This is a genomic window from Streptomyces sp. NPDC093260, assembly GCF_040683715.1.
Classification (GTDB): Bacteria; Actinomycetota; Actinomycetes; order Streptomycetales; family Streptomycetaceae; genus Streptomyces; species Streptomyces sennicomposti.
This window is the reverse complement of sequence record NZ_JBFBEK010000014.1, coordinates 55915-112741: the sequence shown is the minus strand read 5'-3', so window position 1 is coordinate 112741 and position 56827 is coordinate 55915. Positions and strand designations below refer to the sequence as shown.

General features: G+C 75.2%; 47 protein-coding genes and 7 pseudogenes (1 of these 54 cut by a window edge). 35 read left to right on the top strand and 19 right to left on the bottom strand.

All coding sequences use genetic code 11. The annotated features are described in order from the left end of the window. The 5 genes from AB0N63_RS19690 to AB0N63_RS19670 form a co-directional block, all read right to left on the bottom strand. Positions 1–102: the beginning of a molybdopterin-dependent oxidoreductase gene (locus AB0N63_RS19690; protein WP_365530259.1), read on the bottom strand. The gene continues 1347 nt to the left of window position 1, outside the view; only the first 102 of its 1449 coding nucleotides appear in the window; it begins with the start codon at positions 100–102; the stop codon falls past the left edge of the window. A gap of 289 nt (positions 103–391) precedes the next feature. Continuing rightward, complete coding sequence (locus AB0N63_RS19685; RefSeq protein WP_365530258.1) at positions 392–1834, bottom strand: glycosyltransferase 87 family protein; 1443 nt, start codon at positions 1832–1834, stop codon at positions 392–394. Beyond that, positions 1831–2652: a class I SAM-dependent methyltransferase gene (locus AB0N63_RS19680; RefSeq protein WP_365530349.1), complete on the bottom strand. Its 822-nt coding sequence runs from the start codon at positions 2650–2652 to the stop codon at positions 1831–1833. The genes AB0N63_RS19685 and AB0N63_RS19680 overlap by 4 nt, the downstream gene beginning before the upstream one ends. 5 nt (positions 2653–2657) lie before the next feature. Beyond that, positions 2658–3302, bottom strand: a complete 645-nt coding sequence (locus AB0N63_RS19675; RefSeq protein WP_365530257.1) for a DUF2064 domain-containing protein — start codon at positions 3300–3302, stop codon at positions 2658–2660. Next, positions 3299–3991, bottom strand: a complete 693-nt coding sequence (locus tag AB0N63_RS19670) for a glycosyltransferase family 2 protein (protein WP_365530348.1) — start codon at positions 3989–3991, stop codon at positions 3299–3301. Before AB0N63_RS19670 ends, AB0N63_RS19675 begins: the two co-directional genes overlap by 4 nt. Before the next feature lie 146 nt (positions 3992–4137). Here AB0N63_RS19670 and AB0N63_RS19665 point away from each other — a divergent pair, with 146 nt between their 5' ends. Then, complete coding sequence (locus AB0N63_RS19665; protein ID WP_365530256.1) at positions 4138–4875, top strand: response regulator transcription factor; 738 nt, start codon at positions 4138–4140, stop codon at positions 4873–4875. After that, complete coding sequence (locus AB0N63_RS19660; RefSeq protein WP_365530255.1) at positions 4865–5977, top strand: HAMP domain-containing sensor histidine kinase; 1113 nt, start codon at positions 4865–4867, stop codon at positions 5975–5977. Before AB0N63_RS19665 ends, AB0N63_RS19660 begins: the two co-directional genes overlap by 11 nt. Before the next feature lie 48 nt (positions 5978–6025). Here AB0N63_RS19660 and AB0N63_RS19655 read toward each other — a convergent pair whose 3' ends face one another. Then, positions 6026–7078, bottom strand: coding sequence for an NAD-dependent epimerase/dehydratase family protein (locus AB0N63_RS19655; RefSeq protein ID WP_365530254.1), 1053 nt, complete (start codon positions 7076–7078; stop codon positions 6026–6028). A gap of 165 nt (positions 7079–7243) precedes the next feature. On the opposite strand from AB0N63_RS19655, the gene AB0N63_RS19650 reads away from it, so the two are divergent. From AB0N63_RS19650 to AB0N63_RS19610, 9 genes are all read left to right on the top strand, one after another. Beyond that, positions 7244–8395 carry a molybdopterin-dependent oxidoreductase gene (locus AB0N63_RS19650; RefSeq protein WP_365530253.1) on the top strand — a complete coding sequence of 384 codons (1152 nt, stop codon included), beginning with the start codon at positions 7244–7246 and terminating at the stop codon, positions 8393–8395. Beyond that, the gene (locus AB0N63_RS19645; RefSeq protein WP_365530252.1) at positions 8395–9000 is read left to right on the top strand and encodes a hypothetical protein; all 606 of its coding nucleotides are present in this window, start codon (positions 8395–8397) and stop codon (positions 8998–9000) included. Before AB0N63_RS19650 ends, AB0N63_RS19645 begins: the two co-directional genes overlap by 1 nt. Before the next feature lie 188 nt (positions 9001–9188). After that, a complete protein-coding gene (locus AB0N63_RS19640; protein ID WP_365530251.1) occupies positions 9189–9812 on the top strand; it encodes a TetR/AcrR family transcriptional regulator in 624 nt (207 codons plus the stop codon). Positions 9813–9861: 49 nt separating this feature from the next. Then, the gene (locus AB0N63_RS19635; RefSeq protein ID WP_365530250.1) at positions 9862–10719 is read left to right on the top strand and encodes an NmrA family NAD(P)-binding protein; all 858 of its coding nucleotides are present in this window, start codon (positions 9862–9864) and stop codon (positions 10717–10719) included. Between the two features lie 296 nt (positions 10720–11015). Then, positions 11016–11870, top strand: coding sequence for a DUF4132 domain-containing protein (locus AB0N63_RS19630; RefSeq protein ID WP_365530249.1), 855 nt, complete (start codon positions 11016–11018; stop codon positions 11868–11870). Between the two features lie 101 nt (positions 11871–11971). Beyond that, positions 11972–17047 (top strand): hypothetical protein, encoded by a 5076-nt coding sequence (locus tag AB0N63_RS19625; protein ID WP_365530347.1) that lies wholly within the window; start codon positions 11972–11974, stop codon positions 17045–17047. 214 nt (positions 17048–17261) lie between these two features. Continuing rightward, on the top strand, positions 17262–18431 hold the full coding sequence (locus tag AB0N63_RS19620; RefSeq protein ID WP_365530248.1) for an AAA family ATPase: 1170 nt from the start codon (positions 17262–17264) through the stop codon (positions 18429–18431). A gap of 494 nt (positions 18432–18925) precedes the next feature. Continuing rightward, positions 18926–23284, top strand: a complete 4359-nt coding sequence (locus AB0N63_RS19615) for a DUF5682 family protein (RefSeq protein ID WP_365530346.1) — start codon at positions 18926–18928, stop codon at positions 23282–23284. Beyond that, entirely contained in the window at positions 23281–25182 is a 1902-nt protein-coding gene (locus AB0N63_RS19610) for a hypothetical protein (protein ID WP_365530247.1), read from the top strand. Before AB0N63_RS19615 ends, AB0N63_RS19610 begins: the two co-directional genes overlap by 4 nt. 313 nt (positions 25183–25495) lie before the next feature. On the opposite strand, the pseudogene AB0N63_RS19605 reads toward AB0N63_RS19610, so the two are convergent. Then, positions 25496–25708: pseudogene (locus tag AB0N63_RS19605) on the bottom strand (ricin-type beta-trefoil lectin domain protein); the annotation flags it as partial. A 535-nt stretch (positions 25709–26243) separates the two neighbouring features. On the opposite strand from AB0N63_RS19605, the gene AB0N63_RS19600 reads away from it, so the two are divergent. Next, positions 26244–27719 carry a cellulase family glycosylhydrolase gene (locus AB0N63_RS19600; protein ID WP_365530246.1) on the top strand — a complete coding sequence of 492 codons (1476 nt, stop codon included), beginning with the start codon at positions 26244–26246 and terminating at the stop codon, positions 27717–27719. 158 nt (positions 27720–27877) lie between these two features. Here AB0N63_RS19600 and AB0N63_RS19595 read toward each other — a convergent pair whose 3' ends face one another. From AB0N63_RS19595 to AB0N63_RS19575, 5 genes are all read right to left on the bottom strand, one after another. Continuing rightward, positions 27878–28891 carry a hypothetical protein gene (locus tag AB0N63_RS19595; protein ID WP_365530245.1) on the bottom strand — a complete coding sequence of 338 codons (1014 nt, stop codon included), beginning with the start codon at positions 28889–28891 and terminating at the stop codon, positions 27878–27880. Positions 28892–29355: 464 nt separating this feature from the next. Next, a complete protein-coding gene (locus AB0N63_RS19590; RefSeq protein ID WP_365530345.1) occupies positions 29356–30264 on the bottom strand; it encodes an MFS transporter in 909 nt (302 codons plus the stop codon). 2 nt (positions 30265–30266) lie between these two features. Continuing rightward, the gene (locus AB0N63_RS19585) at positions 30267–31451 is read right to left on the bottom strand and encodes a phosphatase PAP2 family protein (RefSeq protein ID WP_365530244.1); all 1185 of its coding nucleotides are present in this window, start codon (positions 31449–31451) and stop codon (positions 30267–30269) included. Between the two features lie 428 nt (positions 31452–31879). After that, positions 31880–32698: a cache domain-containing protein gene (locus AB0N63_RS19580; RefSeq protein ID WP_365530243.1), complete on the bottom strand. Its 819-nt coding sequence runs from the start codon at positions 32696–32698 to the stop codon at positions 31880–31882. Positions 32699–32964: 266 nt separating this feature from the next. Further along, positions 32965–33735, bottom strand: coding sequence for an FCD domain-containing protein (locus AB0N63_RS19575; RefSeq protein ID WP_365530344.1), 771 nt, complete (start codon positions 33733–33735; stop codon positions 32965–32967). A 146-nt stretch (positions 33736–33881) separates the two neighbouring features. Here AB0N63_RS19575 and AB0N63_RS19570 point away from each other — a divergent pair, with 146 nt between their 5' ends. The 6 genes from AB0N63_RS19570 (at position 33882) to AB0N63_RS19545 (ending at position 38895) form a co-directional block, all read left to right on the top strand. Continuing rightward, the gene (locus AB0N63_RS19570; RefSeq protein WP_365530242.1) at positions 33882–35030 is read left to right on the top strand and encodes an ABC transporter ATP-binding protein; all 1149 of its coding nucleotides are present in this window, start codon (positions 33882–33884) and stop codon (positions 35028–35030) included. 29 nt (positions 35031–35059) lie between these two features. Then, positions 35060–36256: an ABC transporter substrate-binding protein gene (locus AB0N63_RS19565; RefSeq protein WP_365530241.1), complete on the top strand. Its 1197-nt coding sequence runs from the start codon at positions 35060–35062 to the stop codon at positions 36254–36256. Between the two features lie 57 nt (positions 36257–36313). Further along, complete coding sequence (locus AB0N63_RS19560) at positions 36314–37168, top strand: ABC transporter permease (RefSeq protein ID WP_365530343.1); 855 nt, start codon at positions 36314–36316, stop codon at positions 37166–37168. A gap of 83 nt (positions 37169–37251) precedes the next feature. Further along, entirely contained in the window at positions 37252–38067 is an 816-nt protein-coding gene (locus tag AB0N63_RS19555) for an ABC transporter permease (RefSeq protein ID WP_365530240.1), read from the top strand. Between the two features lie 361 nt (positions 38068–38428). Then, positions 38429–38644: a DUF6199 family natural product biosynthesis protein gene (locus AB0N63_RS19550; protein ID WP_365530239.1), complete on the top strand. Its 216-nt coding sequence runs from the start codon at positions 38429–38431 to the stop codon at positions 38642–38644. Beyond that, positions 38641–38895, top strand: coding sequence for a hypothetical protein (locus AB0N63_RS19545; protein WP_365530238.1), 255 nt, complete (start codon positions 38641–38643; stop codon positions 38893–38895). The genes AB0N63_RS19550 and AB0N63_RS19545 overlap by 4 nt, the downstream gene beginning before the upstream one ends. A gap of 75 nt (positions 38896–38970) precedes the next feature. On the opposite strand, the gene AB0N63_RS19540 is transcribed toward AB0N63_RS19545, so the two are convergent. Then, on the bottom strand, positions 38971–39633 hold the full coding sequence (locus AB0N63_RS19540; RefSeq protein ID WP_365530237.1) for a class I SAM-dependent methyltransferase: 663 nt from the start codon (positions 39631–39633) through the stop codon (positions 38971–38973). Positions 39634–39676: 43 nt separating this feature from the next. Further along, positions 39677–40936, bottom strand: coding sequence for an MFS transporter (locus AB0N63_RS19535; protein ID WP_365530236.1), 1260 nt, complete (start codon positions 40934–40936; stop codon positions 39677–39679). 63 nt (positions 40937–40999) lie between these two features. Between AB0N63_RS19535 and AB0N63_RS19530 the strand changes: the two genes are divergently transcribed. From AB0N63_RS19530 to AB0N63_RS19520, 3 genes are all read left to right on the top strand, one after another. After that, positions 41000–41884, top strand: a complete 885-nt coding sequence (locus tag AB0N63_RS19530) for a winged helix-turn-helix transcriptional regulator (RefSeq protein WP_365530235.1) — start codon at positions 41000–41002, stop codon at positions 41882–41884. Between the two features lie 527 nt (positions 41885–42411). Further along, on the top strand, positions 42412–42798 hold the full coding sequence (locus tag AB0N63_RS19525) for a hypothetical protein (RefSeq protein WP_365530234.1): 387 nt from the start codon (positions 42412–42414) through the stop codon (positions 42796–42798). A gap of 381 nt (positions 42799–43179) precedes the next feature. Beyond that, positions 43180–44220, top strand: coding sequence for a vWA domain-containing protein (locus AB0N63_RS19520; protein WP_365530233.1), 1041 nt, complete (start codon positions 43180–43182; stop codon positions 44218–44220). Positions 44221–44278: 58 nt separating this feature from the next. Here the strand turns inward: AB0N63_RS19520 and AB0N63_RS19515 are convergent. Then, a pseudogene (locus tag AB0N63_RS19515) lies at positions 44279–44626 on the bottom strand (transcriptional regulator); the annotation flags it as partial. Next, a pseudogene (locus AB0N63_RS19510) lies at positions 44614–44706 on the bottom strand (short-chain dehydrogenase); the annotation flags it as partial. The pseudogenes AB0N63_RS19515 and AB0N63_RS19510, both read right to left, overlap by 13 nt. Here AB0N63_RS19510 and AB0N63_RS19505 point away from each other — a divergent pair. The 9 genes and pseudogenes from AB0N63_RS19505 to AB0N63_RS19465 form a co-directional block, all read left to right on the top strand. Beyond that, positions 44701–44805: pseudogene (locus AB0N63_RS19505) on the top strand (short-chain dehydrogenase); the annotation flags it as partial. The pseudogenes AB0N63_RS19510 and AB0N63_RS19505 sit on opposite strands and share 6 nt — an antisense overlap. 106 nt (positions 44806–44911) lie before the next feature. Beyond that, positions 44912–45694 carry a DUF1963 domain-containing protein gene (locus AB0N63_RS19500; RefSeq protein WP_365530232.1) on the top strand — a complete coding sequence of 261 codons (783 nt, stop codon included), beginning with the start codon at positions 44912–44914 and terminating at the stop codon, positions 45692–45694. Positions 45695–45798: 104 nt separating this feature from the next. After that, positions 45799–46737 carry a patatin-like phospholipase family protein gene (locus AB0N63_RS19495; RefSeq protein ID WP_365530231.1) on the top strand — a complete coding sequence of 313 codons (939 nt, stop codon included), beginning with the start codon at positions 45799–45801 and terminating at the stop codon, positions 46735–46737. After that, on the top strand, positions 46734–47795 hold the full coding sequence (locus AB0N63_RS19490) for a hypothetical protein (RefSeq protein WP_365530230.1): 1062 nt from the start codon (positions 46734–46736) through the stop codon (positions 47793–47795). Before AB0N63_RS19495 ends, AB0N63_RS19490 begins: the two co-directional genes overlap by 4 nt. Before the next feature lie 200 nt (positions 47796–47995). After that, positions 47996–49354 (top strand): MBL fold metallo-hydrolase, encoded by a 1359-nt coding sequence (locus tag AB0N63_RS19485; RefSeq protein ID WP_365530229.1) that lies wholly within the window; start codon positions 47996–47998, stop codon positions 49352–49354. A gap of 299 nt (positions 49355–49653) precedes the next feature. After that, the gene (locus AB0N63_RS19480; protein ID WP_365530228.1) at positions 49654–50397 is read left to right on the top strand and encodes a sulfite exporter TauE/SafE family protein; all 744 of its coding nucleotides are present in this window, start codon (positions 49654–49656) and stop codon (positions 50395–50397) included. A gap of 137 nt (positions 50398–50534) precedes the next feature. Then, positions 50535–51113 carry a rhodanese-like domain-containing protein gene (locus AB0N63_RS19475; RefSeq protein ID WP_365530227.1) on the top strand — a complete coding sequence of 193 codons (579 nt, stop codon included), beginning with the start codon at positions 50535–50537 and terminating at the stop codon, positions 51111–51113. A gap of 198 nt (positions 51114–51311) precedes the next feature. Then, positions 51312–51458: a hypothetical protein gene (locus tag AB0N63_RS19470; RefSeq protein ID WP_019984206.1), complete on the top strand. Its 147-nt coding sequence runs from the start codon at positions 51312–51314 to the stop codon at positions 51456–51458. A 119-nt stretch (positions 51459–51577) separates the two neighbouring features. Beyond that, positions 51578–51889, top strand: coding sequence for a hypothetical protein (locus AB0N63_RS19465; protein WP_365530226.1), 312 nt, complete (start codon positions 51578–51580; stop codon positions 51887–51889). A 214-nt stretch (positions 51890–52103) separates the two neighbouring features. Here AB0N63_RS19465 and AB0N63_RS19460 read toward each other — a convergent pair whose 3' ends face one another. Beyond that, positions 52104–52376 carry a hypothetical protein gene (locus AB0N63_RS19460; protein ID WP_365530225.1) on the bottom strand — a complete coding sequence of 91 codons (273 nt, stop codon included), beginning with the start codon at positions 52374–52376 and terminating at the stop codon, positions 52104–52106. 162 nt (positions 52377–52538) lie between these two features. On the opposite strand from AB0N63_RS19460, the gene AB0N63_RS19455 reads away from it, so the two are divergent. Both AB0N63_RS19455 and AB0N63_RS19450 read left to right on the top strand, forming a co-directional pair. Continuing rightward, entirely contained in the window at positions 52539–53162 is a 624-nt protein-coding gene (locus AB0N63_RS19455) for a helix-turn-helix domain-containing protein (RefSeq protein WP_365530224.1), read from the top strand. Between the two features lie 133 nt (positions 53163–53295). Further along, positions 53296–53493: pseudogene (locus tag AB0N63_RS19450) on the top strand (universal stress protein); the annotation flags it as partial. Between the two features lie 236 nt (positions 53494–53729). Here AB0N63_RS19450 and AB0N63_RS19445 read toward each other — a convergent pair. Beyond that, the gene (locus AB0N63_RS19445) at positions 53730–54428 is read right to left on the bottom strand and encodes a CBS domain-containing protein (RefSeq protein ID WP_365530223.1); all 699 of its coding nucleotides are present in this window, start codon (positions 54426–54428) and stop codon (positions 53730–53732) included. 242 nt (positions 54429–54670) lie between these two features. Here AB0N63_RS19445 and AB0N63_RS19440 point away from each other — a divergent pair. The 3 genes and pseudogenes from AB0N63_RS19440 to AB0N63_RS19430 all read left to right on the top strand — a co-directional run. After that, positions 54671–55160 (top strand): annotated as a pseudogene (locus AB0N63_RS19440) (ATP-binding cassette domain-containing protein); the annotation flags it as partial. A 4-nt stretch (positions 55161–55164) separates the two neighbouring features. Beyond that, a pseudogene (locus AB0N63_RS19435) lies at positions 55165–55468 on the top strand ((4Fe-4S)-binding protein); the annotation flags it as partial. A 549-nt stretch (positions 55469–56017) separates the two neighbouring features. After that, the gene (locus tag AB0N63_RS19430; RefSeq protein WP_365530222.1) at positions 56018–56341 is read left to right on the top strand and encodes a hypothetical protein; all 324 of its coding nucleotides are present in this window, start codon (positions 56018–56020) and stop codon (positions 56339–56341) included. A 49-nt stretch (positions 56342–56390) separates the two neighbouring features. Here AB0N63_RS19430 and AB0N63_RS19425 read toward each other — a convergent pair whose 3' ends face one another. Further along, positions 56391–56795 (bottom strand): VOC family protein, encoded by a 405-nt coding sequence (locus AB0N63_RS19425; RefSeq protein ID WP_365530221.1) that lies wholly within the window; start codon positions 56793–56795, stop codon positions 56391–56393. Between the last annotated feature and the right edge of the window lie 32 nt (positions 56796–56827).

The window sequence follows — 56827 nt, the reverse complement described above, 5'->3', positions numbered from 1 at the left end:
GAGGCGGGCGCGCATACGTCGTGGGCGGCCGCGCACCCCTCGTCGGCGCGTCCCGGTCCGCCCGCCGGACGGGTCCGGGGGCGGCCGTCCGTCACGGTCCATCGGCCGTCTCCTCCCTCTCCGGGGCGACCCGGGGAACCCTCCCGGGGGCATGGCTCGGCACATCCTTTTCCGGGACCGCCCGCCGGCACGACGGCGTCCGGCCCGGCGGGCGCCTACAAGCTGTCACGGCCCGGGTGGGCGGGCCGTCTCCGGCGCGGGTGCCGGCGGGCGTCGTCACCCTGACGGCCGAGCCGGTTCCGGCGCAGGTCCGGCAGGACGCCGAGGGTGGGCCGGGGAGCGCTCCTGGACGGGCCGTGGAGGCCTGGGCGGGCCGTGGAGGCCGGTCCGGTCAGGGGTGCGCCCCGTACCGTTTCCGGCGCCGCGCCGGGAGGGCGCGCAGGCCCGCGCCGACGGCGACGCACACGGCGGCCGTGCCGTAGGTCCACGCCTGCAGGGGGACCCCGGGCAGCAGCCGGCCGCCGAGGTAGAGGACGGTGCCGGCCAGCGGGACGGTCAGCCACTCCCAGCGGCCGTCGAGGGCGACCAGGCCGACGACGAGCAGCGCGTACCAGGGGTAGCCGGGCGACATCAGCAGCAGGGCGACGCCGGTCAGCAGCAGGGCGCCGCGCCAGGGGCGCAGCGGGTCCCCGCGCCACCACACGTACCCGGCCGTCCCGACGAGCAGCAGCACGGCGGCCGCCTCCGCCGCGGCGTCCGGCAGCAGCAGCCGCAGCAGGGCGAAGCGGTGCACGTCACCGGGCTGGTAGCCCTCCTCCTGGAGGTAGCCGGGCAGATAGCCGAGGACGCCGGCGCCGGAGGCGATGACGTAGGGCAGGTAGGAGAGCGCGACCACCGCGAGCAGGGCGGCGACCGTACGGGCGATCCGCGCCGGGCCGCGCTGCCCGGACAGGGCGCCGGGCAGCGCCAGCACGGGCAGCAGTTTCACGGCGACGGCGGCGCCGAGGAGGGCGCCGCGCCGGACCCCGGCGGTGGCCGTGCCGAGGGCCAGCACGGTGAACAGGACGCCCAGGGTGTCGACATGGGCGTTGTCGACCGCCTCGAACGGGACGGCCGGGCACCATCCCCACAGGGCGGCGCGGGCGGGAGCGCGATGCGGGTCGCCGCGCCTGCGGCCCACGGCGAGCAGCGCGACGGTGGTGCCGAACGCCAGGACGGCCCCGCCGGCCTGGAGCGGCTTGTGGCGGCTCCCCGGAGGTGACAACAGGTGGACGGCGGCGAACCAGCCCTCGGCGACGGGCGGGTAGATGGTGGGGACGGTGGGGCGGTTGATGCGGGTGCACAGCCCCTCGCTCGTCCGGGTCAGTCCCCAGCCCGTGCAGGCGGCCCCGGGCGGGAAGAGCCAGTCGTCGCGCAGCCGGGCGAGCCGGGGTGCGGCGGGCGGGTGGGCGTAGGGGGAGATGCCGGCGCTCTGGACGCGGCCGTCCCAGGCGTAGCGGTACATGTCGGTGCTGGTGCGGGGCGGCGCGGCGAGCGCGGCCGCGGCCACGGCTGCGGCGCCGGCCAGGACCAGTGCGGTCGCGGCCCGCCGCGGGACCCTGCGCACGGTCCACGCAGCGGCGGCGAACAGGGTCCAGGCGACGGCGTAGCCGGCGAGCAGGCGTCCGGCGTCGTGCTGGTCGTCGCCCGCCCGGACGGTGTCCGCGACGACCGCGGTGAGCGCGGCCAGCAGCGACGCGGTGACGGCGGTGGCGACACGGGCGGTGGCGCGGCGCGCGGGCGCGGGAGGGCGGTCCGCCGACGGTCGGGAGTGCGGAAGAGCGGTGTCGTTCACGGGTGTCGACGCCTTCCGCCGGTCGTGGGGGGTGCGGTGTGTCCCGGCAGGGGCCGGCGCAGTTCGAGGAACGTGCGGTCCTGTGCGGTCCACCGGCCGGTCACGGTCCAGTCCGCGGCGCCGGCGGCCCGGCACAGCGCGGCGGCCCCGAGGCGGGCCCAGGGGAAGGGGCGGCCGTGCCGGCCGTGGGCGTCCTCGACGCGGACGGTGAGGTGTTCGTCGACGTCGTACGGGGCGGCCTCGGCCAGCAGGCGGCTGCCGGGCGCGGCCACGGCGCGCAGCCGGGTGAGGAGGGCGACCGGGTCGCCGCCGATGCCGACGTTGCCGTCCATCAGCAGCACGGTGCCCCACCGGCCTTCGCCGGGCAGGCGGTCGAAGACGGACCGGCGCAGCGCGGCGCCGCCGCCCCGCCGGGTGCGGGCCACCGCGGCCGGGCTGACGTCCACGCCGAGCGCGCGTACGCCCCGGGCGGCCAGTGCCGCCACCAGCCGGCCCGGTCCGCAGCCGACGTCGAGGACGGGTCCGGTGCAGCGGTCCAGGACACGGGTGTCGACGGCGTCGGGTGCGGCGCACCAGCGTTCCACGTCGAGCGGCAGCAGTTCCCCCTCCCCCGCCGCCCGGTCCGGACGGTCCGGTGGTGGCAGACGGCGCAGATAGAGGGGGCCGCGCCCCGCACGCAGGGCGCGGGCGTAGGGGTCGTCGATCCAGGGCCGGCCGGCGGGCCGGTCGCGTCCGGGTTCCAGGACCGCGGTGTGCGGGCGGCGGGCCGCGCTCCCGGTGGTCCGCCGGGCGAGGTCGGGCTCGGCGCCGTTCGGCACGCCGCTCACCGGCCGGCCGCCGTCAGGGCGGCCACGGCGGCGGCGAACCGGGAGCCGGCCGGGCAGCGGGCGGCGACCTCGGCGGCGTCGGCGGCGGTGTCCACGTCGCGCAGCACGGGCAGGTCGCTCACCCGCAGTCCCGCCTCGACCAGGCGGCGGCGCTGGACGGTGCCCGTGCGGTGGGTGGACATGGGCACACCGCGTACGAGGGCGGCGGCGCGCGCCGGTTCGGCGACGCCCAGCGCCCAGAACCCGCCGTCGGCGGCGGGCCCGAACCAGGCGTCGTGGCCGTCGCGGCCGACGTTCCCGAGGAGTTGTGCGGTCAGTTGGGGAGTGTCCATGCCGACCAGGAGCGCCGGTCCGCGCTCGCACAGGCCGAACGCGGCCGCGATCCGCTCGTCCAGGCCGCCGGGCGACTGCGCGGCGACGTCGAAGCCGGGCGGCAGCCAGGGGCCGGGCGCGCCGTCGAGGACGAGGAGGCGGCGGCGGGCGGGGACCTGGCGGACCGTGTGCAGGGTGTCGGCGAGGGCCGCCTCGGCCAGGGCGGCCGCCTCGCGCGGGGTGTAGGGCGGGGTGAGCCGGGTCTTGACCCGCCCGGGCACGGGTTCCTTGGCGATGACCAGCACGGTGGCCAGGGGCGGAGCGGTCATCGGCCGGCTCCGGCGGCCGTCCCGGACGCCGGGCGGGCGGCGGGCCGTTCGGCGAGGACGACGCGCATGTCGCGTACCGCCTGCCAGGTGCCGCGCCAGGTCCCGGTGACCTTCGAGCGGCCCGTGCGCGGGCGGTAGGGCACGTCGGTCTCCGCCACCCGCCAGCCCGCGTCCGCGGCCCGGACGACGGTCTGGAGCGGGTAGCCGGAGCGGCGGTCGGTCAGGTCCAGGGCGAGCAGGGCCGCGCGGCGGGCGGCGCGCATCGGGCCGAGGTCGTGCAGCCGCAACCCGGTGCGGCGGTGGACCATCCGGGCCAGCTCCAGGTTGGCCAGGCGGGCGTGCAGGGGCCAGGCGCGGCGCGTGACGGGCCGGCGACGGCCGAGGACGAGGTCGGCGGCGCCGTCGAGGACGGGCCCGGCGACGGCCGGCAGGAGGGCCGGGTCGAGGCTGGCGTCGCAGTCGCAGAAGCAGACGACGTCCGCGGTGGCGGCGGTCAGTCCCGCGTGGCAGGCGGCGCCGAACCCGCGGCGCGGCTCGTGCACCACATGGGCGCCGAGAGCGCGGGCGAGGTCCGCCGAGCCGTCGGTCGAGCCGTTGTCCACGACGATCGCGCGCCACCCGGCGGGGATCCGGCCGAGCACCCAGGGCAGGGCCTCGGCCTCGTCCAGGCAGGGCAGCACCACGTCCACGGGGGCGGCTGAACAGGAGGAGTTCTCGATCACCCCAGTCACCCTACGGGGACGAAAAGGACATAAAGTATTCTGCGATCTTACGGAGTGCTGACGTCAGTCGCCGCCCGGTCCGGCGGCCGCGGGCCGGTGCGAGACTCGGTGGCGTGAAACGCGTACTCGTCGTGGACGACGATCCCACCGTCTCCGAGGTGGTCAGCGGCTATCTGGACCGGGCGGGCTTCACCGTCGAGGTGGCGGCCGACGGGCCCGCCGCGGTGGCCCGGGCGGCCGCCCGGCCACCCGATCTGGTGGTGCTGGACCTGATGCTGCCCGGCATGGACGGCCTCGAGGTCTGCCGGCTCCTGCGTGAGAGGGGCCCCCTCCCCGTGATCATGCTGACGGCGCGGGGCGACGAGGAGGACCGCATCCTCGGTCTGGAGGTCGGCGCGGACGACTACGTCACCAAACCCTTCAGCCCCCGCGAGCTGGTGCTGCGGGTGCACTCGGTGCTCCGCCGCACCGGCGGGGGCGCGCCGGACCCCGCCGGTCCGCCCGGGGCCCGGCTGCGCGCCGGCCCGCTCGCCCTGGACCCGCACGCCCGCCGCGCCACCCGCTACGGGACCGAACTCCGCCTGACCATCAGGGAGTTCGACCTGCTGGAGTACTTCCTGCGGCATCCGGGCCGGGCGACGAGCCGCGAGGAGCTGATGCACGAGGTGTGGGGCTGGGAGTTCGGCGACCTGTCGACCGTCACCGTCCACGTCCGCCGGCTGCGCGAGAAGATCGAGGACGACCCGGCGCACCCGAGCCTGATCAGCACCGTGTGGGGCGTGGGCTACCGCTTCGACGCACCCGCCACGGACGGCCCGGCGCGGACCACGGAGGCCGCCGATGATGCGTGACACCCTCCTCATCGCCCTCTACGCGGCCGTCGGTGCGGCCGGGGCCGGCCTGCTCGGCATGGGCCTGCTGCGGCTGCTGCGCGACCGCTCCGTCGCGCTCTCCCTGACCGTGGTCGCCGCCGTCACGGTCGCGGCGATGCTCTCCGGGACCCTGCTGGTGTCCTGGGCGATGCTGCTGTCCGACCACGACCTGTGGGTCGTGACGATGGTGTGCCTCATGGCGGCGGTCGTCTCGCTGGCGGTGGCGCTCGCGCTCGGCCGCCGGGTCGTGCGCGGCAGCCGGGCCCTGGCCGAGGCCACCCGCTCGCTCGGGGACAACGGCCGGTTCACCCCGCCCGCCACCGCGCCCACCGCCGAACTCGCCGCGCTGAGCCGCGAACTGGCCGCCACCAGCGCGAAACTGGCCGCCTCGCGCGAGCGGGAGCGCGCCCTGGAGGGCTCCCGGCGCGAGCTCGTCGCCTGGATCTCGCACGACCTGCGCACCCCGCTCGCCGGACTCCAGGCCATGGCCGAGGCCCTGGAGGACGGCATGGTGGACGACCCGCGCGTCTACCACAGCCGTATCCGCACGGAGGTCGAGCGGATGAGCGGCATGGTCGGCGACCTCTTCGAACTCTCCCGCATCCAGGCCGGCGTCCTCGCCCTGAACACCACCCGGATGTCGGTCTACGACCTGGTCGGCGACGCGCTGGCGGGCGCCGCCGCCCTCGCCCGGGAGCGCGGCGTGTCGATCGTCGGCGACGGGGTCGAGCCGGTCCCGGTCGAGGTGGACGGCCGCGAGATGTCCCGGGTGCTGGCCAATCTCCTCGTGAACGCGATCCACCGCACGCCCTCGGACGGCACGGTCGCGGTCTCCGCCCGCCGGGAGGCCGACAGCGTCGTCGTGTCGGTGACCGACGGCTGCGGCGGCATCCCCCCGGAGGACCTGCCGCGCGTCTTCGACACCGGCTGGCGCGGCACCGACGCGCGGACTCCGCCGGCCGGTGCGGGTCTCGGCCTGGCGATCGTCCGCGGCATCGTCGAGGCCCACCAGGGCCGCGCCGCGGTCTCCAACGTTCCCGGCGGCTGCCGCTTCGAGGTGCGCCTGCCCGCCGCCGTGTGAGCCGTACGCCGGGCCGGACCGGGCACCGGGAGCCCTCGCCCGCGCGGGTCAGCCGGCCCGCAGCGCGGCCGTCGCGAACCCCGCCATCCCCTCGGCGAAGCCGACCCGCGGCCGCCACCCCGCCTCCTCGCGCAACCGGCGCGAGGAGGCGGTGATGTGGCGGACGTCGCCGAGCCGGTAGCGCCCGGTGACGACGGGCGGGCGACCGCCGTACGCCCCGGCCAGCGCGGCGGCCATCTCGCCGACCGTGTGCGGCTCGCCGCTGCCCACGTTGTACGCCCGCAGGCTCCCCTCGGGCAGCCCGGCAAGCCCGTCCAGCACCGCGAGGTTGGCCCCGGCGACGTCCCGGACATGGACGAAGTCCCGCCGCTGGCCGCCGTCCTCGAACACCAGGGGCGCCTCCCCGCGCTCCAGCGCGGACCGGAACAGCGAGGCGACGCCCGCGTAGAAGGTGTCGCGCGGCATCCCGGGACCGTACACGTTGTGGTAGCGCAGCGCGGCGACCCGGCCGCCCGTCGCCCGCGCCCACGCGGCGGCGAGGTGTTCCTGCGCGAGCTTGGTGGCGGCGTAGACGTTGCGCGGATCGAGCGGGGCGTCCTCGGTCACGAGGCCGGCGGCGAGCGGCTCGCCGCACTCCGGGCAGGGCGGTTCGAACCGCCCCGCCTCCAGGTCGGCCACCTGGCGCGGACCGGGCCGTACGACGCCGTGGGAGGGGCACGCGTAACGCCCCTCGCCGTAGACGACCATCGAACTCGCCAGCACCAGCCGCCGCACCCCCGCCTCGGCCAGGCCGGCCAGCAGCACCGCCGTACCGAGGTCGTTGCAGCCCACATAGGCGGGGGCGTCGCCGAAGTCCTTGCCGAGCCCGACCATCGCCGCCTGGTGGCAGACGGCGTCCACGCCCCGCAGGGCCTCGCGCACGGCCGACGCGTCACGCACGTCCCCGCGCCGGAAGTCCGCCCCGTCGGGGACCGTCGGGGCCGTGGGGTGCGCGGCGGGCAGCAGCGCGTCGAGCACACGCACCGCGTGCCCGGCGCCGGTCAGGGCGTTCACGATGTGCGAGCCGATGAAGCCCGCGCCTCCGGTGACCAGGATCAACATGCCCCGACGGTACGGCCGCGGGCCCGGCCGCGAGCCGTACGACGCCGCGACGTCAGCGATCCGTAAGCCTTCCGGCCGGGCCGGGCCGTCCGGCGGGGACGGCCGGGGCGACGTTCGTGACCTGTAAGGATTGCGCGATTCCCTGACGCCGTCCCAGCCGCTGTGATGGTCGGCATGAGAACGCTCCCCGTCCGCCCGCGACCGCCGGTGTTCCGCGGCGCGCTGCACGACGCCCGTACGGCGACCCTGATCGGGCGGTGGCTCGGCATCGCCTTCGCCACGTGCTTCGTCACCGGCCTGATCAGCCATGTCCTGCAACATCCGCCGCCGTGGGCGGCCGACGCCCTGCCGAGCCGTCCCGCCTGGGGCTACCGGCTGACCCAGGGTCTGCACGTCGCGTCCGGGATCGCCGCCGTACCGCTGCTGCTCGCCAAGCTGTGGACCGTGTACCCGCGGCTGTTCGCCTGGCCGCCGGTGCGTTCGGCGGCGCACGCGCTGGAACGGCTGTCGGTCGCCGTCCTGGTCGCGGGAAGCGTCTTCGAGCTGGTCACCGGCCTGCTGAACACCGCGCAGTGGTACCCGTGGCCGTTCTCCTTCGTGCCGGCGCACTACGCGGTGGCCTGGCTGGTGACCGGGGCGCTGCTGCTGCACCTCGCCGTCAAGGCTCCCGAGAGCAGGGCGCACTGGGCTCGCCGCTCGCCCGGCACCCTCGCCCTGCCCGCAGCGGACGGACCCGACCGTCGGTCGCTGCTCGCGGCGGTCGCCGCGGCCGTGGGCGCGGTCACGCTCACCACGGCCGGCCAGTCGTTCACCCCGCTCGGAAGCACCGACCTGCTCGCTCCCCGCCACCCCGGCCACGGCCCGCAGGGCCTGCCGGTCAACCGCACCGCCGCGGCGGCCGGCGTCGGCCGGGTCCCCGACGCGTCCTACCGGCTGACCGTCGACGGGCCGCGCCCGTACACCCTCACTCTCGACGACCTGCGCGCACTGCCGCAGCACGAGGTGGAGCTGCCGATCGCCTGTGTCGAGGGGTGGAGCAAGTCGGCCCGCTGGACCGGGGTGCGCGTGGCCGACCTGCTGGAACGGGCCGGTGCGGCGCGGCCCGCCCGGGTGCGCGTGGTGTCCCTGCAACCACGCGGCGCGTACCGGGTGTCCGAACTGGGGCACGCCCACGCGCACGACCCGCTGACCCTGCTGGCCCTGCGCCTGAACGGCGAGGAGCTGAGCCCCGACCACGGCCGTCCGGTCCGGCTCATCGCCCCGAACCGCCCCGGTGTGCTCCAGACCAAGTGGGTCGGCCGGCTGGAGGTGCTGTGATGTCCCGGCACGTCGAGGCCGACCAGAAGGGCGGCGACACGTCGGGGGGCGCCGGGGCGGGGCCGGTGCGTGTGCTGGCCGGCGCGGCCGGCGTGGCGCTGATGGGCACGGGTGTGGCGCTGCTGCTGGACGTACGCGACCTGACCGGCGTCCTGGTCTGGCTCGCCGCGGCGCCGGCGGTGCACGACGCGCTGGTCGCCCCGCTGGTCCTGCTCGCCGGGCTCGCCCTCACACGTGGCGGTGTGCGCGGGAAACGTGGCGGTGTACGCGGCCCGGTGCGGGGTGCGCTGCTGGTGGCCGGCGCACTCACGGCCGTCGCCCTGCCGCCGCTGCTGCGGCCCGGCGCTCCGGCCAACTCCTCGGTCCTGCCGCTGGATTACCTGTGGAACTGGCTGCTCGCTCTGGCGGGGGTGGCGGCCGTCACGACAGCGCTGATCGCCGTACGGCGCTTCGGACGACGGCACCTCGCACGTCGGCACTTCGGACGACGGCACTTCGCGCGGCGTTTCGCGCGGCGCCCGTGGCGGTGCCGGACGAGGGCAGGGGCGGTCGGCGGCCCACCGCAGCGCGCCGCTGAGGACGAGTCCGAGGGGGACCGGCGGTAGCGCGGGCCGCCCGCCGGGCCGGTGGACCCTCCCGGACGTCGCCGTACATTGACCCGGCAACGTCGTCGCGGGCACGGAGGGTTGAGCCAGGACCTGTCTCCTCGACCGAACGGAGCATGAGTTGCCCGGGGCCGCATTCCGGGTTACTTTCGATACGCAACCGTAGCGTATCGAAAATGGGGCCAGGCATGGCAAGCGCATCGAGTGACTCGGGACGGGACGCCGAGCCGGCGCCTCCCGTCATGGGGCGGCCTCGTGACACCGGCCGTGGTCTGGCCATCCTTGAGGCGACGCTTGCCCTGCTGACCGAGGTGGGCTACGAGCAGCTGTCCATGGAGGCGGTCGCGAGCCGTTCGGGGGCGGCGAAGACGACGATCTACCGTCGCTACCGTGACAAGGCCGCACTGGTCGCGGCCGCGGTCCGGCACCGCTCGCACGCCGTGCCTCCCGAGCCTGCCGCAGAAGATCTCCGAGGAGACCTCCTCCGGCTCGTCACCTGGCTGGGCCGGCAGGTCGCCGAGCAGCAGATCGGCCTGCTGGGCGCACTGTTCGCCGGTATGCGCAGCGACGCGCGCCTCGCGGAGGAGATGCGCCGCATCCTGCGTCGCGACGAGGCCGCGATGACCGACGCACCCCTGCGGAAGGCGATCCGGCACGGAGAGCAGCTGACGCCTCGGGCGGCCGAACTCTTCGCCGAGGTCGCCCCGGCCGTGATCGTCCACCGCATCGTGATCGCGGGCGAGCCGTGCGACGAACCGTTCGTCGAGCACCTCGTCGACGACATCCTCCTGCCGCTCCTGCGCAGCCACTGACACCACCCCGCCTGCCCCAGCGCACCGCGGGAACGAAAGGAAGGCCCCCGTGATCGTCGTCACCGGAGCGACCGGCGCCCTCAACGGCGCCACCGTCGAACACCTCCTCAAGCGCCTGCCCGCCGCGCGGATCGGCGTCAGCGTCCGCGATGCCGCCAAGGCACAGCACTTCGCCGACCGCGGCGTGCGGGTACGACAAGGCTCCTACGAAGACGTGGCCGCGCTCCGGCATTCCTTCGAGGGCGCCGAGCAGGTCCTGCTCGTCTCCTCCAACGACCCGCGCGCCGATGCCGTCGCCCTGCACCGTGCCGGCATCGAGGCCGCTGTCACGGCCGGAGCCGGGCGCATCCTCTACACCAGCCACCAGGGCGCCGGCACCGACAGCCCCTTCCACCCGGCCCGTGACCACGCCGCCACCGAGCAGCTCCTGGCCGACTCGGGCGTCGCCTGGACCGCGCTGCGCAACGGCTTCTACGCCCACAGCCTCACCTGGCTGTTGGGCCCATGGCAGCAGACCGGCACCATCACCGCTCCGGCCGACGGACCGGTCTCGTGGACCGACCGCGCCGATGCCGCCGAAGCGGCAGCGGTCATCCTGGCCGGAGACCGCACTTTCGACGGCCCGGTCACGCTCACGGCCGGCCAGGCCGTGACGTTCGACGACGTCGCCGCGATGGCATCGGCTGCCAGTGGCCGTGAGGTCACACGCGTGACGCTGGACGACGAGGCGTGGGTCGCGGACAAGGTCGCCGCCGGCACTCCGGAGGCGATGGCGCGCATGACACTCACCACCTTCCAGGCCGCCCGCGAAGGCCGCTTCGCGGGAGTCGATCCGTTGCTCGCCGAGCTGCTGGGCCGTGAGCCCCGCAGCGTCACCGACCAGCTGGCGGAACCCGACGCCGCCTGAAGGAGAGGCCAACGGCGTGCTCGGCAGGGGGATCCCAGCGATGCAGGGGGGATCCCAGCGATGACGAGTGGGCAGTGCTGGAACCTCTGCTGCCCATCGTCCGGGAGGGCGGCCGGAAAGTGGAAACACGTTCTCCGCGCGGGGACAGGTCACACGCGTTCGGCCACCCGAACCGGCCCGCACTCCTGTGTGCATACCCATGGGTACGGGCCGCGTCGACGTCTTCCCGCCTCGTTGTCAGTGGCCTGATCTACAGTTCCCGGCACTTGATCAATTCGCGGGTGCGGGAGGCCTGTATGGGGTGGGTGTCGGCCGGCGGCTATGAAGTCGCCCTCGACGACGGCAAGGTGGTGTGCCGCAACGCGGCGGGGCGGCGGCTGAAGTCCGTGCCGCCCAAGATCGCCGACGATCCGGCGGTGGTGGGGCTGCGACAGCTCGCCGACTGGCTGGACCGGCACGAACGGCAGTGCCTGGCCGACGTGGAGCGCTGGATGGTGCGCTCGCTCCCGGTGCCGTTCGCGGTCCTGACGCGGGTGTGGCCGGACCCGGCCTGGCAGGCCGCCCTGCGCGACCTGGTGGTCACGGGCGCGGACGGCGCGGTGGCCGGATTCCTGCGGGACGCCGACCCCGAGCGCGGCCTCGGCCTGGTCGACCTCGACGGTGACACCGTCCGCCTCTCCCCCGGCCTGGTCCGCCTGCCGCACCCGGTGCTCCTGGACGACCTGGACGAACTGCGGGAGTTCGCCGTCGAGCTGGGCGTCGAGCAGCGCGCCGGCCAGCTCTTCCGCGAGGTGTGGCGCCCCCCGGCGGCGCTCGACGCCGACGCCACGTCCGTCGAGGACTACGCGGGCGGCGTCTTCAAGGAACTGAGGTTCCTGCACGGCCGCGCCGCCCAGCTCGGGTACCGGGTGCGCGGCGGCCACGCCGTGTGCTCCGTGCTGGAGGACGGCCGCGGCGTCGAGGCCCGGGTGTGGGTCGGCGACTACGACGGCTACGACGAGGCGGAGACCGGCCCCCTGGTCTTCACCGACCCCGCCGGCCGGGCGCTGAAGCTCGGTCAGGTCGGGCCGGTGGCCTGGTCGGAGGGCATGCGCATGGCCGCCGCGCTGTACGCCGGGCGCGATGTCGAGGACGAGGAGCGCGCGGCATGACGGCCAGCGGCACGACGATGCGGGACGGAACGGCGGGCGAGACGGTGACCGGCGCGGCGAGGGCCGACGAGGCGGCGTACGAAGTGACGGCGGGCGGGGCGATGACGTACGACGGGTTCACCTACGACGAGGCCACTGCCGCGGCCCTGCTCGACGGCGGCGCCGTGCTGCCCCTCGGCGCCACCGGCCGGGAGGACGCCGACGTGCTCACCGCGCGCGCGTACACGCATCCCGCGCTGGACGGCCGCAGGACGGTCCGGCTGGTGCCGGGCACCCTCGGCGAGGCGGAGGACCTCGCCCTGGACTTCCTCGGGCTGGTCCGCGAGGAGGAGGTCCCCGAGGTCGGCCAGGTGCGCCGGGAGACCCTCGGCTTCCCCGCGTGGGCGCTGGTCAACGATCCGGCCAACGGCCACCACGCGCTGGCCCTGGTCCGCGACGTCGAACGGCTCGCCCGGCAGGCCAAGTCCCGGCCGGGCACGGCCAAGGAGGGCTTCGAGGAACTCGGGGAGCGGCTGGGCCGCGCCGTGCCGCACTTCCTGCCCACCTTCTACGAGCAGGCCGCCCGGGTCTTCCTCCAGTACGACAACACCACGTACGCGGCCGCCTTCTTCGGCAAGGCCCGCGAGGCGGAGCGGGTGCACGCGCTGGCGGTGGACGAGGAGCGGCAGCGGGCCGTGTTCCTGGAGTTCGCCTTCGCCGGGGCGCTGACGGTCAAGGCCCTCAAGGAGTACGTGCGGGCCCTCACCGCGCGGCTCACCCCGGCCGAGGCCTGGGCGCAGTTCCGGCAGCTGAGCGTGGAGCGCTGCGCGGCCGGCCTGCCGCCGTACGCGTCGCTGCCCCAGGACGCGCGCGCCCTGATCAAGGCGGCCGGGCTGGACCGGGACGCCGAGGAGTGCGCCCTGGTGGCGGAACTGCTCGCCTCCCCCGCCGCGGTGCGGGCCCCCGCGTCGTTCTGGAACACCTACCGGGCCACGCTCGTCGCCCTGGCCGAGCGGCAGCCCGCAGTACGGGCCCGGCTGCTGGAGATCATGCCGGCCGGCCTGGGCCGCTCGCCCGAGGACGACGACTTCTGGCTGGCGCTGCTCGCCGAGACCGGCGCCGACCGGCTGCTGACGGGCGAGAGCGGCGGGGAGGACGGTTCGGTCGACGCGGCGGACTGGCTGAGCCGCTGGGCGCAGCACCGCAAGCGCGGTTCCCTGGCCGCGGCGCGGTCGCAGACCACCCTGGCGCTGGTGGAGCGCATGGCCGCCCGTCTGCGCGAACAGGGCCGTCCCGTGGACCTGTTCACCGGCCGCTGGCGCCCGAGCGCCGACCTCGACCTGCTGGACCTGTGCGCGGCGCACGGCATACCCCTGACGCTGCCCGAGTCCGCCGAGGACCTCCACGACGACTGCCTCCCCGTCGAGCGGTGGCTGACGGACACCCGGCCCGGGCGGCGCGACCTGACGGCCGTGGCGGCCGACGCGGGCTGCCGCCGCCTCCTGTACCGGGCCGTCGGCACCGTGTGCGGCCACCGCCACGACGCCCCTGCGCCGGCGGCGCTGGCCGCCCACCCCGTCCTCGCCGACGTGCTGCGCGAATGGCTGGAGGACGCGGCCGACGAGCTGGCCGCGGCGGCCGGCCTGCCCACCGCGCGCGCGGCGCTGGAGCGGATGCGCCCGTTCCGCACGGTGGCCGCGCAGGTCGCCCCGCGGGCCGTCGCCACCGTCGCCGCCGTGGACGTGGCACCGCTGCTCGGCCGCACGCTGCGCGCCGGCATCCCGGACGAACTGGGCTGGCCCGCCCTCGACGAGGCGCTGCGCCGCCTGGACGCGGAGACCCGGCGTGACCCGAACGACTCGCTCTCCGTCCACGAGGCCTGGCCGGCGCTGATCCTCGCCCGCGCGCACAAGGCGATCGTCGTCGGACCCGAGGAGGTGCTGCTGGAGCACGACCTGCGGCTGCCGGCCGACCTGGACCGCTGGCAGCGCCCCTCGTTCCGGTACACGGACGGCGAACTGCTGGTGGCGTGGCACAAGGACGGCAAGCAGCACGGCTACTGGTCGGCCCGCCCCGCCGACGTGTTCACACTCGGCGGCGAGAAGGTGGCGCGCTGGTACGGCGGCGACGCCGGCGAGACCTCGATCCCGCTGCCGGACGGCGGCCGCGCCACCGGCGGACGCGCCCTGCACGCCGGCGACACCGTCCTGCCGACCGGCCGCCCCGTCCTCGGGGACGGCGCCTCGTACTGGCGCCAGGGCCGGCAGGGCCGGCAGCAGGTATGGCTGGAGTACGACCCGGCGAGCGGCACGCACGGACGTGCCTCGCTGCCCGCGTTCCTGCGCTCGGGCATCCGCGAGGGCGCGACCCTGGTCCAGCGGCACTGCTCGGTGCTGCCCCTCCAGCCCGGCCTGGAGCACAGCCCGTTCGGCACGGACGGCACGGTGCTGGGCCGTTGGGTGCGCGTCGAGGGCGAGGGTGACGAGGCCCGTACGACCGTGGGCACCCCGGACGGGCGGACCGCCGCCCTGCCGACGCCCGGCGGCCGGGAGACCGGCGTTCCGGTGGGCGCGCTCAGGCTGCCCGGCGGCGCCGAGCCCCTCGTCGTCGCCCGGCACCGCCAGATCGCCCTGTACGCGCGGGGCGAGGACGGGCTGCGGGAGCTGGGCCGGGTGACGACGCTGGAGCGGGGCGGCGAGTTCGCCGCCGGTACGCGGCTCGTTCCCCCGGTGGACTTCTGGCACGCGCTGCGGCCGCGCGACGAGGCCGCCTCGGCGGTCCTGCGGGCGCTGGGCGACGAGCGGGTGGACGAACTGCTGCGCGCCGGCGCCGAGGCCCTGGCCGAGCGGCAGGAACTGGCCGACCGGGCGGCGCGGCGGGCGACGGCCGGCGGGCAAGGTGCCGGGCAGGACGCGAATGCGGGTGCGCAAGGGGCCGCCGGGGCCGGGGAGCCGGCCGTTCCGACCGCGGACGAGGTGCTGCGGACGGCCGTCGCGCACTGTCTGCCCGACCTCGCCGAGCCCCGTCTGCTCACCGGCGTCGCCGCCCTGGTGCACGGGGTGCTGCGCCTGCGGCGCTCGGTCGCCGCGTTCGTGGCGCCCCCGGTGGAGCGGACCGAGACGGACCGCAGGCGCGCCGAGGGCATGTTCGCCGACCACAGCCCCGAGCACGGCGACGACCAGACGCTGCGCGAGGCGGTCGCCGGCTTCGCCGACCTGCACGGCTGGTGGGGCGGCGACCTGCGCTGGAGCGCGCTGCGGCAGATCCGCGCCGTGAACCACGTCCTGTCCGGCAACGCCGCCGACGGCAAGCCGCTGTCCGCCGCCGTCCGGCTCACCGGTGCGGACGACGGCTGGCGCAGCGACGAGTTCACCGTGCCGGGCATCGGCGTGCTGTGGCCGTCGGTCCTGGACGCCCTGCGCCCGCTCGCCTACCGCGCCGCGTCGCCGGCCCTGACGGAGACCCACCGGGAGGCACTGCTGCTGCTGTTCGAGGCGATCACGGAGGGCCCGCTGGCCGCGGCGGGCGGCGCACTGCGCGAGATCCGGCTGAGCGAGCCGCACCACAAGCAGGAGCGCGTGGGCCAGGTGCTGCGCCGCGACGGCCGTACCGTCGTCGTCCTCGGCTGCCAGAACATCGACCACCGCGAGGGGCGCGTGCACTGGCTGGCCCTGGACCACGACCCCGCCGGGGCGTTCGGCGCGGTCGCGCACTTCACTCTGGAGCGGGAGACCGCGTACCCGCCGGTGTTCCCGGCCGACGCGCTGGCCGCGGTGACCGGGCTGGTCCGGGACAAGGGCGCCGCGCCCTGGCAGGCCGGGGCGCCCGCCGCGCTGGCCGCCGCGACGCGTGACGGCCTCGGCCCCGTGCAGACGGCGCTGCTGCTGGCCGGCAAGCCGGCGCAGCTCACCGACGAGGTGATCGCGGCGACCGGTCTGAAGCCCCGCCAGAAGGAGCTGGGCGACGCGCTGCTGGACGTGCTGGAGCCCGCCGACCGGGCGGCGCTCGTCGGCGCGCTGCTGCCCCAGGACCCGGCCGCGCTGTGGACGTCCGGACCGGACACGCAGGCCGCGGGCCGGGTGTGGGCGGAGCGGCTCGGCGGCATCGTCCGCCTGCCCGAGGACCTCGCCGCGGAGATCACCCGGACCGGCCTGTCCGCCAAGGCCGCCGAGGAGGTGCTCAACCCCCGCCGCACACCGTGGATCAGCCGCACCACGGTGCAACGGCCCGACAAGGACGGCGACCTGGTCGCCGAGGACCCGCACGCGCTGCCCGGACGGTACGACCTGACGCGCGCGGTGGAAGCCCTCGCCGCTCTCGCCTACTGCCTGCCGTACGGACACCCGCTGCGCGCCGAGCTGCCCGGGGCGCTGGCCGCGCTGCGCCGCCGCGTCGCCGACCCGGGGCTGCTGCTCGACCTCGACCTGACCTGGACCGACAAGGGCTCCTCGGTCGCCGCCGAACTGCGCAAGGCCTACGGGCTGCCCGCCGCGGGCGGCGCCGGCCCGGACGGTCTGACGCGCGTCGGCGAGGCGCTGGTGCTGCGCCCGTGGTACGGAGACCAGGAGGCCGTCCTGATCCGCCCGGCGGGGCTGGACGGCGCGGACGACCCGGTGTTCGGACTCCTCGAGGGCATCGTCGCGTCCTGGCGGAGCACGGGCGTACGGGCGCTGCGCGCGATCCTGGGCGGCGAACTCGCCCACGCCCTGGCGGCCGGCACGGACCCCGACGGGCCCGCCGGGCACGCGCAGGACCCGGCCGTCAGCGTGCCCGCGCTGGTCACCGAGGTCGCCGAGGCCCATGGCCTCACCGAGGACGCTGCGGCACTGTATCTGCAACTGCTGGCGCTGCCCGACCCCACGGACCGCGACCGGACCCGCTGGACGGGCTGGAAGCCCGCCCGCGCGAAGCGGGCCCGCACCGAACTCGCGGCCTCCGGCCTGGTCGTGGAGGCGAAGCGGGCGCGCGCCGGGCGCACCCTGTTCCTGCCGGGCGGCTGGCTGGACCTGAGGTCACCCGCACTGCCGGTGGAGGTCTGGAAGCGGGGCCTGTACCCGGTGGACGACCACCGTCGCGCGGTGCCGTCGGCGCCGGTGCCCGAGCTGTTCACCCGTGCCTGGGAGCGCGTCCGCTCGGGTGACGCCCCCGCCTACGAGGAGCTGACCACCCGCGCCACCCGCAGGGGCCGCCGCCGATGACCGCGGCCGGCCCGCAGCGGCCGCACGCGAAGGGGCCGCTCCCTCAGGGGCCCCTTCACGTGCGGCCCCAGGGGCGCCACCCTCGGGGGCCGTCCGCACAGGGGCGCCATCCTCGGGGGCCGTCCCCACACAGGGTGTCTCCGCAAGGGCGTCGTCCTCAGGGGACGCCCCCGCGCACCGCCACCGTCCACCCCAGTCGAAAGAAACCGTGCCGATGACCACCGTGCTCCCCGCCGCCCCGGACCGCCAGATCGTCCCGCCCGAGGACCGGTACGCGACCGAACTCGCCTTCCTCGCCGCCTACGACGACGGTCCGCGCCCGCCCGCGTGGCGGCTCACCCCGCGCGCGGTCGTCACCTTCGTCATGGGCAGCGACGGCGCGGCCCTGAATCTGCCCGACGACGGCGCGGCGCCCGAGGGGGTGCCGCGCCGCCTGGTGGTCGAGGGCAAGTTCGTCGGTGACCGGGCGCTGGTGGAGCGGTGCGTGGTGACCCTCGCCGGGGAGCGCGGCCTGCTGCTCGTCGGCGAGCCCGGTACGGCCAAGTCGATGCTGTCGGAACTGCTGTCCGCCGCCGTCTGCGGCACCAGCGGCCTGGTCGTGCAGGGCACCGCCGGCACCACCGAGGACCAGCTCAAGTACGGCTGGAACTACGCGCTGCTGCTGGCGCAGGGCCCCACCCGGCAGGCGCTCGTGCCCTCCCCCGTGCTCACCGCGATGTCCCGGGGCGCCGTCGCCCGCGTCGAGGAGATCACCCGCTGTCTGCCCGAAGTGCAGGACGCGCTGGTGTCGTTGCTCTCCGAACGGCGCATCGCCGTGCCCGAACTGGCCGGCACCGCCGACGCCCTGGCACACGCCGCCCCCGGCTTCAACCTCATCGCCACCGCCAACCTCCGCGACAAGGGCGTCTCCGAGATGTCCGCGGCCCTCAAGCGCCGCTTCAACTTCGAGACGGTCGGTCCGATCGGCGACCTGGAGGCGGAGACCGCGCTGGTACGGAGCCAGGCGCGGGCCTCGGTGGAGAGGGCGGGGGCGCCGTTCCAGGTCGACGACGCGGTGCTGGAGGCCCTGGTCACCGCGTTCCGGGACCTGCGCGAGGGCCGGTCGGCGGAGGGCTGGGAGGTGGAACGGCCGTCCACGGTGATGAGCACCGCGGAGGCCGTTTCCGTCGCCGGTGCGCTCGCGCTGGCGGCGGCGTACTTCCCGGGCGACCGCGACGTGCTCGGGCTGCTGCCGGGGCATCTGCTCGGCGTGGTCCGCAAGGACGACCCCGCCGACGCGGCCCGGCTGCGCGGCTACTGGGACGGTCCGGTACGGCGCCGCGCCGAACAGGGCGCCGCCACCTGGCGCACGCTGTGGGACCTGCGCACGGTCCTGGAGGGCTGACGGCCGTGTCCTTCCCTCCTGCACTCGGCTCCGCCGACTCACCGATCCCCTCCGGCCCGGGGGATTCGGACGCCCTCTCCGGGCCGGGGGACTCTCGTGCCCCCTCCGGTCCGGGGAAGTCGTGTGCTCTCTCCGATGGCGGCGATGCGCGCGGTCTGCCCGCCCCCGGGGACGGGCACGTCCCGCCCGGACCCGGCGACTCGCTCGCTCCCACGGCTCCCGAGGAGTCGCGTTCCCTGGCCGGTCCGGAGAACTCGCTGGCCGTGCCCGCAGCCGGGGACCCCCGCGTCCTGTCCGATGCGGGGGAGTTCCCCGCCCTGACCGCACCCGGAGGGTCGCCTGACCGGCCCGGCCGGGTCGGCTCCCGGGTCGCTCCCCCGCCCGAGGACCCATGGGCCCGGCCCGTTCCCGGAGGCTCGCCCGCTCCGGCCGGTCCCGGGGGCTCGTGCGCCGCGTCCTCCGCCGAGGGCTCGCGGGTCACGCCCGAGGAGGCGCTGGCCGCGCTCACCGCTCCGGGCGCGCCCTACCTCATCGGCGTACGCCACCACGCGCCCTCCCTGGCGGCCGTCGTGCCGGCGCTGCTGGACGAGGCCGAACCCGACGTGCTGCTGGTCGAACTGCCCACCGAGATGCAGCCGTGGCTGCCCTGGCTGGGGCATGAGGAGACCCGGGCGCCGGTGGCGCTCGCCGCCGCGCCCTCCGACGGGGGCGGCGGGGGCGGCGAGGGCCCGGCGTTCTATCCGTTCGCCGACTTCTCCCCCGAGCTCGCCGCCGTCCGTTGGGCCGCCCGCCGCGGTGTGCCGGTGGTCGCCTGTGATCTGCCGCTGGCCGACCGCGCGTGGGGCGAGGGGCGGCGGGCCGCTGGTGCTCCCGCGGCGGGTCCCGGTCTCGCCGACGCGCTGCGGGCCCGGCTGACGGGCCGTCCCGGGGACGACCTGTGGGACCGGCTCGTCGAGGCGGCCGCCCCCGGCTCCCCGCCCGAGGCCCTGCGTCGGGCCGCCCTGCTCACCGGGTGGGCCCTGCGCGCGGACGCGGCCTCGGCGGGCGGGGTCCCGGCACTGGACCTGCGGCGCGAACGCTGGATGCGGGCCCGGCTGGCGGAGGCCACCGCGCGGGGGGAGCGGGCGGCCGTGCTGGTGGGCGCGTTCCACGCGCCGGCTCTCGTGGGACGGACCGACAGGGAGGACGCCCCGCCCGGCCCGGCGACCGGAGCCCGAGGCGCCCCGGCCCTCGTCCGACGGCACGGCGAGGAGAACGGAGAGGACGCCTCGCCCGTCACGGTGATCGGAGACCGCAGCACCCCGGCCGTCGCGGGGCGCCCGCCCAAGGAGGCGTCATCCGAGCCGGGGTCCGGCGCCCCGGCAGCCGACGCCCCGACTGCCCGCACGCCGAGGCCCCACACGCCGACGACCGTGTCCTCCCCGGCCGACACCGCGACTGCCGGCGTCCCCGCAGCCGACGTCCCGGGCGTCCCCGCGCTCCCCGTGCCGGACGCCGGCGGTCGGGCGGCCTCCGTCCCGGCGGCCGGGGAGGACGCGGTCGCCGTCGGTGGCGGCGCGCGGACGGTCGGGTGGGCCACGTCGCTGATTCCGTACACGTACGCCCTCCTGGACGAACGGTCCGGTTACCCGGCCGGCATCCGGGACCCGGAGTGGCAGGACATGGTGCTGCACGCGGCGGGCGATCCGGTGGCGTTGGAGGAGGTGCTGACGCGGGCCGCGGTCCGGATCTGCGCCGAGTTGCGCGATCTCGGCCACCCTTCGGGGCCCGCCGACGCCCGCGAGATCAGCCGGCTCGCCGCCGATCTCGCACGGCTGCGCGGCCTGCCCGCGGCGGGCCGCGGCGAACTGGTCGAAGCCGTGCAGACAGTACTGGCGCAGGGTGAGCCGTACGGGCGGGGACGTGCCGTGGCGCGGGCGATGGAACGGGTGCTCGTCGGCACCCGCGCCGGACGCCCCGCACCGCGGGCGCCGCGCAGCGGCCTCGCTCCCGCCGTCGAGGCCGAACTGGCGCGGCTCGGCCTGCCCGGCCCGGCGCAGGACGGTGCCGGCTCCGGCCCGGCGGATGGTTCCGGCGCGACGGGCGGCCGCGGACCGGCGACGGGTCGCGGACCGGCTGCCGGCCGTGTACCGGCGGGCGGTCCGGGCGCGGCGCGGGAGCTGCGGCTGGACCCGCTGCGCTCCGGCCTGGACCGGCGCCGTGAACTGCTGCTGCGCCGGCTCGCGGTGTGCGGGGTGCCGTACGGACAGGCGCGGGAAGTCGTCGGCACGGGCGGCGCCACGGTGCTCACCTCCCGCTGGGAGGTGCGCTGGACGCCCGCCACGGCGGCGATGCTGACCGTGGCCGGCGGGCGCGGGGTCACCCTGGAACAGGCCGCCGAGGGTGTGCTGCGCGAACGGCGACGCGCGGAGCGGGACGAGGGCGGCCCCACCGCGGCGCAGGCCCTCGAAGGGCTGGAGCGGGCGGCCGAGTGCGGCCTGCCCGGCCTCGCGGACGAACGGCTGGACGACGTCGCCGAGATCGTGCCGCACGCCGGTAGCCTGCCCGAACTTCTCGCCGCACTGGCCCTGTTGGACCGACTGCGGGCCGGTCACATCCCGGGGCTCGACGCCGATCCGGAGCGTACGGGCCGGGTGGCCGCCGTCGCGGAACTGCTCACCGCGGCGGCGGTACGGCAGGTGGACGGCCTCACCGGCGCGGAGGACCCCGCAGACGCCCTCGCCCTGCTCGAACTGGCGCACCGCGCCGACCTGTTGGGTGGCATCCGGCTCACCGACGCCCTGGCCCGCCTGGCTGCCGACGGCTCTCCGTTGATGCGCGGGGCGGCCGGGGCGGTACGTGTGCTGCTCGGGCAGGAGGACGCTCGGGAGTTCGGGGACCGCGTGGCCTCCTGGGTGGACGGGGCGACCGACGCCGACTCCCGCACGGGGCTCACGGCCCGGCTCACCGGTCTGCTGACCGCCGCGGGCCCGCTGCTGGAGGCGGCGCCGCCCGCGCTGGAGCCGCTGCTCGACCGGGTGTCGGCGCTGCCCGACCGGGCCTTCCTGGACCGGTTGCCGGCGCTGCGCGGCGGCTTCGACACGCTCAGCCCGGCGGCCCGCGACCGGCTCCTCGCGGCCGTCGAGGAGCGCCTGGACACGACCCGGCTCGCCGACACCGGCGGGGTCGACCCGGCCGTGCTCGCCGTCTGGACCGGCGCGGACCTGGCCGCCCGCGAAACGCTCCACGCGCTGGCCCTGCTGCCGGGGCCGCGCGTCGGCCCACAGGGCGCCCCCGCCCGCACCGGCGCCCCGGAGGGGACACCCGCACCGGAGCACACCTCGGCCGCAGCACCGCCGGCCCACAGCCGATCCACCAGCACGCCGACACCGCCAACGCACGGGGCCCCCGAAGCCAACCCACCCCAGGACGCCGTACCGGAAGACGAACCCGCACGGAGGAGCAACCCGGCCGCAGCACGGCCGGGGGGCCGCCGAACCGCCGGCCCCCCGACCCTGCCGACGCTGGACACCCCGGACGCCGTGCGGGAAGACGAACCCGCACGCGACAGCGGCACCGGTACGGCACCGCCGGCGGACGGCCGGCCAGGCCGCGAAGCGGCCCCTGACACCGCCCCGGCAGGCGGACCCGCACCGGACGAGGCCGGCCCCCGCGCAGCACGGGCGGCGGAGGGCCGCCCCGACGGCGGTCAGGCCGCAGAGACCGCGCCCGTCGTGGGCGCCGCCACCACTCCCCCCGCCGAAGACCGGCTCCTCGCCCCCGCCGACCGCTGGCGGCTTCTTCTCGGGCGCGGAAGCGACCGGCTGCCGGCCTCCGCGGCCCCGTTGGCGACCGCGTTGGACGAGTTGTACGGCAGCGGGAGCGGCGAGGGCAGCCGAGGAGGTCTGACGGGGCCGGGAGGCGGCGGCCGCGAGGCGTCGTACCCCGGCGCACGGGAGTGGTCCGAGGAACTGGCCGCACTGTTCGGGCCGGGCATCCGGGAGGAGGTGCTCGCGGCGGCCGCGGCGGCGGGCCGCAAGGACGTCCTCACCGAGCTGGACGCGGACAGCGCACGGCCGTCGGTGGACCTCCTGCGCACCGTACTGCGGCACGCGGGCGGCCTGCCCGAGGCGCGGCTGGCCGCGCTGCGCCCGCTCGTCCGACGGCTGGTGGACGCGCTGACCCGGGAACTGGCCACCCGGCTGCGCCCCGCCCTGCACGGCGCCACCCTGCCCCGCCCCAGCCGGCGGCCCGGCGGCGGCCTGGACCTGCCCCGCACGCTGCGGGCCAACCTGGCGACCGCGCGCCGCGCCCCGGACGGCACGGTCCGGGTGATCCCGGAGCGGCCGGTGTTCCGCACCCGGGGCCGGCGGGCCGCCGACTGGCGGCTGATCCTGGTCACGGACGTGTCCGGGTCCATGGAGGCGTCCACGGTGTGGGCCGCGCTGACCGCCTCGGTGCTGGCCGGGGTGCCGACGCTGTCCACCCACTTCCTGGCGTTCTCCACGGAGGTCATCGACCTCACCGGGCACGTGGAGGACCCGCTGTCGCTGCTGCTGGAGGTCAGCGTGGGCGGCGGGACGCACATCGCAGCGGGGCTGCGGCACGCGCGTGAACTGGTCACCGTGCCGTCGCGCACCCTCGTCGTGGTCGTCAGTGACTTCGAGGAGGGCTATCCGCTCGGCGGCCTGCTCGCCGAGGTCCGCGCGCTGGTCTCGGCCGGCTGCCACGTCCTGGGCTGCGCGAGCCTCGACGACACGGGCCGGCCCCGCTACTCCACGGGCGTCGCCGGCCGGCTGGTCGCCGCGGGCATGCCCGTCGCCGCCCTGAGCCCGCTCGAACTCGCCCGCTGGGTAGGAGAGAAGATCACATGAGCCCACAGCCGCAGCTGCCGCCGGTGGCGCCGTCCGTCACCGCCGAACTCGTCGACGCGCTCTCGCCCCGGCTGCGCAAGCGGCTGGACGCGGGCGTCGCCAAGCTCCTGGCGCGCCCGGCCGTCCGCGCGGGCGACACCGTGAGGATCGCCGTGGACGACGACACCGATGTCGTCCTGCACGCGCCCGAGGGAGCGGTGACCAGCGCGGACGCGATCCGCTGCGGCTGCCTGCTGGCCCCCGACTGCCTGCACCGCGCGGCGGCGGCGTCGGCCGCCCCGGTCGCGGACGAGACAGCGGCCCACGCCGAGACCGCCGAGGCGGAGAGGGAACCCGTCGCGGCGGAGCCGGCGAAACGGCCCGGCCCGCAAGGCCCTTCGGATCCTGCGCCTCGTACGAGGCAGGCGAAACCGGGCGACCAGGCCGACGGACCGGGAGCAGGCGGACTGGCGGGGCGACCGCACCAGCCCGGTCCCGGGCCGGCCGCCGCCGCCGCCGAGGACAGCGAGTCCGTCACCGACGCACAACGCACCGCCGCCCGGACGGTGTTCGAAGCAGCGGCCGCCGTCCTGGACGCCGGGACGGACGGTTCCGGCGCCGTGCTCCAGGCGGAGTTGCTGCGCGCGGCGCACACCGCCCGGCTGGCCGGTCTCCCCCGGGCCGCCTCGGCGGCGGTGGCCGTGGTGACGGGACTGCGCGCCGCCCGTTCCGCCGACCCCGGCCACCGCCTCGCGGACCTCGCGACCGCGCTGTCCGGCGTCCTGGGCGTGGCGCACCGTCTGCCGTACGCCGCCGGGCCCGAACTGGCCGCGCTGCGCGGCACGGTCCGCCGGCCGTACCGCCCGGACGGCTCCCTGCGCCTGTACGGGCTGTTCTCGGAGCCCGTCCTCACGGCGACCGGCTACGCGGGCGCGGTCACCTGGACCGCCGACGCGGGCGGCCGGCTCTACTCGGTGTCGGACGTGGCGCCGGGCGGCCCGTCCCGGGCGACCGGCGCGGCGGACCGGGCCGTACGGCTCGGCGACACCGCGCTGACCCACCGCGAGCTGTCGCGGGCGGGGCTGGCCATGTCGGGCGCCACGGTCTCCCCGACGGGCCGGCTGGGCGCGGGTGCCGGGGTACGGGCGGTCCGCGCGTCCGGCGTCGCCTGGGACGCCGAGCCGCTGCGGCGGCTGTGGGCCGTTCCGGCCGCCGAGCAGGTGGCCCGGGCCCTGGACGGCGGGCACGATCTGCTGTTTTTGGAGGTGACGTTGATGGGCGCGGTGCGGGAGGCGGGTGGCGAGAGCCTGCTGGCGGACTGCGGGGGCGTGCCGTTGCGGCTGGCCGTCGCGCACGACGATCCCGCGCTCCCCTACCGCGACAACCTGCGCCTGCTCGCCGCCGCTCAGGGCAGCCGACTGCGGATCGTCGCGCGTCTGGCGCCCGGTCCGCGTCCCCGTGCCCTGCTGCTGGCGGTGCGGCACCCCACCGACCCGGCGGCTCGGGTGGACCTCGGGCTGGACCGCCTCCGGCACGCGGACCTGCCCGCCGGAGCGGCTGCGGCACCGGCGGCGGCGGTGCCCGCCGCGGACGAGGCTCCCCTGCACCTGCTGCGCCGCCGGGTCCACCAGGCGGTGTCGGGGGGACGCCACGTCCTCGTGTCCGCGCGGGGCGGTGCGGGCGACGGCGACCGGCTGCGCCGGCACGGCCTGGCGACGGCGGGCGCTCTCCTCGAGGAACTGCACGCCGCCGCCGCGGACCGGACCCGTGACGCCTTCGGCCGGCTGCTCCCGGCCGCCCCGGACCGCTTCGCCCGTGCCTGGCTCGCCGCCGCGGTCTACACCGAGACGGTCGACCGAGCACTGTGTGCGGACGGCTGGGCAGCACCCGCGCCACAGATGTCCCCCGCACGCCCCTGACCCCTCTCCTCCGGTCTCCCTCGGGGCGGGCCGCTGCCCGGCTGTTCCTCCCCGGACGCCTCCGGGGCCCCCGTGTCCCCGTCGCCGCTGTGGCGCTGACGCGCTGAGCGGCGGCGCGTCCTTGCCGGCCCGCGCGGCCGTGGGCCCCGCACACGTCCACCAGGGTTCTCCGCCATCGCGTCGGCCCCGTCGTGCCGGGGACGGCGTCAGCTCGTGCTCTCGGCGGGAGCCGGCGGTCACCTCGCCCGCGTCGCCCGCAGCCCGCTGGCGGGGCCCGGACCGACGCCGGGAGGACCCGCCCGCGGGCCCGGGGTCACGCGGTGAAGCGCTGGCCTGCCGAGCCGTCGCAGTTCTGCAGGCGCAGCGGCCGGCGGGCGGCGGTCTGGGTCAGGCAGAGTCCGGTCGCGGCCTCCGGCCGGATCGTGGCGCCGTCCCGGACGAACTTCTGGTCGGCCACCTCGGAGCAGTTCCAGATGATCAGCGCGGCGCCCGCCTGGTACCGGGCGCCCGGCACGTCCAGGCACCGGCCGGGCTGTCGCTCTGGACCAGCTCGTCGGCGTACTGCTTCGCGCGGCCGATGTCGCCGCCGGCGCGACGGCCGGCCTGCTCGCCACGGCCGGGGCCGCCGTCCCCGCCACCGCGGCCCCGGCCGGCCAGGTGCGGCGGCACCCGCAACCAGGACTGGTGGTACGACACCTCTGTGGCCGTGGAACAGGCGGGAGTTGTCGAGGTAGAGGGCGCCGGTGTTCTGCTCTCCCAGGGCGCCTGCGAGCCCACGGAGGGGGCGTACGGCCGCGTCTCCGCCACCGCGCTCCCGCCCGACCTGGAGGTTCCGCGCCACGGAGGCCACCGCGCTCTACGGCACGCGAGGCGGCGTGCGCCGACGTCGACTCGAGGGTCCGCCGGAGTCCGTACCGGGAGCGTCTCACGGGCACCTCCTGGTCGTGTGGGGTTACCCACGGTTCTTACTGGCCGGTAGGGGCTTGGGGAATACCTCCGGTGAGAACTGGCAACAGGACGTCCGGTACGACATCTTGAGTCGCGCCCGGCCGGCTGATGGGATGCGCGGCACCGTGCACACCGACGAGCCGGAGGTCCCCGTGCTGCGAACCACTGTGACGGCGAGCGCGGTTGTCGCCGCGCTGCTCGCCCCCGCCGCCCCGCACGCCCGGCCGACGGCCCGCCAGGACGTCGCCCCGGCGGCCGCCGCCCGCCCGTCCGGGCAGGACGTGCCCCGCCTCACCGACCAATACGGGCGGGAGTTGACCCTGCGCGGCTGGAACGTCGAGGACAAGGCGCACCGTGGCGACGAGGCCCTGACGGCCGTCACCGAGGCCGACTTCCGGGAACTGCGGGCCCACGGATTCGACTTCGCCCGGCTGCTGGTCTTCTGGGACGACCTGGAGCCGCGCCCCGGCCACTACAGCGAGGACTATCTGCGCCGCATCGGGCGCGTTCTCGACTGGGCGGCGCGCTACGACGTACGGGTCGTCCTCGACCTCCACCAGGACGTGTTCGGCCCGGCGTTCGGCCACCGCGGCATCCCCGCATGGGCGACCAGGACCGACGCGCTGCCGTTCACCGCGCACCCGGACGACTGGTTCGCCGAGTACTTCGAGCCAGCCGTCCAGCGCGCCTTCACGCACCTCTACGAGGACCAGGACCTGCGGCGCGCGCAGGCCGGGGCCTGGCGCGTGCTCGCCGCCCGCTTCGCCCGCCACCCGGCCGTCCTCGGCTACGACCTGATCAACGAGCCGATGGGAGAGCTCCGTCCGGGCGAGGACCTGGCCGGGGCCGCCCGCCGCGTCGAGCGCGACCAGCTCACCCCGATGTACGACCGTCTGGCCGACAGCGTCCGTTCGGCCGACCCGGACGCCTGGCTGTTCGTGGAGCCCACCCCGGTCGTGGGCGAGGGCGTGCCCACCGGCCTCGGGCGGATCGACGACCCCAGGGTGGTGTACGCGCCGCACTTCTACAACACCGCCATGGAGGCGGGCGCGGACTACGATCCGGCGTCCGGCTGGATCAGGGCGTACGAGGCGGCCGTCACCCGGTACCCCGAGCAGTACGGGGTACCGGTCGTGATCGGCGAGTGGGGGCCGCTGAACAGCGCCCTGCCGAACATGAACCGCTTCTACCGCGAGGCGATGGCCTCCCTGGCCCGCTACAGCTCCGGCTGGGCGGGATACGTGTGGTGCCGCGGCGGCGGGTACTGCGCTCTGGACGCCACCGGGAACTTCCGTCCGAACAAGGAGCTGACCGCCGAGCCGTACGCCGAGGCGGTGGCGGGCCGGGTTCGCTCCGCCGCGTACGACGCCCTGAGCGGCGTGTACCGGCTGACGTACACCGCGGCCCGGCGCGGATCACGGGTGACCGAGCTGTCCCTGCCGCCCGGGCGGTGGCGGATCACGGTGCGCGGGAAGGCGACGGTGCGGCGCGATCCGGCGGGCCGGGCGCGCGTGACGGCCGTCCCGGGCGGCCGGGTCTCGGTCACCGTCGTGCGCGGGACGGCGGCCGACGGGCGCGGCGGGTCGTGACCGTGACCGCAAGCAGTCCGCCGTGACGGGTCGGTTCCGCCCGTCGTGACGGCGGTCGCGCCGCCGTCACGACGGCGACCGCGCGGCGGGGCCGCGCCCGGGCCGCGTGCGGCGCCGGGCACGGCACCGCCGTCCGGCTCAGCCCCCGTCCGCACGGCTCAGCTCTCGTCGTCCGGGTAGTCCCCCGCGTCGAGCGCCCCGCCCATGATGCCGCCGAAGAGGCCCCCCATCAGCTCGTCCATGCGGACCTCGGTGGCTCCGGCGGGCGCCGTGGTCCTGGTGCCCTTGAGAGTGTGCAGCACCAGGGCGAGCTTCTTGCCCTTCGCTTTCTCCGTCAGCGGCGTGAGGTCCACGGACACATCGCTCAGGGCGCCGTTCTTCAGCGTGAAGTCGGCAGTGACCTTCTTGTTCGGGGCGTCCTTGAGGTCGTCTTCCGTGGGCAGTCCACCTCCGGAGGGCAGCTGCCGGGACAACGGCCGGATCCCGTCGAGCAGTTCGGACAGCAGGGTGCGGAAGGGCGCGGTGGCCGTGACGTGCTCGGCGCCGTCCGAACCGCCGGCCGACTTGAACTCGACCTCCTTGACGACGACCCGGCGCAGGTCCTTCGTCAGCTTCTTCCGCGCCTGCGGGTCGAGCGAGGGGCTCGCCGTGGGCTTGCCGCTCGCGGCGGACCCGCCGTCCCCGTCGTCCTCTCCCCGGGCCATCTCCTCACCGGTCCTGCGCAGATCAGCGGCGGAGACCTTGATCCACTCACCGGCGAACAGCTTCTTGAGCGCCCCGGCCTGCGCGGGCAGTTCGTCGGCGCCGGGCATCGGGGTGCCCGACAGGTGCGCGAACGAGTCCATGTTGACGCGGATGTAGGCGTCGTCTCCGATGAGGCGGTACTCGAACAAGTCGCCCCTGGGGCCGCTGAACTTCAGGGCCATGGCGGTGAAGTCCTTGTCACCGGATTCCTGGAGGGGCTTCTTCGACTCCACGGAGACGGAGATCCGGGCGCCGCTGAGCAACTCGGCCGCCTCGTCGGGCATCTTGTCCTCGGGCTTGGCCTCGGCGTCGAGCGCCTTCAGGGTCGCCGCGTCGGTGTCCAGGCCGAGTTCGAAGGTGAGCGAGCGCTGCTCTCCGAGTTTGTCGACGGCGCGGTCGAGCTTCTGACCGGCGGTCAGGTTCTCCACGGTGCCGCAGGCGGCGGTCCCGGCGAGGACCGCCGTGGCGACGGCGGTGGCGGCCAGGGTGTTGCGTATGGCGGAAATGACGTTCTCCTCTGAGGCACGACCAAGGTCCTGGTCACCGAGGAGACCGATCAGGTCCGCGAATGGTTGTACGCGGGCTCACACGCGGCGGTCGGCGCGCTGCGGGACCTGTTCGTGAGCCTTCCGGCCACGCGTGTGTGCCGCCGCGGCCCGGACGGCGGGGATCAGGTCCGCGGCCCGTTCGAGCTGGTCGCGCTGGGTGCGCAGGTCCAGGCCGGCTGACGGACGACGATGTGCCGGGCGCCGGCCGCCACGTACTGGAGGCGTTTCTTCCGGCCGACGCGGCGACGGCCGGGGCGCTGGCCGCCGCCGGGCCGGCGGGCGCCGCCGCGGCCCGGGACGCGGGGCACACGTGACGGGCCTTGCCCGGACCGGCGGACACACTCCTACGGCTCCCTCGTCTTCGCCGGTACGCACCGCCACGCCAGGGCGGCGGCGATGAGGCAGGCGAGCGCGCCGGCGGCCATGCCGGTGCGCAACCCGCCCGGTCCGGCGGCCGTGGCGAGCAGGCTGCCGCCGAGCGCCACCCCGGTCGCGCTGCCGATCTGACGGGCGGTGTTGAAGAGGGCGGAGGCGACCCCCGGACGCCCCGGCGGCGCGGCTCCCATCACCGTGGCGGTGGCACCGGTCAGGGCGAAGGAGGCGCCGAACCCCGCGGCCATCATCGGCGCGACCAGCAGCGGATAGACGGCATCGGGACCGGCGGGGGCCCAGCCGGCCAGTCCCAGCGCGGCCAGCAGCATGCCGCAGACCACCAGCGGACGGTCGCCGGTGCGGCGGGACAGCCGCCCGGACAGGGCGGAGGCGAACATGGTCATCGCGACCGCCGGGAACAGCGCCGCCCCGGTCTCCAGCGCGCTCAGGCCGCGGCGGCGCTGGAAGTCCACGCTGGCGGTGAACACCATGCCGTAGAAGCCGAAGTCGAACAGCAGGCCGATGACGGTTCCGCCGCTCAGCGCGCGCGAGCGCAGCAGCCCGGGCGGCAGCGCGGGGTCTCCGGCAAGCCGCTCGCGCAGGACGGGAGACGCGGCACGGGCTCGGGTGCGCCGACGGGCGGGCGGTGCGGGGCGGTGGGCGCGGACGGGTTCGTGGGCGGTGCGGCCGGGCGGGCCGCCGGGCGGGCGCGTGCCCCGGTGAGGGCGTCGTAGGCCGTCGTGGGCGGCGGGCACGGGCGGACGGCAGGGCGCGCCGGCGAGCAGGGCCAGCCGGCTGAGCAGGGCGCGCAGGGCCGGCCCGGTCTGGGACAGGGCCCGGTCCCGCATCCCGGGGCCGGCCGGGCGCTCCGCTTCCGGCACGTTCAAGGAGCGCAGCGTCTGACCGGTCTCCCGCGCCGCCTCGATCTCCGCGTCGCCCAGGGTGGGGTTTCGGGAGCCGGACCGATGGTCCGGTGGCGGTTCCGGGTGCGGTCCCGCCCGTTCCGTGACCGGCGCGGCGGCGGAACCGCGCGGTGCGCCGCGTCCCAGGCCCGGTTGACGCGCGGCGCGCACGCCCGCGCGAGCACGGCGACCGCCGCCCCGGCGACCAGATCCGTCACGTAGTGCCACCGCAGGTACAGCGTGGACGCCGGGATGACGACCAGCAGGGGGGAGGTCAGCCAGAAGAGTCCGCGGCAGTCCCGCCAGGCGAAGAGGGCGATCAGGACGATGGTCGCGACGTGCAGGCTCGGAAAGGCGTCGACTCCGGTGCTGTGGTCCAGGTAGTAGCGCCTGATCCCGAGGACGTCGCCCAGCGGGACGGTGAACCGGCCGGCCAGCCCGTGCCACGGGCCGACCGCGGGCAGCGAGAAGTACCCGGCGTATCCCAGGCACTGGACGATCACCAGCCCCAGCAGCAGGTCCGACCACTCGCGGTCCCGTCCGCGCAGCCACAGGAATCCGCCCAGAGCGAGCAGCGGCGCCCACTCGCAGGCGTACGCCAGCGCCATCACGGCCGTCGTGACCGGATCGACCAGGCGGTCGAGCACGGGCAATGGGTCGTGGCCGGCGAACAGCCACCGGTCGGCCGCCGCCAGCAGGTGGTCGCAGTGCCCCGGATGCACCAGGGGCACCGCCCAGCGCAGGCTCGGGTAGACGGCGAGGCAGGACAGCACCGCGATCAGGTCGCGGACCCGCCGCCACCGGTGCGGCCGCGGTGCGTGCCACGCCGGCAGCCGGGCCGCCAGACCCCACCACACGACGACCAGCGCCGCGGAGAGGGCGAGCGCGGCGCGGGAGTCCGGGTGCGTCACTGCGGCGGGACGGCTCACGGCGAGGACGGCCACGAGGGCGACGAACGGCAGCGCGACCGCTTCCTTGGGGTCCAGCAGACGGACGGCGGCCGCGACTCCGGTACGCCGCCGGACGCCGGCCCCAAGGCGCGGGGGCCCCTCGCCGCCCCGGGGTCGCGGGGCCCTGGCGCTGACCCGCGAAGGCACGGCCTGCTCGCCCGTCCGCTCACCGGTCCGGCGGTCCACGGAGCCGTGCCGAGGACCCGCTGTTTCCACGCTGGCTCCGTTCTGTGCGCGTCGCACGGACGGGTGTCGGAACGGGGAGTGGCGCGGCGGGCGTCGAGAACCGGCCGGACCGGCCGGGACCGCCCAGGCCGAGCCGACGAGGTTCACCTCGCCGCGGTCGCAGAGCTTATGTCACCGTATGACCGGTGTTGCGGGTGCCGCGCCACGCGGAAGAGCGGCCGAGCAGGGGGCGCGAAGGCGAGACCGCCGTGCCCGTCCTCTCACACGGGCCGCCCGACGCACCCTCGCCCCTGCTCGGGTGCACGTTCCCCGGCCAGGACGCACGCCCCTCCCGTACGCGCGGCCGCGCACGCCTCCCCTTACGAGTCACCGCCCCTGCCCCTCACGTACGGGCCAGGGCTCCCCCTCACGTACGGGCCAGGGCTCCCCCTCACGTACGGGCCGGGGCTCCCCGCCCCTCACGCCCCGCCCACGACCAGCACCAGCGGCACCCCCGCGCACGGCAGGAGCCGCACCGGGTCCGGCCCGGCGGGTCGCGCCCGTTCCAGCACGGCGGCGAAGTCCGGTCCCCGGGTGAGGGTTCCGGCCAGGTGCGCCGGATCGGCGGAGGCGGCCACCCGGCCCCGGGCGTTGACCAGGTGCGCCGGCGCGGGCAGCCGGCGCAGCAGGGGCAGTACGGCCGTCTCGAAGTCCCGCAGGTACACGTCGGCCGCGGCCACCCCCGCGAAGCCGTCGGCCGCCGCCACCGGCACGGCGAGCGTGAGGCTGTACTGGTCGGAGCACAGGTAGTCGACGTAGGGGCCCGCCACGGCGCGGCGGCCGGTGTCCCGGGGGAGCGCGAACCAGTCCCAGTGCGTGTAGTCCGCGTACGCCGACCGGCCCGGGTCGAGGTCGGGCAGCAGCGGCCGGACCTCCCCGGGGGCGGTGCGCTGCCACCACTCCAGCCACGCCGGGACGTCGTCCAGCAGTCCCGGTGCCGCGATGAAACCGACGCCCGACACCAACTCCTGCCGGGCCAGCCGCCGATGCAGTCCGGGCCGCAGCGCGGCGAGGTCGGCGCTGACGGGCCGCCGTCCTTCGGCCCGCGCCCGGTCCAGCAGCACCGCCGTGTCGGAGCGGATCTCGGCCGCCGTCTCGAACACGGCCTCCAGCACGCGGCCCACCTGCTCGGCCACTTGTTCGGCCCCCTGTTCCACCACCGGCTCGGCGGCCCGGGCCGCGGGCGGGGGGCCGGCTGCGGCCGCCGGCGGGGTGACGAGTGCCGGGCTCGGGTCCATGGCGCCCTCCAGCGGACGGGGGCCCGGTCGGCGGGGCGCCGCGGCCAGGGTCTTCCGTTTGGATCTCGCCGGGCTCGTGGGGTCTGGTGCCGTTCCCCCAAGCTCTGCGAGCAGGGGACCCCCACGCGGCGTCGTCGTCGGTCGCCACGGCTCCGCCATGACGCCCTCCTCCGCCTCGCGACGCTCCCCCACTGCCTGGACGGCGTGGAAGGCGCCAGCCTCACCGGACCCCGCTCCCCGGTCCGGCCTGATCCGAACGAACGACCCTAGAGGGTCAGCCGCAGGGCGGCGAGCCGTCCCGCCGACTCCTCGACGCACCGCTCGGCCAGCGTTCGGGCCGGTTCGGGGGCCCCATCCTGCACGGCGCGGACCACGGCGCGGTGCCGGTCCGCGACTTCTTCACGATATGCGCCGTCGCCGAGCACGAGACACAGCAACGCCCCGACCTCGGTCTGCAGGGCGATCTGCGCCCGCGTGAGCCGGGCGGACTGCGCGGCGGCCGCCAGCTCCACATGGAACCGCCCGTGGATCCGGCCGCACGCCGCCGCGTCCCCGGCGTCCGCCAGTTCCTCGGCGGTCAGGCGGAGGCGGCTCAGGTCGTGCGGTTCCGTGCGGTCCGCGGCGAGCCGGGCCGCCGTTCCCGACAGCGCGGCCCAGTGGTCGCCGAGGTCGCGCAGTTCCGTGCTGCTCCAGTCCCGGAGCCGGCCGAGCAGCCGGTCCTCGGCGGGTGGCCGGGGCCGGGAGACGAAGCTGCCGCCGCCGCGGCCCCGCCGGGTGGTGACCAGGCCCTGCTGTCGCAGCGCCATCAGCGCCTCCCGCAGCGTCACGGTGGAGACGCCGAGCCGTCCGGCCAGTTCGCTCTCCCCGGGCAGCTGCTCCCCGTCGGCGAGCAGGCCGAGTTCGATGGCGTCGCCGATCCTGCGGACCACCGTGTCCACCCGCGCCCGGCGCTCCACCGGCGCGAACACCGCCCCGCGCGCGCCGGCGCGTATGCCGTCCGTGTCGCCCGTGTCGCCCTTACCGCGACCGCCGTCCATGGTCACGGCCTCACTCCCGGTATGTCGTCGTTTCACGGCCTCACCCCGCCAGTTGACCCAAGCTTTGCCCGGAGGCGGTCTTGAGCTTTGAACTATGACTTCATAGGTTTTCGTTCAACGTCCCTGCGCGTCAGAAGGGTTCCCGTATGGAGGGAATGGCGGTCCGGTTACAGGGTCTGCGCAAGACGTTCTCGGAGACGGTCGCCGTGGCCGGCGTCGACCTGGAGATCCGGGACGGGGAGTTCTTCTCCATGCTCGGCCCGTCCGGGTCGGGCAAGACCACGGTGCTGCGCCTGATCGCGGGCTTCGAGACGCCCACCGCGGGGCGGATCGAACTCGCCGGCCAGGAGGTCACCGGACTCGCGCCGTTCGAGCGGGACGTGCACACCGTCTTCCAGGACTACGCCCTCTTCCCGCACATGACGGTCGAGCAGAACGTCGCCTACGCGCTGAAGGTACGCAAGGTGCCGCGGGCCGAGCGACTGGCCCGCGCCCGGGAGGCGCTCGCCGGCGTACGCCTCGACGGCTACGGAGCGCGGCGCCCCGCCCAGCTCTCCGGCGGCCAGCGTCAGCGGGTCGCGCTCGCCCGGGCACTCGTGGGCCGCCCCCGCGTGCTGCTGCTCGACGAACCGCTCGGCGCGCTCGACCTCAAGCTGCGCGAGCAGATGCAGCTGGAACTCAAGGCGCTCCAGCGCGAGGTGGGCATCACGTTCGTATTCGTCACCCACGACCAGGAGGAGGCCCTGACGATGAGCGACCGCGTCGCCGTCTTCCACCAGGGCCGCCTCGAACAGGTCGGCACCCCCGCCGAGATCTACGAACGGCCGGCCACCCCCTTCGTGGCCTCCTTCGTCGGCACCTCCAATCTGCTGCGGGGAGAGACGGCCCGGCGCGTCCTGGGAACGGGCGGCACCCACAGTGTGCGGCCGGAGAAGATCCGCGTCCTGGAGGAGTCCGCCCGCGCCGACGAGCCCGGGGTCGTCTCCGCCACCGGCACGGTCACCGAGGTGGTCTACCGGGGCGACGCCACCCGCTTCCTGGTGGACCTTGACGCCGGGGGCCGTCTCACCGCCCTCCAGCAGAACCTGGAGACCTCCGCCGAGGACGTGGCCGCCTACCGCGGCGCCCGGGTCCGCCTGGCCTGGCACCGCCGCCACACCGTCCCGATCCCCGAGGAAACCGCCTACCGCCACGGCGGCGCGGACGCCCCCGGTCCCGCCGAGCCCCCCCGCGCCCCCGATCGTCCCGGTCCCGCCGAGTCCCCCGGCACCACCCAGGTCCCCGACGCCCGCTGAACCGCCCCCGTACCGTTGGGAGTCACGACGTGCGCCTCACCCGAACCCTCCGAGCGGCGGCCACCGCCGCGCTGCTGCTGACCGCCGCCGCCTGCGGCTCCACCCACGGGGGCGGCGCCCCGGCCGGCGGACTCAACCCGCCCGACCTCAAGGCACCGACCCGACTCGGCGCGGGCGAGGGGCAGGTGAACCTGATCGCCTGGGCGGGATACGTGGAGGACGGCTCCGACGATCCCAAGGCCGACTGGGTCAGCGGCTTCGAACAGCGCACCGGCTGCCAGGTGCGGTCCAAGGTCGCGGCCAGCTCCGACGAGATGGTCAAGCTGATGAAGACCGGTGACTACGACGCCGTGTCGGCCTCCGGCGACGCCTCCCTGCGCCTGATCGCCTCCGGTGACGCCGCCCCGGTCAACACGGACCTCGTCCCCAACTACCGCGATGTCTTCCCCGACTTGAAGATGCAGCCCTGGAACTCGGTCAAGGGCACCGCGTACGGCGTTCCGCACGGCCGGGGCGCCAACCTGCTGATGTACAACACCGAGAAGGTGAAACCGGCGCCCACCTCCTGGTCCGCCGTCTTCGACGGGGCGTCCGCGTACAAGGGGCACGTCACCGCGTACGACTCGCCGATCTACATCGCCGACGCGGCCCTGTATCTGAAGGCCACCAGACCCCAGTTGGGGATCAAGGACCCGTACGCGCTCGACCAGAAGCAGTTCGACGCCGCCGTGGCCCTGCTGAAGAAGCAGAACGCGTCCGTGGGCGAGTACTGGAGCGACTATCTGAAGGAGGTCTCCGCCTTCAAGAGCGGCGACTCCGTGATCGGCACCACCTGGCAGGTGATCGCCAACCTCGCCGCCTCGGAGGGCGCCCGGGTCAAGGCGTCGGTGCCGAAGGAGGGTTCGACCGGCTGGTCCGACACCTGGATGGTCTCGGCCAAGGCCAAGCATCCCGACTGCGCCTACGAATGGCTCGACTGGATCCTCTCGCCGAAGGTCAACGCCCAGGTGGCCGAGTACTTCGGCGAGGCCCCCGCCAACGCGAAGGCCTGCGCGCAGACCGCCGACAAGAACTTCTGCGCCACCTACCACGCCGCCGACACCGCCTACTGGAAGCGCATCGCGTTCTGGAACACACCCATCGAGCAGTGCCTGGACGGCCGCGAGGACGTGAAGTGCGTCCCGTACGCGAAGTGGGTGCAGGCCTGGACCGAGATCAAGGGCTGAGCCGTGACCGCCACCGCACAGGCCGCCGCCCGGGCCGGACGCGGGTCGCCGGGACCGCTGCGCCGCGCGGCCGGGGCGCTGCACCGCCGCCCCCGACTCCGGCTCGCCCTGCTGCTGACCGCCCCGCTGCTGTGGCTGGCCGTGCTCTACCTCGGTTCGCTGGGCGTGCTGTTCGTCTCCGCGTTCTGGACGACGGACTCCTTCACCTCGGCGGTCGTGCGGGTGTGGTCGACCGACAACTTCCACGCGCTGGTGACCACTCCCGTCTACCGCCAGGTGATCGTGCGCAGCGTCGGCGTGGCCCTGACGGTGACCGTGCTGTGCGCGGTGATCGCCTTCCCGCTGGCGTTCTACACCGCGCGCGTGGCCCGGCCCCGGTGGCGCCCGCTGCTGGTGGTGGCCATCCTCACGCCACTGTGGGCGAGTTACCTCGTCAAGGTGTACGCCTGGCGGCTGATCCTGTCCCAGGGCGGGCTCGCCGACTGGATGTTGAGACCCTTCGGGCTCAGCGGTCCGGGGTTCGGACTGCCCGCGACCGTCCTCACCCTGACCTATCTGTGGCTGCCGTACATGGTCCTGCCCCTGCACACGGCGCTGCGGCAGGTGCCCAGCGGGCTGCTGGACGCGTCGGCCGATCTCGGCGCGCGACCGGGCCGCACCTTCCGGTCGGTCGTCCTGCCGCTGGTGCTGCCGTCCCTCGCCGCGGGCTCGGTCTTCACCTTCTCGCTCAGCCTCGGCGACTACATCACCGTGCAGATCGTCGGCGGCAAGACCCAGTTGATCGGCAACCTCGTCTACTCGGACATTGAGCTGAACCTGCCCATGGCCGCGGCCCTCGGCACGGTTCCGGTCGTCGTCATCGTGCTCTACCTGCTGGCGATCCGCCGTACCGGCGCCCTCAGCAGTCTCTGAGCCGCCACGCCGAAGGCTCCGATCCGGTCCCTGTCCACTCCGCAGCATCCACTCCACCGAGTCCCCAGGGGGTGTTCCACGCCATGCGGCTCACCCGCGGCGCGCGCATCGCACTGCGCACCGCCGCCGCCCTCGGCTTCGCGGTGATCTACGTCCCGCTCCTGCTGGTCCTCGTCAACTCCCTCAACCCGGACCGCAGCGCCAGCTGGCCACCGTCCGGTCTGACCCTGCACTGGTGGTCGGTGGCCTGGGAGAACTCCGGTGCCCGGGCGGCGCTGTGGACGTCGGTGAAGGCCGGGCTCGGCGCCACGGCGATCGCCCTGCTGCTCGGCACGCTCACCGCGTTCGCGGTCGCCCGGCACCGCTTCTTCGGCCGCGGGGCGATCTCCTTCGTGGTGGTCCTGCCCATCGCGCTGCCCGGCATCGTCACGGGCATCGCCCTCAACTCGGCGTTCTCCACCGTGCTGGAGCCGCTCGGGGTCGGGCTCGGCCTGTTCACGGTCATCGTCGGCCACGCCACGTTCTGCGTCGTCGTGGTCTTCAACAACGTCGTCGCCCGGCTGCGCCGCACCTCGCCCTCCTACGAGGAGGCGGCGATGGACCTCGGCGCCGACACCTTCCGCGTCTTCGCCGACATCACCTTCCCGCTGGTGCGCTCGGCGCTGTTCGCGGGCGGGCTGCTGGCCTTCGCCCTGTCCTTCGACGAGATCGTGGTGACCACGTTCACCGCCGGGCCGGGGGTGGAGACCCTGCCCGTGTGGATCTTCGGCAACATGACCCGCCCGCAGCAGGCCCCGGTGGTCAACGTGGTCGCGGCGGTCCTCGTCCTGCTGTCCGTCCTGCCGATCCACCTCGCCCAGCGCCTCTCCGCCGACACGGCGACGGACAGCAGGGCGTAGCGACGACGGACGCCGCGGCGTCCCCTCCCTTCCCGGTTCGGTACGGTCATCGCGTGGCGGCGGGGTCAAGGTCGCCCTTCCGCGGGGGACCACCCCGCCCCCTCCGCCGACTGCGTCACCTGCCTGCGTCACCGGGACGCGGGGGCCGGCTGCGCGTCAGCGGTGGCGCCCGTTCCCGGCCGGCAAAGGTGGCCGGGACACCTCGAGGTCGCCTCGTTCCCGATGAACACGCCGACCCGGCCGCAGGCACAGAGTCCCGCGGGCGTGTGTCCGGCGCGTCCGCCGGGGCACCCGTACGGCACCACGGGTTCAGCCGGCCGGGCGGAGGTCCGGTAGGGGGTAGCACGGGAGGGGACGTCGCGTGTTCGTTGTTCTGCTGTGTCTGATGGCGGCCATGGGTCTGGTGCAGGTGCTCAGACCGCAGCTGCTGTGGAAGATGAACCGGCCGCTGCAACGGCCGTTCGTCAAGGACTACGACGCGACCGAACCCACCGCCCGCGGCTACCTGATGACGCGGCTGGTCGGGGTGTGCTTCCTCGGGATGGTGACATGGATGATCGTCCGGGCGGTGTCATGACACCGCGTCCGGAACAGCGGGCCTCGCGCTCGTCCGTCTGGACGGGCGCGGTCCTGCGCTCAGCCCAGTTGGCCTATCTCGTCTTCCTGGTGCTCTCCACCGGTCTGCTGGCCTCCGCCGTCGCCACCGGGGCCGCGGTGCGCACCGTGCTCGGGCTCGCCGTCCAGGCGGCCCTGTGGGCGGCGCTGCTGCTGGCGGGGCCGACGGAGCCGGGCCACGGCCGGAGCGCCCGCCAGGACAGGCACGTGTGACGTGACTGAGGCAGGTGAGACACCTGAGGTACGTGTGACGTGTCGGATGGGCCGGCAGGCCGACGATCACCGCGATCAGGTGGTCGCCGTCGCGGCCTTGCGGGCGAGGAGGTGGACCTCCTTGAACTGGCGCCGGTCGGTGGGTTCGGGCTCGCGCACCGTGCGGGCGACCTCGGTGAGCCCCGACTCCCGCAGCAGCGTGGCGAGATGGTCGGGCGCCCACCGGTAGGCCGGTGCGACCGCGTGGTCGAAGCGCTGGGTCGGACGGGACGGCCCCTCGCTCGCCCAGAAGCCGATCACAAGGTGGCCGCCGGGCGCCAGTACGCGGTGGAACTCGGCGAGAACGGCGGGGACTTCCCACGGCGGGGTGTGGATGACGGACCACCGCGAGAGGACACCCCCCAGCGTCCCGTCGGCGATGTCCAGCGCGGCCATCGAGCCGACCTCGAAGCGCAGTCCCGGGAAGTCCTGCCGGGCCAGCCCGATCATCGCGGGCGAGGCGTCGACGCCGAAGGCCTCCAGCCCCGCCTCGGCGAGGTACGCGGTGACATGACCCGGACCGCACCCCAGGTCCGCGACCTCGCGGTTGCCGCTCGCCCGTACGACCTCGGCGAAGACGCCCAGGATCGCACGGTCGAGGGGACTGTCGCGCAGCGAGTCGCGGAACAACTGCGCGTAGGTGGCGGCGACGGCGTCGTAGGCATCGCGGGTGGCGCCGAGGGCATCGTGTTCGACCATGCCCGCCACGGTAGCCGCCGCCCGCCCCGAACCGGGGTGCTACTCAAGCCAGTTCGCGCATGCGGCGCACCGGGCTCAACAGGAGGACCGCCGGGCTGACCACGGAGAGCGCGGCCATGAGGACGAACGAGGCGCGCTCGTTCCACAGGGCGGCGGCGCCTCCCGCGGCCAGCGCACCGAAGGGGATCGCGCCCCAGGAGACGAAGCGGACCGTGGCCATCACACGCGGCAGCAGCTCCGGGGGCGTGGCGGTCTGCCGGTAGGTGCGGGTCACGATGCTCGTGACCACCACGGAGGCGCCGAAACCGGCGTTGCCCAGGGCGAACAGCGCCAGTCCCGCGCAGTGGCCGGACAGCGCCATCAGCGCGACGAAGCACGGGGAGACCACCGCGGCCCAGCGCAGCGCCCGACCGCCGCCGAGGCGGGCCACGATCCGGGGCGTCAGCGCCGCGCCGACCAGGGTGCCGAGGCCGTCGGCCGCGATGAGCACGCCGACCAGGGCGGGCGGTGCGTCGAGGGTGCGGACCAGGAAGACCGGGGTGAGCGCCATCAGGCCGCCGCAGACGAAGTTGACGGCGGTCGCGTCCGCCGCGCAGGGACCGATCACTGGGTGCCGGGTGACGTACCGCCAGCCCTCGCGGATCATCTCGGCCATGCCGCGCCGCGCGCCCTGCCGAGCGGGGTGCGGGACCTGCGGCAGGCTGCTCATGAGGGCGGCGGAGACGAGATAGCTCACCGCGTCGACCACGATCGACGCGGCCGCGCCGAGCAGTTGGACCAGGACGCCGCCGAGGGAGGGGCCGCCGAGCTGGGTCGCCGCATGCGTGCCGGAGGTGAGGCTGTTGCGGGCGGTGAGTTCCTCCTTGGTGACGATGGAGGGCAGGAAGGTCGAGTTGCCGACGTCGAAGACGACGGACGCGAGTCCGACCACCAGCGCCACGACGATCAGCTGTGGCAGACGCAGGACGCCGAGCGCGGCGGCCGCCGGCACCGAGGCCACGGCGACGGCCCGTGTGAGATCCATCGCCACCTGGGTCCCGCGCAACGGCAGACGGTGCACGAGGACCCCGGCCGGGAGGCCGATCAGGAGCCAGGCGGCGTAGGAGGCGGCCGTGATCAGGCTGACCTCGAACGCCGAGGCGTGCAGCACGAGGACCGCGAGCAGCGGCAGGGCCACCGCCGTGACCGCGTCGCCGATCCCGCTCGCCGCGGACGCGCCCCAGTACCGCCAGAACGCCGCCGCGTGCGCGGCGCCGTCCGCCCGCCTCTCCTTGTCTCCCCGTCCCTGCACGGCCGTCGTCATGCCCGCCCCCAGTTGCAACTCGCCGAGTGAGTCTCTTTAGGGAACTGACTATACTCATGGATCATGCGGTACACAGAGATCGACGACCCGGACTGCGCGATCGCACAGGCGCTGGCGGTGGTCGGCGACCCGTGGACGCTGCTCCTCATCCGCGACATCGCGGGCGGGACGCACCAGTTCGACGCACTCCAGGGCGAACTCGGCATCAGCCGCAAGGTCCTGACGGGGCGTCTGAAGACCCTGGTGGCGGACGGTGTACTGGAGAGACGCCTGTACAGCGCGCGGCCCGCCCGGTACGAGTACCACCTGACGCCGGCCGGGCGGGGCCTGCTGCCGGTCCTCGTCGCCCTCCAGGACTGGGGCGCCCGGCATGTGATGGGCGACGGCGCCCTCTCGGCCACCAGCACGGCCGACTCCGCCGAGTCCCGGCGCGTGCACGCCCTGGTGGGGCGGCGGCTTCCCGGACTGGAACTCGTCGGCCCGCACGGCGCACCGGTGGACCCGGTCGCCGCGGATCGGGCCTGGACCGTCCTGTACTGCTTCCCCGGCGCCTACGCGCCCGGCGGGCACGACTACCCGCCGGGCTGGGATCGGATCCCGGGCGCCCCCGGCTGCACGCTGGAGTCATGCACGTACCGCGACCGGATGGCCGACTTCGCGGAACGCGACGCGCGCGTGCACGGGGTCAGCACTCAGCGCCCCGACCAGCTGGCCGCGTTCGCGGAGCACGCGCGGATCGCGTTTCCGCTGCTGTCGGACGCCGATCTGCACCTGGCCGGATCGCTGCGGCTGCCCACGTTCCGGGCGGCGGGCGTCGACCGGCTCAAGCGCCTCACGCTCGTCCTCGACGCGTCCCGCACGGTGCGCGGCGTGCTGTACCCGCTCCAGGACCCGGCGGGTTCGGTGGACGACGCCCTGGCGCTCATCGACTCGCTGACGGGGGCGTGAGCAGCGGTCCGGCCGCGCCGCCCCCGCCGGCCGTGGGCGGCGGCGGACGGCCACGGCGACCATGGGCGGTTTTCTACCATATCCAGCCGATCAGATCACGGCCAAGGTCGGCGACCCGCAGGTCGTCAGCAAGACGGACGGCTGCGACGGCTGGATCGACAAGCTGTTCTACCGGGGCGACTGCACGATCACCTCGAAGATCCGGTACGTGGCCGTTCGGTTCGGCCCTGCGGTACGGCGAGTTCGTCGTCGACGGTGTCGCGTACCTGGTCGAGGAGGCCTGACGCGGAGGAGACCCGCCGGGGGCGGACGGAGTGCGACTCCGGCCGCCCCCGCCGGCATGTCCTCACCCGCTCCCCCTCCCCGAGGGCCCGACGCCGGTCCTGCTGCATCGGCGGCACGCGGGTCACCGGGGCGGGGGAACCGGCCACCGGCCACCGGGCGGGAGACCGGGGGCGGTGTGACGATCACGCAGAGACGGCCCGACCGCTCCGGTCGGTCGCCGCCCCCGGCGGAAGGACCTTTCGATGAACCTGACCGAGAAGCACCCGACCGTGCGGCGTCTCCTGGGCGTCGCCGCCACGCTCGCCATAGCCGCGCCGGCCCTGCTCAGCGTCGCCGCCTCCCCCGCCGTCGCCTTCTCGGGCGCGCACTGCGACCGCGGCGAACAGGACATGTGGGACAACGGCCCCAGCCGCAACGTGACCGCCCGTCACTGCGACATCCCGGCGCACAACAAACGCTGGTACACCGTGGAGATCGACACCCTCGTGCAGACCCGCTACAAGGGTGACACCCTGGACGGCGGGGTCGACCGCACCAGGACCCTGCACCACAGGACCATCAGATGCCTCGGCTACACCACCGACGCCGACAAGGGCACGGTCGGGTGGTTCGGCTGCCCGCCGGTCTGACCCATCCACGGTGGTCTCCCCCAGGGGGCGGACGGAGGAAGCTCCGGCCGTCCCCGGCGGCGTGTCAGGGGCTCACACGTGTGAGGGGCTCAGGTGTGTGGCTCAGATGTGTCCCAGCCCAGGTCGGCAGACGGTCCGGGTGGGAGAGGCGGCGGGCGGTGGAGAGGGAACGGGAGCAGGCTTTCGCGGGCATGCCGGGCGGCTGGGACGGGCCGTGGCGACCGGACCGGGGACGACCGGCGGACACGGCCGGACAGACGGCGACCGGGGGCACGTCCGGCCCGTCGGCGGCCGAGCAGCGCACCGCGCCCGGGAGCCGGGGCCGATTGTCAGTGGTGGGTGCAAAGGTGGGAGCAACGAGTCGGGAAGAGGGGGGATCCCATGTCCGGGAGCCAGAACTACATCAATCACGTCGCCCTGGTGCTGGACGCCAGCGCGTCCATGTCACATCTGAGCCGCAAGGTCGTCGAGGTCGCCGACGAGCAGATCGCCTATCTCGCCCGCCGGTCGCGGGAGCTGGACCAGGAGACCCGGGTCACGGTGTACGTGTTCGCGGACCGGGTGGAGTGCGTCGTCTACGACAAGGACGTGCTGCGGATGCCGTCGCTCCGGGAGCTGTACCGGACCGGCGGGATGACGGCCCTGCTGGCGGCCACGCTGAAATCGCAGCGTGAGCTGGCGCAGACGGCCCAGCTGTACGGCGACCACAGCTTCCTGACGTTCGTCCTGACGGACGGCCAGGAGAACGCCAGTCACCGCTGCCCGGACGCCCCCGCCAGGGACCCGCGCGCGCTGGTCGCCGCCGTGGCCGAGATGATCGCGACGCAGCGGGACAACTGGACGCTGGCCGTCCTCGTGCCGGACCAGGTGGGCAGGCGCGAGGCCGTGCAGTGCGGTTTCCCGAAGGACAACGTCGCCGTCTGGGACGCCACGAGCACGCAGGGGCTGGAGGAGGCCGGGCAGGTCATCCGGGAGGCCACGGAGAAGTTCATGGTGGGCCGCACCCAGGGCATCCGGGGGTCGAGGGCGGTGTTCTCCACGGGCGCGGAGGCGGTCAACAGGGACACCATCAAGGCGGCCGGCCTCGCCCCGGTGGACCCGTCGGAGTACCAGTTGCTCCCGGTCAGCCGGGACGCGGCGATCCGGGACTGGGTCGTCGAGAGCGGTCACACCTACCGCACCGGCGGCGCGTACTACCAGCTGAGCAAGTCGGAGAAGGTCCAGGCGCGCAAGCAGATCGCGGTGCTGGAGAAGAAGACGGACCGGGTCTACACGGGGCCCGAGGCCCGGGCCCTGCTGGGCCTGCCCGACGTGGAGGTCCGCGTCCGGCCGGACCACAACGACGACTTCACCATCTTCGTGCAGAGCACGAGTGTGAACCGGAAGCTCATACCGAACACCCGTCTGCTGCTGATGCTCTGACCTCGCAGCGGCGGGCGCCCCGATCACCAGCGGCCGCCATGACCGCCGTCTCAGCCGGTCAGACGTCCCGACCGGCCGGGTGGGCCAGGTCCTGGGTGCCGAGGACGGTGAGGAGGGCGAGGCGTTCGGCGTCCTCGGTGCCGGGTTCGGCCGTGTAGACCATGAGCCGCAGATCGCTGCCGGCCCCGGTGAGGATGTCGCAGTCCAGCGTCACGGGGCCGACCCGCGGATGGTCGATCGTCTTGCGGGAGGCCTCGTGGCGGCCGGCGGCGCCGGTGTCCCGCAGTGCCGCGAACCGCTCGCTGCCCGTGCGCAGGTCGGCGATCAGCCGGTACAGCCGCCGGTCGTCCGGGTAGCGTTCGGCGGCCGTGCGCAGGTCGGCGACGAGCGCCGTGTCCGGGTCCCGGTGTTCCCGTTCAGATCGGTCCTGGTGAAGCCCGGCTCCACCGCGTTGATCCGCATCCGCGGGAACTGCTTCGCGAACCGGTCGAGGAGGGCGCCGAGATCATCGTCCGCACGGCGCAGGCGGGTCCGGACGGCCCCAGCGGCGGCTTCTTCGACCAGGCGGGTCCGCTGCCCTGGTGACGCCGCCCCGGACGGGGGCCGGACGACCCGATGGCCGGCGGCCCGGAGCCGGGCAGCCCGGGGCGGGGCCTGCACGGGGGCCGGGCGGCCTCTGTAGGGTGGCGCCGTGATCGACGTCTGGAACACCGACAGAGTCAACCGTTTCCGCGCCGAGGCGACATCGCGGGGGCTGCCGGCGGACGACGTGGAGGAGTGGATACGGCGGACCGTGCCGGGCGTGTACTGGACGCAGGGCGGTGACGGGCCGCTCTCGGCCCGGCTCGGCGGCGACCCGCTGCTGCCGGCCGGTGCGCCGGACCCGTCCTTCCCCTTCGTGGCCTCCGTGGACTGCGCGCTCCTCCCGACGGGCGCCGCCGGGCTGCCCCTCCCCTCCGACGGCCGGCTGCTCTTCTTCGCCGAGCCCGACCTGGGATTCGAGGGCCAGGTGCCCGACGCCGTGCGCCACATCCCCGCCGGAACACCGACAGCCGCTCGTCGCACCGACACCGGGTACGAGCCGTTCCCGGCGCAGGACCTGCGCACGATGTGGCACCACCTGTCCCCGCCGGACCCGGAGAGCTTCGCCGAGGCGAGGTGGGACGACCCCGACGACGAGCAGTACGTCCTCGCCGAGGAACTGGAGAGCGCCTGGACGCACGTGGGAGGTTCATGGCCCCTGTGGACGTTCGCGCTCGGCGGCCATCCGGTCGTCGTCCACGACGATCCGCTGTCGCTGGTGCGGGACGCCGAGCCGGAGGCGGAGGACGCCGACGACTGGGTGCTGCTGGCCACTTGGCGCTGCGGGCAGGAGGTCCGGGAACTGGACCTGGGCGTCGTCAGCTGGCTGATCCGCCGCCGGGACCTGGCGTCGTTGCGCCTCGACCGGGTCCACGCCCACGTCGCCATGTGACGACGCTCCGGTCCTCCGGGCGAGTGTCGCCCTATGACGACGCCCGCCCCTCCGGGTGAGCACGGGACCGTCCGTCGCCTGACCCCGGCCCGTGCGCCCGCCCGATGGTTGACGTGGCCGAGCCGGGGCACCTGTCGGCCATGGAGGACAGCCGGACCGCCCGCCCACCGATCCGCGCCTTCGTCCTGGGCGGTGGAGGCGCTCTCGGCGCCTATGAAGTCGGCATGCTCAAGGCGCTGTTCGCCGCCGGAGTGCACCCGGACCTCGTCGTCGGCACCTCCGTCGGCGCGATCAACGGCGCCGCCGTCGCCGCCGACCCGTCGCGGGCGTCGGTGGCCCGGCTCGCCGACCTGTGGACCGGCCTCGGGCGCGCCGGTGTGTTCTCCGGATCGTTCCTCGGACGGCTCGGCACCGCCGTCCGCAGCGGCACGCACTTGTACCACCCCGCCCCACTGCGCGACCTGCTGTGCACCCACCTCCCGGTGACGCGGATCGAGGCGCTGGCCCTGCCCTTCCAGTGCGTGGCCGCGCAGATCGAGCAGGCCGCCGAGCACTGGTTCACCACCGGACCGCTGGTGGACGCCGTGCTCGCCTCGTGCGCGGTGCCCGGGCTGCTGCCGCCCGTCCGGCTCGACGGCGGGCACTACGTCGACGGCGGCCTGGTCAACAGCATTCCCGTCGGCCGCGCGGTGGCCCTCGGGGCGAGCGAGGTCTACGTGCTCCAGGTCGGCCGCGTCGAGCGGCCCCTCGCCCCGCCGCGGGCGCCCTGGCACGTGGCCCTGGTGGCGTTCGAGATCGCCCGCAGGCACCGCTTCGCCCGTGACATGGCGGATCTGCCGCCCGGCGTCACCGTCCACGTCCTGCCGTCGGGCTCGGGCCCCGAGGAGGGCGCGGGCACCCTGCGTCAGCTGCGGTACCGCAGCTTCGGCCGTACCGGCGAGCGCATCGAGCGCGCCTACGCCGCTGCCTCCCGCTACCTCGAGACCACCCTCGGCGCACCGGGTGCGCCGGGCGCACCGGACGTGTCCGACGGCCCACGATGACCGACACGGGGGTGCGACGCGGCCGCCCGGCCCGGGCGGCCCGAGCGGTGCTGACCGGGCTGCGCCGCACGGCGGCCACCGCGCTGCTGCTCGCGCTCGTCCCCGTGACGGCCGCGCTCCTGGTCGCCGCGGGCGTGCTGTGCGCGCCGGTCTCGCTCGCGACGCGCGGTCCGTGGCGGCCGGTGCGGATCATCGGGTTCGCCCTGCTGTACCTGCTGGTGGATCTGACAGGGCTGGCGGCCGCCGCCTGGCTGTGGGCGCGACGGCTGCCCGCCGGGCGCGACCGCGCGCGGCGGCGCGCCGAGGACGCGTTCGCCCTGCTGGAGAGGCTGCTGCGGTCGCTGCGGCGGGCGGGCGAGCGGATCTTCCGGCTCCGGGTGACGGTGACGCCCCCGCCGCCGGGCGCGTCCGGGGGTGCGGCGGCGCCGGTGCTGGTCTTCGTGCGGCACGCCGGGGTCGGCGACTCCTTCCTGTTGTTGCAGGTACTGCTCTGCTCGGCCGGGCTGCGGCCCCATACCGTGCTGAAGCGGACGCTGCGCGCCGACCCCGCCCTCGACGTCCTCGTCGGGCGGGTCCCGCACTGTTTCCTGCCGGCCTTCGGCCGCCGGGCCGAGGACGCGATCGGGGAGCTGGCGGCCGGGCTCGGTCCGGGCGACGCCCTCGTGATCTTCCCGGAGGGCGGCAACTTCACCCCGCGCCGCCGCCTGCGGGCGATCGCCTCGCTGCGCCGCCGCGGGCTGCGGCGCCGGGCGGACCGCGCGGAACGGATGCGCCACGTGCTGCCGCCGCGGGACGCCGGCGCCCTGGCCGCGCTCGCCGCCGCGCCCACGGCCGACGTGGTCTTCGTCGCCCACACCGGCCTCGACGTCCTCCACTCCGCGCGCACCGTCTGGGGCCGGTTGCCGCTGCGGGAGGGTGTGCGGGCGCGGTGGTGGCGCGTCCCGGCGAGCCGTGTCCCGTCCGGCGACGCCGCCCGCAGCGAGTGGCTGCTGGCCCAGTGGGCGCGCGTCGACCGCTGGGTCGCGGAGCACGCGGGCCCGGACGCCACACACGCGTGAGGTGTGACGGACGCGGGGTGCGGGTGGCTCGGGGGTGCGGGTGCCGCGGGCGGACGGGCCCCGGGCAGGCGTCTCGGGCTCGACGTCTCGGGTGGACGCCCCACCACGACCCGACCCACCCTCTCCGAATACCCCGGGGGGTACCCGTGTTACGGTGACCACATACCCCGGGGGGTAATTCTTCGGAAGGGAGCGTCTCCGTGTTCTTCATCGACACCATCGAGCTCGAAGGCCTCGGCAACCGCCACTACCTGGCCGGCGGTCCGCGGACGGCCGTCGCGGTGGACCCGCCGCGCGACTTCGACCGCATGCTGGCGGCGGCGGCCCGGCGGGGAGTGCGGATCACGCACGTGGTGGAGACCCACCTCCACAACGACTACGTCACCGGAGGCCTGGAACTGGCCCGGGTGACCGGAGCCGCCTACCTCGTCCCGGCCGGGGCACGTGTGGCGTTCACGCGGGTCCCGGTGGCCGACGGCGACTCCGTCGCCCTCGACGCCGGGCTCGAACTGCGCGCGGTCGCCACCCCGGGCCACACCCCGCACCACACCTCCTACGTGCTGCGCGAGCAGGGGCGGCCGGTGGCCGTGTTCACCGGCGGATCGCTGCTCATCGGCACGGTGGGCCGCCCGGACCTGGTGGAACCGCGGCTGACCGAGCGGCTGGCCCGCGCGCAGTACGCCTCCGCGCACCGGCTGGCGGCCGAGTTGCCGGACGGGACGTCCGTGCTGCCCACGCACGGTTTCGGGAGTTTCTGCTCCTCGGCGCCGGCCGAGGGCGAAGCCACGACGATCGGGGCGGAGAAGGCCACGAACGCGGCGTTCACGCAGGACGTGGACGCGTTCGTCGCCGGGCTGCTGGCCGGACTGGACGACGTACCCGCCTACTACGCGCACATGGGCCCGGCCAACGCCGGCGGTCCCGCTCCGGTGGACCTGACGCCGCCGGCCGTCGCGGACGCCGACGAGATCGCCGCCCGGCTGGCTGCCGGCGAGTGGGTCGTGGACCTGCGCAACCGGATCGCGTTCGCCGAGGGCCATGTCGCCGGCTCGTTCAACTTCGAGGCCGACGGCAAGATCGCCACGTATCTGGCGTGGCTGATCCCGTGGGGCAAGCCGGTGACACTGCTCGCCGAATCGGCCGAACAACTGGCGAACGCACAGCGGGAGTTGGTACGGGTCGGCATCGACCGTCCCGCGGCCGCCGCGACCGGTGCGCCCGAGGAGTGGGCGACCGAGAGCGCGCCGCTCGTCTCCTTCCCGCGCGCCACGTTCGCGGACCTGGCCGAGCGGGGCACGGACAGTGTCGTCGTCCTGGACGTACGGCGCGACGCCGAGCGGGCCGGCGGGCACATCGTCGGCTCCGTGCACATCCCGGTCCACGAAGTGCACCGGCGGCTCGGCGAGGTGCCGGCGGGCACCGTGTGGGTGCACTGCGCGGGCGGCATGCGCGCCGCGATCGCCGCCTCCCTGCTCGACGCGGCGGGCCGTGACGTGGTCGCCGTGGACGACGGCTTCGACGCCGCCACCAAGGCCGGACTGACCGTGGTCACCGCCTGAACAGGCTGTTCGTGCTGTTTTGTCCCGATGCCTTCGTCTTCGGCCGCCGACCGCTGTGGACCGGCTCCCGCCGGCCGACCTGGGCCGACCGGCTTCGACGACCCGCCTCCGCCGACCGGCGTCAGACGGCCAAGACCACCGCCGGCCCGCCTGTGCCGACCGGCTTCGCCCACCGACTTCGGTGGAACGGGCTGTGGCGACCGGCTTCCGCCTGCCTTCTCCGACTCCTTCGACCGACCGGGAGGTTGTGTGATGCTCCCCCTCCACGACGGCCACGCCCCTGCTCGCGAGCAGGGCGAATGACCGCTCTGATACCCGCGCTCCTCGCCGGTGCCGTCGTCGGCCTGGCCCTCGGCGGCCTCGGCGGCGGTGGCAGCGTCCTCGCGGTGCCCGCCTTGATCTATCTGCTGGGTTTCACCCCGGCGGCCGCAGCCACGGCCAGTCTGATCATCGTCACCCTGACGTCGGTCACGGCGCTCGTGCGGCACGCCAGGGACGGCCAGGTGGCGTGGCGGACGGGTCTGCTGTTCGCCGCGGCGGGCCTCGTGCCCGCCCTGCTCGCCGGGGCCGCCGCCGGCCATCTGCCCCAGACCGTGCTGACCGTCGCGTTCGCCGTCGTCGCCGCGGTCGCGGCCCTGCGCATGCTGCGGCCCGCGCGCACCGAGGCCTCCGGCGCGGTGCGCCCCGGGAAGGCCGGCGCGGCCGGCGCCGGGCTGGGGGCGGTCACGGGGTTCCTGGGGGTGGGCGGCGGCTTCCTCGCCGTCCCGGCCCTGGTGGGCGTACTGAACCTGCCCATGCGCCGGGCCGTCGGCACCAGCCTGCTGGTCATCACGGTCAACTCGCTGGCCGCACTCGGCGCCCGGGCCGGTGCCGGTACGCCGCTGGACTGGGCCGTCGTCGCGCCGTTCACCGCGGCGGCGATCCTGGGGGCCTGGGACGGGAAGCGGCTGTCGGCGAAGCTCAAGGGCACCGCGCTGCAACGCCTCTTCGCCTGCGTACTGCTCGCGGTCGCCGCGCTCATGCTGATCGACGCGGTCGTCTGACCGGGGAAGCGGCACTCCCGCCGCGGGCCCCGTCGGTCGCGCCCCCACCGATACCGATTCCGATACCGATACCGATCCGACTGATACTGACCGGCACCGACACCGATCCGACACCCACACACGAGGACACGTCCCCCATGACCACCACCCCCGTAGCCCTCACCCCCGACGAAGCCCGCGCCCGTCTGCACGAGCTGACCGTCATCGACGTCCGCACCCCCGGCGAGTACGCCGGCGGCCACCTCCCCGGCGCCTTCAACGTCCCCTTGGACCAGATCGACCGCGCACTGCCGGGCCTCCGGAGCGCGGCCGGGCACGGCGGGATCCTGGTCGTCTGCGCCTCCGGCAACCGCTCCCAGAACGCCTGCCGGACCCTCGCCGAACACGGCATACCCGCCGCCTCCCTCGTCGGCGGCACCGGCGCCTGGGCCGCTCAGGGCAACGACCTGGAGCGCCCCCGGGACGGCAAGAAGGCGACCTGGGGCATGGAACGCCAGGTCCGGCTCACCGCGGGTTCGGCCGTCCTGCTCGGCCTGACGCTCGGGAAGTCCGTCCACCCGGCCTTCCGGCTGGTGTCCGCGGGCATCGCCGGCGGCCTGGTCTTCTCCGCGGTGACCGACACCTGCGGCATGGCGGCCGTCCTGGCGAAGCTCCCCCACAACCGGCCCCGCCCGGCCGACCTGGAGGCGACGCTGGCCCGGCTCGGCAACGGCTGACGGAAGGAACCGGCCGGGAGCCGACGGAAGCACCCCGCCGGACCGGACAGCCGCGGCGCCGTACGGAATGTCCGGCGGCGCCATGCGCGACACGGCACGTCCGAGCGGCACGGACTGGAACCCCGGTCACCGGGCAGCCGTACCGGAGACGACGGTCCGGCGCGGAGCCGGGCCGGTCAGCGAGGGAGGGAAGCCACCGTGGCCGGAGTGCTGGGACGGATCAAGGAGTTCGCGCGGAGCCCGCAGGGGCGGCGCACGATCGAGCAGGTGCGGCGCACCGCGAGCGACCCGCGCCGCCGCGCCCAGGCGCAGCGGCTCTTCCAACGGCTGCGCGCCCGCCGCTGAGCCACCGGCCCCGCCAGCCACCCCCCGTCAGCCACCGGCCCCGTCGGCCACCGCGGCCGGTCCGGGACACGGGCACGGCGGTCACGTGTCGGACACCGCCGTGGGGAAACCCGGCGGGCATGACAGCACATGAGCGGCGGCAGCGGTCGTCCGGGCCCGACCGTCAGGTGGTCGACCGGCTGCTGCCCGTCTGGCTGGCGGAGACGGAACGTCACGATCCGGACGCCGCCCGGCGGGCGCGCGAGGGTTGGGAGAGCGGCGCCCTCGCCGAGGACAGCGCCCAGGACCTGGCCACCTGGGTGACGGCGAGGATCACGGACACGGCCTTCAACGCCGACGAGGGCCCGTCGGTCGACGGCCCCGTCCGGATCACCCCGGCCGACAAGGAGAGCGTGCACAGGTGGCTGGCGTCCCGGGGCCACCACGTGTGACCGGCCGCGGGACCGCGACGCCGGGCGGACAGTCGCCCCGCGGCCATGCTCACACGCCCTTGGACGTCGTCACTCCTCACACCCTTCGATGTCGTCGTCGCACCCGTCCCCGTCATCGGGTGCACGGCGTCGAACCGCCACAGCACCGGGCCGTCGGCGCCCCGTCCCGCCGGTGTGACGCGGCCCGTGCGGCCGCGGTCGTGCGCCGACCCCCTCATCGGTGCTGAGCCGTCAGGAGCCAGGTCACGTCCACGAAGGCGACGGCACCCCAGATCGAGCACAGGACCGGGACCGCGGCCGGAGCCAGGGCCGTGGCGAGGGCGCCCAGGCCGATCGTGCCCAGGACCACCCGCGCGCTGCGCCGGGTGGCCAGCGCGGTGCGCAGGGGGCCCCGTTCCGCCAGGCGGTCCGCCAGGTACGCGTCGAACGCCTCGGCGACCTGGTCGTCTATCTCGTCCCGCAGTCGTGCGTCCAGTGAGTCGGACACGGCCGCCCCCTCCAGTCCGAAGAACGTCGAAGCGGTACGCGCCGCCCCGCGCCGAGCCCACGGGCCGCGTACCTTCCCGCGCTCACCCTAGCCGTTGCAGAGAAGCTCTGCAAAGATTCTCTGCGGTCTATCGCAGAGAGTCTCTGCAGTACGCTGAGCGGCATGGCTGAGCGTCCCGAGACACGAGTGCTGACCGGCCAGGACCTCAAGGCCTTCCACAAGGCGCTGTCCCATCCGGTACGCCGCGACATCCTGAGCTACCTCGGCGAGCACGGCGAGGCCAACTCCACCAGCGTCGCCAAGGCGCTCGGCGAGAGCACCGGCACGACCAGCTACCACCTGCGCAAGCTCGCCGATCTCCAGCTGATCGCCGAGATCGAGGAGCGCTCCAACGGCCGCGAACGCTGGTGGAGATCACTCATGACGGACATCTTCACGCCACCGGGGCTGGAGATGACGGCCGACGAACGCGAGGCCGCGCTGAAGATCGGCGCGCTGAAGATGACCCACGACCTGAACCTGATCGTCAAGGCCTATGCCGGGTACGACTCTTCGGCGGGCTGGCACCACATCCAGCGCGCCGCCCTGTGGCTGACGAAGGAGCAGGCGGCCGAGTTCGCCGAGGAGTACCGGGCCCTGCTGCACAAGTACGTGACGGAGCCGGGCGAACGCCCCGCGGGGGCACGCCGTATGGCGGTGCGTCTGGTGGTGCTGCCGGACGAGGGGACGGGGTGCCCCCTGTCCCGGGACGAGGCGGCGGGGCGGGACGGCGACGACCCGCGCTGACCGGCGGGGCCGGCGCCCCTTGCCCGTATGCGAAGACGGGTCCGCCGTTCGCCCGTCGCGCCCGCGCGGCGTCCGCTCAGGGTGCGCGCCGGTCGCCGAAGTCCCGTACCACCGTCACCGGGCAGATCGCGTGGTACGGGAGGGCCTGGTCGAGGGCGACACCTCGGAGGCGCTGATCCGCGCCTCGCAGGGTGCGGACGTGCTCGTCATGGGCCGCCGCGGCCGGGGCCGCTTCGCGCGGGCGATGCTCGGCTCGGTCAGCCGGCGCTGCGCTCAGCACGCGGCCTGCCCGGTCGTCGTCGTGCACGAGGACCGCGGACCGGCGCACTGACCGGCCGCGGCCCCGTCGGCCGGGCGACCCGCTGTCCGCGTGACCGCCCGGGAGCCCCGGCACACGCGCCGCCGCGGCACGAGCGCCCGCGTGCCGGCGGGCCACCTGGACGGCGGGGGTCCATCCGGACGGCAGGCCGCGGACGGCCGACGGTCCGGGCGGCCGGCCATCCGGAAGGCAGGCCACGCGGCTGTCCGAACACCCGGACGGCAGATGATCCGGACATCCCGTCACGGCTACCTGCCGTCCCGACCGGCCCCGCCCGGGGCGCGTCCTGGCTCCGGGGCCGCCCGGAGGCCGTCGTCGTGCGGGCCGCCGTGCTCCTCCTCTTCGTCCCGTTCGTCGTCGTCCCGCTCGGAACCGAGCCGGTTCACCACGTCCACCACGCCGTCGACGCTGTCGCACAGGCGTACGGCGATCGGGATCAGGCTCTTGCGCTCCACCGTGCCGCTGAGCGTCACCCGCCCCTCGGCGACCTCGACCGTCAGGGCCGAGGGCGGCAGCCCCAGGGCCTTGACGATGACGTCCTCCAGGATCTCCTCCTGGATCGCGCGGTCCCTGCGGAGGAACAGCCGCACCAGGTCGCTGCGGCTGACCACGCCGATCAGACGGCCCTCGCCGTCCACCACGGGCAGGCGCTTGACGTGGTGGCGTTCCATCGTCCGCGCGGCCCGCACCGCGTGCCAGCCGGGTTCGGCGACCACGGCCGGGCTCGTCATCAGGTCCCGGGCGGTGCTGCCCCGCCCACCGGAGGTCTGTCTGCGCAGCAGATCGGCCTCGGAGACCACCCCGACCGGCCGGTCCTGGTCGTCGACCACCACGACGGCGGTGATGTCGCACTCGTCGAGGACACGTGCGATCTCCTTGAACGGCGTGCCCGGCCGCACGCTCACGGCGGTGGGCGTCATCAGATCGCCCACGCTGCGTCGTGTCATCGCTCAGCTCTCTCTCCGCCCGGCAGGGGCTCCTCCGGCCCGGCATCGGCTCGCACGCGGCCGTACCGGGCGCCGTCCTGATGCACCCGGTGGTCTCACCGTACGGCCTCCCGCGGGCCGCGGTGCACGGTGCGCGCCCGGGACCGGCCCCGGTGCCGGCGCCGAGGGACGTCTCCCGGCCGTTCGGTGCCGTACGCGCCCCTGAGGGGCTCTCCCTGGAGCTGTCCCCCGGCGAGTCGTACGCCCTCCTCTTCGGCGTCGTGCGCACCCTGCGCGAGCGGGACGCCGCCGTCCTGTTTCGTCTCCGACCGCCTGGAGGAGATCTTCGAGGTCCGCCGGCGGGTGACGACACCGCGGGACGGCGCCTCGATCACCGGCGAACCCCTCGACGGCATGACCGAGGACGACCTGGTGCGCCGCATGGTGGGCCGCGCCGTCGACGAGCTGCACCCCGGGCAGGACGGGCGGCCGGGCGGGGTGGCGCTGGGCGTGCGCCGGATCACCCGCGAGGGCGCCTTCACCGACGTCGCCTTCGGGGTGCGCCGGGGCGAGACGACGGGCCTGGCCGGGCTCGCCGGCGCGGGCCGCACCGAGGTCGTGCGCGCCGTGTCCGGCATCGGCCGGTGGGACGCGGGCGAGGCCGAGATCGACGGCCGAAAGCTCGCGGGCGGCTCCTCGTCGGCCGCGATGGCCGCCGGCCTCGCCCTGGTCCCCGAGGACCGGCGCGCCCAGGACCGGCTGCGTCCGCCCCGGCCCCGTCGGTGCCATCCCCAGCCCTCAACTCCGGGGCGCCAAGAGCGACATCGACGCCCCGCTGCCCTACGCCTCCCCCCTGCCCTACGCCTCCCCCCTGTGCGGCGCCTGCTACGACGTCCGCCCGGCGCCATCGACATCCCCGAAGTCCCCGTCCACCGCGAACGCGCGGCGGAGGGCAGGAAGGGACATCGGCTGGGTAAGGCCGCGATGACGGCGGCGGGTTGGGTGCTCGCCCCTCCGGCCGTCCTGGCGTCCGTCAACGGCTCGCCGCCAGGACCCGGAAACCGCGCCGGAAGCGACGGCACGGTCCGGGCACCGGCCGGAGGCCGAACTCCCGTGGTCCATCGCTTGGTTGCTCGCGCGGCACGGTGCGAGAAGCGACGCCGTCCCGGCAGACTGCCCGACCACCGGCTCGCCGACGCCGAAGGGGAGCGGGGCACGGACCGTCCGCCGATGAGCGCGCGGCAACTCGACGCCGCGGGCGCGATGGTGACGGGCTGCGCCCTGGCCGTCGCGGGGCCGGGGACCGTCATGCTCGACGGGGGGGCCGGGGCAGGCGCGGCGGACCCTCACCCTGGTACCCGCTGACCTTTGGCCACCCATGACGTCGCACTGGACCGGATCGAGGGGAGGCACGGGCCACGGCCCCGGGAAGCGATCCTCGTGACGCCCGCGGAAGAGCGACAGACAAGAACAGCGGCAGATAAATAGATCTATCGGACAAATTGGAGCGTACGGGTGTTTGCCGGGTTAAAATCTGTGCACGACGTCTAACTTTCTCCCTGTCAGTTTCCAGCCTGAAATGGGCTGCAGTGACCCAATAGGGAGAGATAATGCGCAAGTTCCAGAAGGCCGCTGTCGTCGTGGCCCTCCTCGGCAGCGTCGGCTTCGTCGGTGCCGGTGCGGCCCAGGCCCACGGCGGTGACGGCGGGCGGAAGGCTGACACCCGGCAGAGCCAGGAGCGTGAGGGCGGCAGCGGCGGCGGCGCGCTGATCGACAGCCACCAGAGCCAGACCTGCACCGGTCAGGTCGACGTCCAGCAGGGCCTCGTCGACGTCCAGGACCTGGGTGCCGCCGCCAACGCCATCGTCGGCATCGGCAACCCGGTCGGCAAGACCACCACGGTGGCCTGCCCCTCGGCCCTCACCTTCGGCTGACGGACACCGAAAGCGGCAGGCCAGGGTCACACCCTGGCCTGCCACCGCCTCACGGAGCCGTCGGCGACTGCTCGTGGCTCCCGTAGGGCCGCGTGATGATCTCCATGCCGTGTCCGGCCGGATCCATGAAGTACACGCCGCGCCCGCCGTGGTGGTGGTTGATCTCCCCCGGCTGCTTCAGGTGCGGATCGGCGTAGTAGGTGATCCCGGCCTCCCGGATGCGTGCGAAGGCCGCGTCGAACTCCTCGTCGGAGACGAGGAAGGCGTAGTGCTGCATGACGATCGACTCCGCCGGGACGGCGGCGAAGTCCAGGGTGACCCCGTTGGCGGTGGTCACGGGAAGGAACGGGCCCCATTCGGTCCCGACCTCGAGCCCCAGGACGTGGGCCAGGAACTCGGCCGACTCCCGGTTGTCCCGGGCATGGACGATGGTGTGATTCAACTCGACTGACATCTGTGGAATGCCTCCGCAAGGCAATCTCACGG

Excerpts from the sequence above, each read along its gene's own strand:
- AB0N63_RS19675 (WP_365530257.1), bottom strand. The coding sequence starts at position 3,302 with ATGACCGCTCCGCCCCTGGCCACCGTGCTGGTCATCGCCAAGGAACCC.
- AB0N63_RS19660 (WP_365530255.1), top strand. The coding sequence starts at position 4,865 with ATGATGCGTGACACCCTCCTCATCGCCCTCTACGCGGCCGTCGGTGCG.
- AB0N63_RS19655 (WP_365530254.1), bottom strand. The coding sequence starts at position 7,078 with ATGTTGATCCTGGTCACCGGAGGCGCGGGCTTCATCGGCTCGCACATC.
- AB0N63_RS19650 (WP_365530253.1), top strand. The coding sequence starts at position 7,244 with ATGGTCGGCATGAGAACGCTCCCCGTCCGCCCGCGACCGCCGGTGTTC.
- AB0N63_RS19645 (WP_365530252.1), top strand. The coding sequence starts at position 8,395 with ATGTCCCGGCACGTCGAGGCCGACCAGAAGGGCGGCGACACGTCGGGG.
- AB0N63_RS19640 (WP_365530251.1), top strand. The coding sequence starts at position 9,189 with ATGGCAAGCGCATCGAGTGACTCGGGACGGGACGCCGAGCCGGCGCCT.
- AB0N63_RS19630 (WP_365530249.1), top strand. The coding sequence starts at position 11,016 with ATGGGGTGGGTGTCGGCCGGCGGCTATGAAGTCGCCCTCGACGACGGC.
- AB0N63_RS19625 (WP_365530347.1), top strand. The coding sequence starts at position 11,972 with ATGACGTACGACGGGTTCACCTACGACGAGGCCACTGCCGCGGCCCTG.
- AB0N63_RS19620 (WP_365530248.1), top strand. The coding sequence starts at position 17,262 with ATGACCACCGTGCTCCCCGCCGCCCCGGACCGCCAGATCGTCCCGCCC.
- AB0N63_RS19610 (WP_365530247.1), top strand. The coding sequence starts at position 23,281 with ATGAGCCCACAGCCGCAGCTGCCGCCGGTGGCGCCGTCCGTCACCGCC.
- AB0N63_RS19600 (WP_365530246.1), top strand. The coding sequence starts at position 26,244 with ATGCGCGGCACCGTGCACACCGACGAGCCGGAGGTCCCCGTGCTGCGA.
- AB0N63_RS19580 (WP_365530243.1), bottom strand. The coding sequence starts at position 32,698 with ATGGACCCGAGCCCGGCACTCGTCACCCCGCCGGCGGCCGCAGCCGGC.
- AB0N63_RS19575 (WP_365530344.1), bottom strand. The coding sequence starts at position 33,735 with ATGGACGGCGGTCGCGGTAAGGGCGACACGGGCGACACGGACGGCATA.
- AB0N63_RS19570 (WP_365530242.1), top strand. The coding sequence starts at position 33,882 with ATGGAGGGAATGGCGGTCCGGTTACAGGGTCTGCGCAAGACGTTCTCG.
- AB0N63_RS19555 (WP_365530240.1), top strand. The coding sequence starts at position 37,252 with ATGCGGCTCACCCGCGGCGCGCGCATCGCACTGCGCACCGCCGCCGCC.
- AB0N63_RS19545 (WP_365530238.1), top strand. The coding sequence starts at position 38,641 with ATGACACCGCGTCCGGAACAGCGGGCCTCGCGCTCGTCCGTCTGGACG.
- AB0N63_RS19540 (WP_365530237.1), bottom strand. The coding sequence starts at position 39,633 with ATGGTCGAACACGATGCCCTCGGCGCCACCCGCGATGCCTACGACGCC.
- AB0N63_RS19535 (WP_365530236.1), bottom strand. The coding sequence starts at position 40,936 with ATGACGACGGCCGTGCAGGGACGGGGAGACAAGGAGAGGCGGGCGGAC.
- AB0N63_RS19530 (WP_365530235.1), top strand. The coding sequence starts at position 41,000 with ATGCGGTACACAGAGATCGACGACCCGGACTGCGCGATCGCACAGGCG.
- AB0N63_RS19525 (WP_365530234.1), top strand. The coding sequence starts at position 42,412 with ATGAACCTGACCGAGAAGCACCCGACCGTGCGGCGTCTCCTGGGCGTC.
- AB0N63_RS19520 (WP_365530233.1), top strand. The coding sequence starts at position 43,180 with ATGTCCGGGAGCCAGAACTACATCAATCACGTCGCCCTGGTGCTGGAC.
- AB0N63_RS19495 (WP_365530231.1), top strand. The coding sequence starts at position 45,799 with ATGGTTGACGTGGCCGAGCCGGGGCACCTGTCGGCCATGGAGGACAGC.
- AB0N63_RS19490 (WP_365530230.1), top strand. The coding sequence starts at position 46,734 with ATGACCGACACGGGGGTGCGACGCGGCCGCCCGGCCCGGGCGGCCCGA.
- AB0N63_RS19480 (WP_365530228.1), top strand. The coding sequence starts at position 49,654 with ATGACCGCTCTGATACCCGCGCTCCTCGCCGGTGCCGTCGTCGGCCTG.
- AB0N63_RS19475 (WP_365530227.1), top strand. The coding sequence starts at position 50,535 with ATGACCACCACCCCCGTAGCCCTCACCCCCGACGAAGCCCGCGCCCGT.
- AB0N63_RS19465 (WP_365530226.1), top strand. The coding sequence starts at position 51,578 with ATGACAGCACATGAGCGGCGGCAGCGGTCGTCCGGGCCCGACCGTCAG.
- AB0N63_RS19455 (WP_365530224.1), top strand. The coding sequence starts at position 52,539 with ATGGCTGAGCGTCCCGAGACACGAGTGCTGACCGGCCAGGACCTCAAG.
- AB0N63_RS19445 (WP_365530223.1), bottom strand. The coding sequence starts at position 54,428 with ATGACACGACGCAGCGTGGGCGATCTGATGACGCCCACCGCCGTGAGC.
- AB0N63_RS19430 (WP_365530222.1), top strand. The coding sequence starts at position 56,018 with ATGCGCAAGTTCCAGAAGGCCGCTGTCGTCGTGGCCCTCCTCGGCAGC.
- AB0N63_RS19425 (WP_365530221.1), bottom strand. The coding sequence starts at position 56,795 with ATGTCAGTCGAGTTGAATCACACCATCGTCCATGCCCGGGACAACCGG.